Origin of the sequence: Colwellia sp. BRX8-7 (genome assembly GCF_014077275.1) — a bacterium.
In the GTDB taxonomy this organism is placed as follows: domain Bacteria; phylum Pseudomonadota; class Gammaproteobacteria; order Enterobacterales; family Alteromonadaceae; genus Colwellia_A.
The window spans coordinates 1-45,146 of the sequence record NZ_JACGVP010000022.1; the positions used below are offsets into that span (position 1 = coordinate 1).

Below are 45,146 nucleotides of genomic sequence, written 5' to 3' on the forward strand. Positions count from 1 at the left end.
ACAGCGTGAGCACAAATATCAATAGCAAAGACTTGAGATAATGTAAAAATACGCTGTTCAATCCAATGACGCCTGTGCTCGTAACTGACACCGGTTTCTTTATCAACACCACATAAAAAGGCTTTTCGAACGGTTTGACTGCAAATATGATAATACGGCGTATCAGATAAACTGATTTGTTGTGAACGAGGCTTAGGCATAACAATCACCACACTTATAAGAGGGTGAATTAAGTGTAGTTTATCGTTGAAAAAACAAACAAGTTATTATGGGTGGCTTAATGGGAAATGTTAAGATTCATTCCATTTAATGAGAAAAAAATAGGAAAAACAATTAATTCTTTCATTAGCGAGATAGTCTCTGCTTAGTTGCGCGTTCACCAAATTATTCATATCATGCAACATTCTGTATACATTATCTGACTTTTTATGATTGAATTTATTTTACTGCTTTTAGGTAGTGCTCATGGATTTTATTTATCTTTTGCGCTGCTAACCAAGAACAACAAAGAAAACAATGCCAATTTACTACTAGCTCTATTTGTTTTTGTTTTGGCTTTAAGACTGTCATTTATGGTGTTAGATGTTGCTGGTTTTCTTAACCTTAGTCCACACTTAATCGAACTAGATGCTCCTATTGCCTTTTTGTTTGGACCATTACTGTTTCTGTACGTGAACAAATTGACCTCGCCATCATTTTATAAAGTTAACATTTTACACTTTTTGCCTTTTATATTAGCAGTAGTAATATCACTGCCGTTTTATTGGCAAAGTGCTGAATTTAAACTTGCTTGGTTTACTGATACGCCTACAACTTTACTTGGACTTTGGTATTTAACTATTTTTGATATGATTTTCATTCCATTAAAATTAGTCATATTAGCCTTATATATAGTCTGTGTTTATCAGCGATTAATTCAACATCGAACTGATATAGCTGATGATTTTTCAAATGTTGAGAAAATAAGCCTAACCTGGCTGATGAGGCTATTCAGTACGATTGTTTTGTTGTTTTTGTTTTGGGTATTTAGTGAAACCATCGAGATTTATGTAGAACCTTGTTCAGAGAGTGTAATGGGCATTTCTTGTGGGGAACTGGAGTCAATTGTTATTGGTTTGAGGAGATTAGCCGAATATGGTCTGGTTATTTGTTTTTACTTGATCAGTATTTATGGATTAAAACAGCCTGTAATATTTACTGTAAACAGAATCACTAATGATAGTAAAAATATCATTGATCTTAGTGATGAGAAAAAAATAGAAAGTATTACAGAGACGAAAGAGCAGCTTATGATTAGAGATGAGAAATACCAAAACTCTTCTTTAACAGAAGAGTTATCAGCCAAAGTATTTGATGAAATCACTCGTTTTATTAATCAAGATAATTTGTATTTAGACTCTGAATTATCACTCTCGCAACTTGCACTGCAAAGTGGTTTTTCTAAACATCATTTGTCGCAAGCGATTAATCAATGCGCCAATAAAACATTTTTTGATTTCATTAATTATCTACGTGTAGAGTATGCACAATCTTTATTGCATCGCGAACATAAAATGAATGTTTTGGAAGTTTCGGTCGCAGCAGGTTTTAATTCTCGTTCGTCTTTTTATAATGCTTTTAAAAAGCATACACAATTAACTCCCAGTCAGTATAAAAAACAGCGCAGATTAAAAACATGCACTACCTAGCTTTATTGGGATAATCGTGAATATAAAATCAAATTAATCTGTCCTTTGTTATCGGGAAAGACAGAAAATGTTAACAACTATGGCAGGGTAGTGGCTACTTACAACGTTTAAAGGTATTACCCGTGTATATAAAAAAATCAATATTATCATCGGTCATGGTCTACTTCTTATTAGCTTTATTATACGGCTGTGGTGGAAGCTCGTCTGACGAAACAGGTTTGACTAATAATGTTTCGCATGAGCGTCAGTCGAATCATATAAAAGCGCTATTTTTTGGCACTGGTCCATACTCTGCGCCTGGCAATGACCCTGGCTGTCCTGGCTCGCGTGGACGTTGGGTATCATTTCCTGTGGGCAGCCTACTTGAGGTAATAATTCCTACAGAAACGACTGATGATGACTATCAATTCGTTGTTGAAGAAATGGATAAGATTAATACTGCTGTTGCGGGTTACTTCACAACTTTGGTCGTACGAAGTGAAAAAAGTGACCTTACTAACCCACAAGAAAATCAAATAACCTTTAACTTTGTTGATCGTGCTGGAATGAAAAAATACTGTGGTACGGCAGTAGGAGGTGGTTGCATAGATATGGATTTTCACAAGGGAGGAGATTATATTATTAAAAATGGAACGTCTTTCTATCCGGTTGATAGAGGTATTTTCGATGTTCATGAAGTTGGTCACGGTATTGGTCTTTGTCATGTAAATCAGCAAGTCTTTCCTGAAGGGACTATGGCTTCAGCGGGTGGTTCAACAGGCGTTATTCCGCGATTTAGCGACTCTGAACTGGCCGCTATCAACTTCGTATTTACTTCAGGCATGACTGTTGGCTCAACAGAACAGGAGTTCTGGGACGCTGGGTTACTGCCTTAGAATAAATATAAATATTAGTTAATTAAAGCTAAAAAATAAAGCCGAATAATGGGGGCTAAAGGGACTTGAACCCTCGACAATCGGAATCACAATCTGGTGTCTGTATCGGGGCTAGTTAGATTTAAATGTATCAGCTAGTTTTTGCGGATTTTGATCATAATATTACTTGGATTAAAGCGTAATTTGTTTGATTTGCAAACTCTCAGAAGAGTAACAGAGCAATAAAATTTAATATGTAATAATAAAGTTTTTCAAATCTATTTCTTTGAGTTCTGTAAATAAATGTACTATTCATTAATATTGTAAAGACAACAAAGTGCGGTTAGTTGACATAACGAATTGAAAAAATTAATGTCTTCTTAGAGCGAAAAGAGGAAGTTTGAATATTAGGAAGTTTGAATATTAGGAAGTTATGAAAGCTATATTGTACGTCACCTTTTTACTATTAAGCATGGGCGCAGCCTCCAAAGATATTAAATCACCAAGTAATTCTGAATTACTCACTTCATACAATAACCTTAAAACTAAAGCTTTCGATGGTGATATTAATAGCCAATATGACATATTCCATCTTGTCAGCAGTAATAAACCGACTCTAAATGAATATCTTACTGAAGCATTCAAATTTATGATTAAAGCTGGTGATGCAGGACACACCGAAGCACAGTTTACTATTGGCTCTATGTATCAAACTGGGGATTTACTCGAAAAAAATAGTGATGTTGCTCTGGGGTGGCTTCTAGAGGCAGCTAAGAAAGACCATAGAAATGCACAAGTTTTTGTAGGATGGATTTATTCTATTAAAGCTATAGATGCAACAGATGAAAAAGAAAAAAATGATAATGAGAAACTAGCTATATATTGGTTTGAAAAATCAATTACAGATAAGTCTTTAATAGCATTTAAATACTATGGACTATTTCTTTTCATGGTTGATACATTTTCACCTAAAGCAGAGGATTTTTTAAGTAAAGTGTCTGAAAGTGGCGATATTGAAGCAATGTACTGGCTAGGTAAGATGTATGCTCATCGGTGGAGTGATAACAGAGGGGATTATGAATTTAACCTTGCACATTCATGGCTTGAAAAAGCGAAAGTAAATGGGTATAAATCTCAACAATTTATCAATGGTTTAAATGAAAGGAAAAAGAACTACCTAAAAAGAATAGCAAAAGAAAATAGTAAATAGCTCAGACATCCTACCGTCCGCTAATATGGCACTAAGCAGTCCTAAAATGGCTGGTTTTTGTTTCTATTTAAGGTCAACAAAGTGGTATTAGTGAGCCTTAAATAATTAATTTACCGACCATTTTGATGTTCTACTGCCAAGGTCTTCTTGGTGCAATTTACTGAAATTAACATAGAAAAATTTTTGTATATTTTCTAATGAATCGATTTTACTACTAAATTAATAGCTGAATGATGAATTTGGTACGTTTATGTAATACAGGAATTTAGACGCGCTTATCTCAATTAAGTCATCAACCATTTGTTTTATATGGGTTTCTACTGCTGAGAGTATATACATAACGTGCCATTTTTGGGATCGAATAACACATAGCTTGTTACTTTTATTCATAAAAGACACTCAATACAGAGAAGCTTGCTGGTAACTTACTAAATCTATTATATAAAATGTTGTGTGTGAATTAATCAGCTCGATATGTCGACAGTTTAAATCGAAATGCATACTAATAAGGTGTTAGGTTACTAAGGAAAGTTTATTAAATGCCCTCACCGATATTTTTGGTCTATGGGGCTCATTACTTATAATCTTTACTAGGCAAAAATAAGGTGTTTAAGTAGGGCAAAAAAGTGGGCTAGAGCCTGTAACAAAATCTGTTACAGGTTCGTATAAATAGTTAAAATATAGTGCTCCGTTACTTAATACTAATATTGGTGTTAATTATTGACTTTAAAGCGACCGACTAAATTTGTTAAATCTTTGGATAAAACAAGTAAGTCATTCGATCCATCGGCCAATGTATCAGCAGTATTAACAATACCTTTTGCCGATTGATTAATGCCACTAATATCGTCATTGATTAAGTCCGATGAACTGCACTGTTGATCTGCGGCTTGAGTAATACGCGAGATATTTACCTTCATTTGTCCAACCAAAGTACTGATTTCGTTAAATGATTGGTTCGCTTGTTCAATTTTATTGATAGCCTGTTTCGATTGTTCGACATTCACGCCCATTTGTTGAGAAACAACACGTGTTTTATCCAGCAAGTTCATTAATACAGCATCAATTTCTTCGGTAGCGCCTCGCGAGCGTTGCGCTAATGTTCTCACTTCATCTGCGACCACAGCAAAGCCTCGCCCTTGCTCGCCAGCTCTTGCCGCTTCAATAGCCGCATTAAGTGCTAACAGATTGGTTTGTTCAGCAATGCTTCTGATAACATCTAATATTTTAGTAATATTCTCACTTTCCAGTTCAAGTGACTTCATCGATTGAGATGATTCACTTAACGATTGATTTAACGAACTCACTTCACTTACCGTGACAGAAATTAACGAAATACCCTTTTTGGAGTACTCTTCAGTTTTCATAATAGTCGTTGAACTTTCTTGGCAGTCGTTTGATGTTTGATGTGCTATATCTGTCATCGTTGCGATAAGGTTATTCACATTATCTATTGATTGTTCTTGTTTATGGCTTACTGCTTTTACATCAGCGATTTGTATACCCGATTGATTAGCCACCACATTTAATGTTGATGCACAGGTTTTAATATCAACAACAAGCTGATGAATCGAGTCTAAGAATTGATTAAACCATTGAGCCAATTCACTGACTTCATCTTGACCAATAATCTCTAGTCGCTTAGTTAAATTTCCATCACCTTGTGCAATATCACGCAAACCTTCAGCCACACGGTTAATGGGTTGAACAATACGATTGGCTAACCAAAATCCTATGGCAATAAATAATGTAACCATGATAAAGGCAATCACGGTAATGGTCTGACTCATATTATATGCAGGCGCTAAAATTTCATCGCTATGGATGACGCCAACAAATCGCCACTTTAGTTCTTTTGAATAATAACTGGCAACGTCAACATCTTCACCTAAATGCTCGGTAGAAAAATGATCTTGATTTGGACTTTTTTGTAATATGGAAAATAATGATGATGATGAAAGATCTTTAATATTTTTGAAGTTATTCTCGGGTGTTTTGGCATCAGCTAATACGGTTCCTGACTCATCAATAAGAATGAGATAGCCGCTTTCACCTAGTTTTGTATTACTTAATATATCCGTTAATGTTGAAAGGGTAACATCTAGACCTTGTACACCTATGATGTCGCCTTGCTTATTTTTGACCACTAATGCAGAAGTTACTACAGGTTTTCCTATGACATCTTGATATGCTTCAGTAATAATTGGAGCGTTTGGAGAGGCTAGCGCCTGTTTGTACCAAGGACGTTGTCTTGGATCATAACCTCCAAGCACTTCTAACGGATATTGAACAAAGCCACCTTCTTTGGTGCCTGTATATACGTATAGTAAATCAGGGTGTGATGAACCAAAATCTTCATATAGCTTATATAAATTTAATTCTTCGACAGAATCATTTTTTGGCTCCATCATATGATCAGAGTCAATATAAGTATGAGTATTATCAGGAAGTTGGGTTGTCAATTTATTTTGAGCTAAAAATTTTACGTTAGCTTTGATTTGTTGGAAGAACAATTGAAAGCCGTTGTCTACTTGCCTTAATTCATCCTGAGTGCGTTCCACAAAGCTTGTTGAAGATATAGAAATCGTCATTGATATACTGACAATTGCAATGGCAATAATTGGTAAAATAACCGTAGCAGCAAAGCTCAACGTTAGTTTAGAGCGAATATTCATAAAAATTCATTAAATAATCGTAAATGTAGCCATAATATAACTGAGAATCATACTGAGACCAAGCCCAAATGAGTCAGAGTGAAAGTATTGGCTAAACTACAAAACTGTGACCGATTTTACTTGCCCATTTCAGTATCTTAAAAATCCAAAAGTTTTCAAAAAAGCTTCAACCAAATTACAGTAAATTCAGGTCCAGTTGAGCCGTTGAAAGAAAGCTCTTCTCGCAGACACAAAACAAAAACACGCCTCAACAAACTTCACGGAAAAATCTCTTGCCATCTATGATTATTAGTTGTGTTTTTTTAGTGAAAGTTTATCAGTGAAGAATAGCCACTTTGCTTTGTCTATAGGTGTTTTAGTTTATATTGCCCATTATTTTAAGGCTTTATTTATTATATTTACCAATTATTTACATAAATAGCAGGAAATATTCTATATATTTATTACACTTAGGGTTAACTATAACAATAATACGAATTAATAATGTCAAACTTTCTCTTTAAAGAAGAATCTGCAGATGAGCCTTTAACGTCAAAACCAAAGAAGCACAAGGTCTGGCGGATACTTGTCATTGATGATGATGAATCTGTGCATCAAGTCACTCGACTGGTTTTAGCGGATGCTACTATTGAACACAGAAGCTTAGAAATTGTTTCGGCTTATTCTTCTATTGAAGCACGTGACATATTATTAAAAGATGATACCTTTTGCATGGCCTTTGTTGATGTTGTTATGGAAACTGATCATGCAGGCTTAGAGCTTGTTGAATGGATCCGTAATACCTTAAAAAACCAAGCAATACGTCTTATTCTAAGAACGGGTCAGGCAGGTTCAGCTCCTGAAGCTAAAGTGATTAAAGAATTTGATATTAATGACTATAAAGAAAAAACTGATTTTACTGCCGGTAAAATGACTACAACTGTCTACGCAAGTATTCGGGCTTACCGTGACATAATGACGATACAACGTAGTTTAGATGCTTTTAAACAGTTAATAAAAACCACTCATGATCTTTTGAAAATTAATCAATTCAAGCCTTTTGGCTCTGCTGCTTTAGAACACTTATTGACTTTAATGGATGTTGACAGCTCTGCGCTTTATATTGCCCGAAGCCAATTAGAATATGATGAAACTAGCTCAAATCTGATTATTGCCTGTACCGGTAAGTATGTGAGTGAGTCAGATAGTCTTGAAGCGTCAGATATTTCTAGTGATGTTAAATATTTAATCCAGAAAGCGTTCGAAAATAAAAAGCATTATTTCACCGATGAAATATTTGTTGGATATTATGAAACATCAGGCAATTCAGTCTCAGTACTTTATATTGAATTCGAAGATGACGCAGAGCATTTTAAAGCCAGTTTAGCCGAGTTGTTTGCCACTAATGTTGCCCTTATCCTTGATAGTTTATCCAAACAACATGAGCTAGAAAAAACTCAGAAAGAACTGCTCTATATCGTTGGAGAAGCGATTGAAACGCGTAGTAAAGATACTGGGGCTCACGTTCATCGAGTTGCACTTATTTGTGAACTGTTAGCGAAAAAATTACAACTAAGTGAGGCCTTTGTTAATGCTATTCGCTTAGCTGCACCACTACATGATATTGGTAAGGTGGTTATTCCCGTTAATTTACTCCATAAACCGGGCAAGCTTGATAACAACGAATGGGAAATTATGAAAACTCATGCCGACGCAGGGTTTCAATTATTGTCAAAATCTAAAACGAGTGTTTCAAAGCTAGGTGCCAGGTTAGCACGTTACCATCATGAAAATTGGGATGGCAGTGGTTACCCCGATGGCTTAAGTGGTGAAGAAATACCGCTTGAAGCACGTATTATGGCTATTGCAGACGTTTTCGATACCTTGGGCTCTGAAAGTTGTTATAAAGATAAATGGTCTGATACCGAGATAAAAGCTTTCTTAATTGAACAAAGCGGCAAAAAGTTTGAAGCAAAAATGATTGATGTGTTTATAGAAAACTATGATGAGTTTTGCCAAATTAGAGTGTTAAATCCAGGTGAATCTCCATTGTAAAACTGTATAAGCAACCGAGGTTATTACTGTCAATTAGGGGAAAGAGTAGAACATTTTTATTAATGTTCTACTCTCTTGTTAACATGAACTTAATTTTGGCTTATCTTATCGACTGTGGCTGAACAAGCTTCAAGGAATATATCCATAAAATATTCAACTTCAGGCATTTCTTTTTTTAACCCGTCTAGTTTTATTTCTAATCGCTCTTTAACGTGTAAAAACTCAGGGTTGTGATGATTGAGCTCATCGAGTGCTTTGATATAAGCAACTAAAATGTCCGCCGCTTTTACTATCGCTTTATAATGGACTTCAACGTTATCTTGAACAATAATATTCGAAAAAAGTTCCTGAAACTCTTCAGGTAAAGACGCTAAACATTCTTTTTCTGCTAGGTACTCTATCTTCTTGAATTCTCTTGCAATTTCTTTATTAGCATATTTAGTTGGGCTAACAATATCGCCATAGCGAGTTTCACTTGCCTCATGATATAAAGCGATAGTGGCGACACGGTCAGCATTGATGTTACCGCCAAATTTCTTATTTTTAATGACCGCTAGCAAGTGAGCGACAATCGCAACTTGATGGGAGTGCTCGGCAACGTTTTCTGGCTTCACACAAAACATTAGCGCCCAACGTTTGATTAACGGCATTCTGAACATCCAAGCTAAAAAAGTACTCTGCATGGTTATTTCCTTAATATAAGTAGTTATTGGCTATAGGTACTGAAAAAATTCTTAAGTTTGGTCATTGCCGGCACTAATTCGTCAACATGGGGTAGAAAAACCAAACGAAAATAATTTTTCTCCTGAATGTTAAACGCACCGCCATGAACCAAAAGAATTTTTTCTTGTCTGAGTAAATCTAAAATCATTTTCTCATCATCAAGAATGTTAAATTTTTCTTGGTCAACTTTAACAAACAAATACAAGGCCCCCATCGCAGGGTTACAAGATAAACCATCAATTTCGTTGATCATTTTATGCGCTAGATTTCGCTGCTTGATTAAACGGCCATCATCCTTTATTAATTCATTAATACTTTGATAGCCACCTAATGCTGTTTGAATAGCATGTTGACAAGGCACGTTGGCACATAAGCGCATTGAAGCAAGAATATTCAAACCTTCTAAGTAATCTTCCGCATGAAATTTAGGACCACTAATTACCATCCACCCAGCGCGAAAGCCCGCGATACGGTAATTTTTTGATAAACCGCCCATGGTAATAATTAAGACATCTTGTGCCAAACTCGCGGTAGGTATATGGGTAGCTTCGTCATACAAAATCTTGTCATAAATTTCGTCACTGAAAATAATTAAGTCGTGCTTAAGTGCTAGTTCAATAATGCCCTTTAACAGCGCTTCACTGTAAACAGCGCCCGTTGGGTTATTGGGGTTAATTAGCACAATAGCTTTTGTTTTATCGGTGATCTTGTTCGCCATATCTACTAGGTCAGGAAACCATTGGTTTTCTTCGTCACAGCGATAATGAATAGCTTTGCCACCCGATAGCGCTACGGATGCTGTCCATAAGGGGTAATCGGGTGCGGGTATCAAGACTTCATCGTCATTATTTAATAACGCTTGCATCGCCATCACAATTAATTCACTGACACCATTACCGATAAAAATATCTTCAACGCTAACATCTAATATACCTTGTTGCTGAAAATACTGCATCACGGCAACACGTGCTGAATAAATACCTTTAGATTCGCAATACCCTTGAGCTGTAGGCAGGTTGCGAATAACATCTTTTAAAATATCATCGGGGGCAGCAAAACCAAACGGGGCAGGGTTACCGATATTAAGCTTTAATATTTTATGGCCTTCATCTTCTAATTTTCGAGCTTCGGCGGCGATTTGTCCTCTAATTTCATAACAAACATTATTCAATTTTGATGATTTTTTGATGTTTTTCATTAGCGGCGTCTCATAGAATATTTTCATATTGTGGTTGATTATGTATCCCTCATTGTTACTAATAATCAACCGCTTTGAAACAGTTACTTGCAAGTTTCTTATAGCATTAATGAAATAAAAGCGTCATCTTGTTATTAATTGAGTGAAATTTAAGCATGGAGGTCAATAATGCCATTACCTTTATTATGGTTAGGGGCTGCTGCAATATCAGTATTCGCGGTAAAAGAGTTAGCCGACGACCGCAAGAAACAGCAAAGAAAACGCTTTTATTATCGTGATGTACAATGTCTCGGTCGGTTTAATGAACATGAATCTCCGGTTGTCCAGTATCCAACTGATTTGTTTACTACCACGGAAAAAGTGAAACCAGAAATTGGCGCAATTGTTTGTTGTGGGGTTGGCGGTATACTTGATCACACCGGTATTTGGGTTGGTGACAATACAATTGTTGAACTCGATGGTAATGGTTTAATTAAAGCTATTTCGGTGCAACGCTTTACTAAGGAGCGCTCAGGAAAACATATTTTTATTGCTTGTGATTCAACAGCAAAACCTTTTGCCAGTGAACTTGCCGCGCAACGTGCTCAGCAACAAATTTTTCAATACCGAGATTATCATATGATAGAAAATAACTGTCACCAATTTATTTGGCAATGTTTTAAACCCCATGATAAGAATTTAACAACGTTTAAGGCGCTTAATATTCGCTTAGCGAAATTATACGATCGGAAAATTTATTGGGATATTTGTGATTGCTGATCAGTTAACTAGATAAATTAGTAGTATTTATCACTATACTTTTATCGGTAAGGCAATCAGAATATAGCTCAATAATATTGTGTACAATGAAGGTTTACTTTTGAAACTTTGGTTAAAAAGAATTTTACTCTTGTTCGTTTCACTGTTTTGCTTTGCTATCATTGTCATTTTTATGGCCTTACAGTCAACGCCGCAGTTGCAAAGAACACATCAAATCGATGCTAATTCGGCGACAGAAAATAAACGTATTACTCAGCGTTTAATTCAGTCCTTAAAGAGTGATCAGCAACCGATTAAATTGCAAGCTACTCAGGCTGAACTTCATGGACTCAGTGCTTTTGGTCACCGTGCCATTCCACAACTAAGCTCTGATGTGGTTTTATTTAAAGACAGTGCTTTAATTAACTTTTCTATAGCCTTGCCTTTACCCAAGTTTATAAAATACCTTAATGTGGAGATGATGCTTGTTTCTTCAAAGGAAGGTCTTGATTTGGGCACTGTTTATATTGGTAATGTTGCGCTCCCGGGTAATGGATTGCTTAAATTGGCTGAATGGTTTACTAACCTATATGTAAAAGAAGAATTTGGCAGCACGCTATTAAGCATGATCAAAAGCGTTGATATTAGTGCAGAGAAAATTTCTGTAGATATTGTGCTTTCAGATGATTTAAAAAATGAGCCATTAAGCAATAAAAATAGTCTTTTTGCTTTACGTGACCAACTTGCGTTATATGGTGATGTTGAGGTGATACGGTTTTATTATCAAAGCCTTGTTGACACGATTGAGCAGTCAAAAACGCTTAAGCTTTCGTTTACTCAATATGTTGGTTTTACTTTTGGTTTAGTAAAACAACGTAATTTAGCCGCAATAACTGATTCACCGGCAAAAGAGAATCGAGCGGCTTTAATGGCCTTAGTGCTTTATTTTGGTACCGATAAGTTTGAGCTCTTAGTAGGGGATATTTCTAAGCTGTCAGCAGAGCAAATACAACAGCGAACAATACGCCGAGCAAGGGTTACGTTACGCGAAAGAGTGGATATTCAAAAGCATTTTATTTACTCCGTTGCTTTGCAGCTATTTGGCACCAGTACCGCAAGTAATGCTATTGGCGAGCTAAAAGAATTTTTAGACTCAAACAGTGGTGGTAGTGGTTTTAGTTTTGCCGACTTGATGGCCGATCGGGCTGGAACTCGCCTGGCAATGCTGGCGACAACTTCGGATGAAAGCGCCTTAAAAGTGCAAGAACACTTGGCCGATATCATTAATGAAAGCTTGATTTTACCTGAATTGACGGGTTTACCCGAAGGTATATCCCAAAAGAAATTCGAACAATATTATCGTGATATTGATTCGTTAGTTTATCGTAGCATGCTGCAAAGCATTGATGAGCGTTTACGTAAAATTCCTGTTTATCAAGATTAACTAAAGCGCTAGCCAGCAATAAAAAACGCGACCTTAAGGTCGCGTTTTTATGTTCAATATGAGGGGATATATTCACAACTGCCTGGATGCCAGAGCCGAAGATGGTTTTTATCAAATACCATCAACTCTCAAGTCATTATTACTGAATCCTTGCACCTCACCGTTAATCAATGTGATGTTTAGCCAAATAAAGACATGACATCACTGATTGCCATTAACGATTTTTCACCACTAATACGGTTTTTTACTTCAACGTTCTGTTCATCAAGATTACGTTCACCAACAATTAATAATATTGGCGTACCAATTAATTCATGGTCGGCAAACATCACACCCGGACGTTCTTTACGGTCATCGAAGATAACTTCAATTCCAGCTTGCTGTAATTGTGTGTATAAAGCTTCTGCGGTTTCTTTAACACGAGCAGACTTTGCCATATTCATTGGAACAATCGCTACTTGAAATGGTGCAATGGCTGCTGGCCATTTTATGCCATTTTCATCGTGATTTTGTTCAATAGCCGCAGCAACAATACGTGAAACGCCTATGCCATAGCAGCCCATAGTTAACGTTTGATTTTTACCATTTTCTGTTAATACGCCACAATTCATTGCTTGTGCGTATTTTTCGCCTAACTGGAAAATATGGCCCACTTCAATACCGCGCTTAATGACAATATTACCAAGACCACAAGGGCTAGGATCGCCTTCGACGATGTTACGGATATCTTGAATGTTGATTTCATCACAATCACGTTTCCAGTTAACCCCAGTATAAGATTGACCGTTTACGTTGGCACCACAGACAAAGTCGCTTAGACGAGCAGCACTGCGGTCTACAATAACGTCAACAGGTAAGCCTTTAGGGCCTAATGAGGTGATATGGCAGTTAGCAATTGCAGATATTTGTTCATCAGTTGCAAATGTTAAAGGTGAAGCGATAGCAGATAAATTTTCAACTTTAACTTCATTTAGTTGATGATCGCCACGAAGCACTAGAGCAATGAATTTTTCTGGCTCACCTTTAGCACTAGAGCCAAGCACTAATAGTGTTTTAACTGTAGTTTTTAAATCTATGTTTGAGGTTTTGATTAAACGTTCAAGCTTTAATTCTACCTTAGTCAATTCCTGAGTTGGCTCTGCTCGTTCGCCTAGCGGCGCAATAGCTTCAGCTTTCTCAACGTTTGCTGCAAAATCGCTACCGTCACTAAAGGCAATATCGTCTTCGCCAGAGTCAGCTAAAACATGAAATTCATGTGAAGCTTCACCACCAATAGAACCTGTGTCAGCAATGACTGGGCGGTAATCCAAACCTAAACGGTCGAAAATACGGCAATAGGCGTCAAACATAATTTGGTAAGTTTTCTTTAAACACTCTTCGCCTAAATGGAAAGAGTAGGCGTCTTTCATTAAAAATTCACGACCACGCATCACACCAAATCGAGGGCGTATTTCATCGCGAAATTTTGTTTGAATTTGAAATATATTCAGCGGTAATTGTTTATAACTATTTATTTCATTAGCGACTAGTTTTGTAATGACTTCTTCGTGCGTTGGACCTAAAACGAAGGCACGGTCATGACGGTCATTTATGCGCAGTAGCTCAGGGCCATAATCATTTAAACGTCCAGACTCTTCCCATAAATCAGCAGGTTGAACCATAGGCATTAATACTTCAATAGCGCCTGCTCGCTCCATTTCTTCACGAACAATATTTTCAACTTTTCTTAATACTTTGAGACCTGTGGGTAACCAAGTATATAAACCCGAAGCAACATTTCGAACAAGTCCGGCACGTAACATTAATTGGTGACTGATCACTTCGGCGCTGGCTGGCGTTTCTTTCAAGGTAGAAAGTAGGTATTGAGTAGTACGCATTGACTAAAGGTTCCGTAAAATATCAAGTATATAATTGTCGGTTATTCTAGCAGGGCGGGGCGATGGGCAAAAGGAAAATATAAACTCAGATGAATAAAGTTTAACGCATTAAAGAGTCAGTTTTAGCTATCTGCACGGGTTATTTAATTAAATAAAATAAAGTCTAACCATTAAGTGCCAGTGTACATTTTAATTACTTGAGCTCATCTTCGTATCAAGGCTAGGTAAAATGATCGCCCTTTGGTATTAATTGCGGGTGTTTATCTTAAGTAATTGTTGATATTATTTTGGCAGTTCTGTTACTTTATCGGCAGGTATATTTAATGACAACAACTCTTTTAAATGGCGTGGTGATCACTTTATGCAAGTTTTAGTTACGGCAATTTTAGCTCAGGTCGGCTCGGTTGTTTTAGGTAAGCCTAACGAAATACGTCTAGCTCTGGCGTGTCTATTAGCAAGAGGTCATCTTTTGATAGAAGATTTACCAGGCATGGGTAAAACCACGTTAGCGCAGGTGTTAGCACAAACGCTTGGACTTAGTTATCAACGAACGCAGTTTACCAGTGACTTGTTACCGGCGGATGTTATTGGTATCTCAATATTTAATCCTGACACTAAAAAGTTTGAGCTCCATCGAGGACCAATTTTTAATCAGGTGGTGTTAAGTGACGAAATCAACAGAGCAAGTCCTAAAACACAAAGCGCTTTACTTGAAGCAATGGAAGAGCATCAGGTTAGTATTGATGGGACAACCTACCCACTGCCACAACCCTTTTTTGTTATCGCCACACAAAATCCTTTAATACATGCGGGCACATACCCTTTACCTGAGTCACAACTCGATCGATTTATGATGCGTATATCTCTGGGATTTCCTGATATAGCGGCAGAAAAACAAATTTTACAGAGTGAAAGTAGCCACGCGAGCTATAAAAAGCTATTACCTTGTGTTGATACCGACAAACTTATCGCCATGCAAGCTGCTGTATCACAAGTGACGGTATCAGATAATATTATTGACTATGTTATCGCCTTAAATCATGTCAGTCGTCAACAAGGGTTTGCTGGTAGACCTTTATCACCAAGAGCTGGACAAGCACTGGTGGCTGCAGCGAAAGCATGGGCCTTTATCGATGAGAGGACCTATGTCATCCCCGAAGATATTCAAACCGTCTTTAGTTCGGTATGTCAACACAGACTTGAGTTGACCACGCTTGGCTTTGGTGAGCAACAAGAGAAAATTTCAGCGCAGGTTATTGCACAAGTTAATGTTTTAAACCCACTGAATTCATAATGTATATCAATGACGTTAACTATAAATAGCGTTAACTCAATAATAGAGACAACAGTGAAAAAACTGGCAATACCGATAAAAAATTATCTTAGTCGCTTTGCTAATAAGCAATTTAATCGTTGGCTAAAGCGTCGGATACCGCCTGCAAAAAAGCATAAATTATCAAATCATAATATTTTTATTATGCCAAGCCGGTTTGGTGTTGTTTATCTCTTTTTTGTGGTGTTGTTATTCCTTTTAGCAACCAACTATCAAAATAATGTCATCATGTTATTAAGTTACTTAATGGCGAGTGTGTTCATTACCACTATGATGCACAGTTTTTTTAACTTATCGGGTTTGGCAATATCTGCAGATAAAACTGCCCTAGGGTATGCAAATCAAAATATACACTTTCCTATTAAGATATCTTCAGCTAATAAACGTCTTGCGATTAACTTTTGCTTTGATGACCAAGCTGTTCTTCATCTCCCTCAAAGTGAACCAGGCGAACAAACTGTTTATGTTTGCTGCTCCTACCCAAACCGAGGAGTATATACTCCGGGTCGGTTGAAAGTGTCGAGTGAATATTCGTTAGGTTTATTTATCACCTGGACAAGAATCGATTTTGACCAGCAATGTATTGTTTATCCTCAAGCCATGTCTTTAAGTTATCGACAAAGTGATTTTGGCGATGCAGAGCAAGAAAATGTATTTTCACAAAGCAGTAAACCGGGTGTCGATGATTTTTTTGAACTTAAAGCCTATCTTCCGGGAGAGCCACTTTCTCGTCTTGCATGGAAACAATTCGCGCGCGGTCAAGGTCGGTTAACTAAGCATTATCACCAACAACAAGGAACAAGGTGTTGGCTAAAGCTTAACGATATGCCCAATCACGGACTGGAGAAGCAACTCGCATACCTGTGTTTTCTAGTCAGTGAATACCACCGTAGCGAGCAAGTATTTGGTTTGGATTTAGTAGCAGAAAAAATACAGCCTAGCCAAGGTGAATTTCATTTTAAAGAATGTTTAATGGCGCTAGCCATTTATCCTAAGTCGCTACGATGATAAATAATACAGTAACAGGTGAAAAATTTAGCTTATTACCTCAACATGCCTGGGTGTTGCTTGTTTGTCAGTGCCTTAATTTAGCTTTACTTGTTAGTGAATTAACCCTCTGGATGTTGTTCATTATTGCTGTTTGTCTATGCTGGCGTGGCTTAACGCTTATTAAGCCAGCAATAAAACCACAGCGACTCATTATCTTATTGCTGGCTTGCTCTGGTTCTATTGCTATAGCACTAAGTGGTCGAGAATTAGGGGTCTTATTAAGCATGTTACATTTGCTTTGCTTTGCTTATGCTTTAAAAAGTTTAGAGTTAACTAGCCGCAAAGATTTTTATCAAATTGTTCTACTGGGTATTTTTATACTGGCATCGGTGCTTATTTTTTCTCAATCCTTATTTTTGTCGCTTTTCGTCTTTTGCTTACTAGTGTTAAATTTAAGCCTGCTGTTAGCCTATTTTTCAGCGTCACTGAACATTAAAAATAATCTTTCTCAAAGTGCAATAACCGTGTTGAAGAGTATTCCGCTTGCTGTGGTTTTATTTATCGTTTTTCCTCGAGTTGCGCCTTTTTGGCAAGTACCATCAGCAAAGTCTGCCCAAACAGGTTTAGCAGAAAGTGTTACACCGGGAGATGTAGCCAATTTAGCCAGATCTTCAGCATTGGCCTTTCGAGTGAAGTTTTTTACCGATATCCCGCAATACAACCAATTGTATTGGCGAGCAATGGTTATGGATGTTTTTGATGGGCGGACATGGCAACAGAGCAAAAATAGTTGGGCAAATATTGAGGAGCAGGCAAGTTCACTTAGCCTTAGCCGTGCGACATTAAGCGGAGCACAAACCCGTTATCAAGTCATGGTTGAGCCGAGTTATCAACGTTGGCTTTTTTCTTTAGCCGTGGTTGACCCTAAAAGTTTGACTAATAATCAAGTGACCATCAGGCCATTACCCAATTACACCATTATAAATAGTAAGCCTGTTAGTCAAACAACCAGTTATCAAATCAGTAGTTATACTCAATCGTTGCTTGATGCGCCGTTAAGTGACTACCAATGGCTAACAAGTTTACAACTACCCACCGACAGTAACCCTAAACTGAAAGCGCAAGGCCAACAACTTAAGTTAAACTACCCAGATGAAATTGAACGTGCACAAGCTATTTTGGATATGATTAGAGAACAAGACTTCTATTACACGTTAACGCCGCCTTTATTAAATGGGGCTAAATTAGGGCATGAATTAGACCAGTTTTTCTATCAAACTAAAAAAGGCTTTTGTGTTCATTATGCCAGTGTCTTTACTTTTATGATGAGAGCGTCTGGTGTTCCTGCTCGCTTGGTCACTGGCTATTTAGGTGGCGAGTATAATAAACAAAGTGGTCATCTTAGCATCTACCAATATGATGCCCATGCATGGGCTGAAATTTGGGTTAATGGCCAAGGTTGGGTAAGGGTAGATCCCACGGCGGCGGTTAACCCAGAACGAGTAGAAAGTGGGCTTTCACAAATGTTACAGCAAGATGCCTTGTTCAATAACGACTTGCTAAATTTACATCGATACAAACACCTCGCTTGGATCAATAGTCTGCGCTTACAGCTTGATGCGCTAGATTATCAATGGACAAGATTGGTTTTAGGTTATTCATCAAAAAAACAATATGATTTACTTAAACAGTGGTTTGGTGATCTTCGGGCTTGGAAAATAGCGGCAGTTATTGGTGGATCATTAATGTTAATGATGGCTGTGTTGTGGTTAGTTAATTTAAAGAGGGGTAAAGATAAACCGCCGGTAAAATGGTTAGCTCAGTATCAGCAAATAATAACGCGATTAAAAGCTAAAGGCTTAATAAAAGCTGACACTATGCCCGCGAGTCAATTTTCAAGGCTAGTTATTGAACGATTCCCTATGTTATCGAAAAACTTCATTGGCTATACCCAATGCTTTGAGGCACTTATGTATCAAGCATTATCCCCCCAGGAAAAAGAGCAGTGCTTAATCGAAATGAATCGCTACCAAAGACAATTAAAAAAACAATTAAAGCAGCTTAAAAAAACGTCAACGGGCAGCCATTAATTTACTTGATAAGTTGAACTTGCCATTTTACATTGTTTTAGTAGTTGGCTGAACTCATTAATGCCGCGGTCAAAACTGTCAGCAGGTAAGAATAAATGGTAACCAAAAGCAGAAGATAATCGTTCACTTTGATGGAGAAATGCCGCAATGGGTCCTTTTACAGGCTCTCCGTTTGATAGAATAAAGGGCTCAAAATTAATTTGAGCTTGTTCCATTGTCATTAGCTGATGCAATACCCCATAAATAATTAATCCTTGTTGTTGATGGATTAACCTATTCGCTAATCTAACGGAAATGTTTTTAGCAATATTATCGATATGAACCAATCGTATACCGATATAAGGTAATGTTTCACGTTCTATACCAACAACTTCAGCAACAATATTAATATTTTGTATATCTTGCCATGCTAATTGCCAGTGACCATAACGGTGATTAAAGGTTATTTTATCAGGCGTCAAATAGAGGCTAATGGCAGGTTCAAAAAGTTTAACTGCACCTACCAAAGTAATAACCAGACAGAGAAGGATCATAAAAATGTAGGCGAATCTATATGATTGCCAATAATGTTGAGCGAATAAAAGCGTAGTAAGTAAAAGTAACACGCCAAAAATAACAAGAGAGATCCCGTTATGTTTAGCGATGGGTTTAATTATTATGCTTGGATGTTGCACAGCTTTACCAGTCATTTAACCATCATTATTTTTTATTGATAATGCAAATATGCCTAATTATTTGTGCGTTTAACAGCGTATTTTTAAATCTACTGTCTTCAATGTTCATTAATATATGTTTATGTCTGCTTGAGTGCATCATATTATCACCACAAATAACTATATTTATCTGTGGTGTCCTATTCATACTTAAAGGAGATTAGTTTTTTTGTGAGCGCTTATGGTTAAACCATACCACAGCTTTATAGACAACTAGGACAAATATAGTCCAAAAAATAGCATGATAAAATGCATGAAAAGAGCCTTCACCCAAACCGTGATCATCATGGGCGAATGCTTGCGCCGAAAAGAGGTAAATAAAACTGACAAGTAGCGTTATAAATTTCATGGTTAATCCTTTTTTTAATGTTTAATGTTTAATGTTTACTAGCTATAGATAATGAAGTCGTTATCGCAAAAATTACATCTGCAACATGCCTTCTTTTTCGATAAAGGCTATGATCTCGGCCAAACCTTGTTGTGTTTTCATATTTGAGAAAACAAAGGGTTTATCACCGCGCATTTTTTTAGTATCTCTATCCATCACCTCAAGTGATGCGCCGACTAAATCAGCAACATCTATTTTATTAATAATTAATAAATCAGACTTAGTTATACCTGGACCTCCTTTACGTGGGATTTTATCTCCGGCTGAAACATCAATAACATAAAGGGTTAAATCGGAAAGTTCAGGGCTAAACGTTGCGCTTAAGTTGTCACCGCCACTTTCAATTAATACAAAGTCTAGAGTAGGGTGAAGTTCTTGTAGTTCGTCAATGGCTGCTAGGTTCATTGAGGCATCTTCACGAATCGCCGTATGAGGACAGCCACCGGTTTCAACGCCGATAATTCTGTCTGCTGCGAGAGCGTCATTTTTAGTTAAAAATTCAGCATCTTCACGCGTATAAATGTCGTTGGTGACCACTGCCATATCATATTTATTACGTAGCGCTAAGCATAGCTGTCGTAATAATGCGGTTTTTCCTGAGCCTACCGGGCCGCCAACACCAATGCGTAAAACTTGTTTTATCATTTTTTATTTCTCTTTTTATTTTTATAAAGCATGTTATTAATCAACTTAATATATTAAGAACGAAAAAGTCGTGAATATTGTGTTTCATGCCAAGCACTTGCCATGGCTAAGTGCGGCAGACTGGCACCAATATCGTTATCTGAAATACCGTTTGATTTTTCAATAATTAATGGCGTCTGTTCAGATAATTCAAATAGGAGGTTTTGTGCCTGAGTTTGCCCAAGAGGCACTAGTTTTGTCGCTGCTGCGACTTGGTTGTCGATGAATGTCCAGCAGTAACCACTTTGTGCTGAAATTAAATCTAACTTAAAGACATAAGCGCAAAGCGCAAAAGCACTAACAAAGCTGATTTCTTTAAGCGTTATTATTGCTTGATAAGCGGCTAAATTAAGGTTGTTTAGCTGTTTTATTAATCTTATTAAGGCTTTGCCCATTGCTAAATCAGCCAATAATAATTCATGACTTTCTCGACAAGCAATTAAATGGTTATTCCAGTCGTTAAAATCGTCAAAATCATTTATTGATAAGGCGTTAAATAATCGTTTTAAAATGGCTAAATCGGTTTGTGCTATAGACTCCTCTAAATTAATCTTTATCCAACTTGCGGTCGTTTCTGATGATGTTAACCAACCCATTTCAACGCCATACTCTAATGCTTGTGAAAACGCAAAACCGCCCACGGGTAGGTTTGCGCTGCATAACTGTAATAACCGATTAAGCTTAATCGGCTCGGCGAGTGTTATTTCTGCTGGTACTAGTGACACAGGGTTCACTGCAGGTTTAGTGGGCATGGGCGTGGCCGTGGCTACTAACGCCATAAGCACCATTTTCAGGTTCAAATATTGTTGGGGTTTTATCAATCGTTAAACCATATTTCTGTGCAAGTTCTTCTAATACATGATCGGGTTTAAAACGTACCCATAACTCGCCTATTTGCAGTGAGGTGTGGCGATTACCTAAGTGATAACAAACTTTACAAAAGGTTAACCAGTCAGTTGCAATGGCGGTTGATACAGGTTCCGCTTGACCTTTTATTTCAATGAATAATCCACAGTCTGTTTTTAGTACTTCACCGACTAATAATGGCTGTCCACGCGCCATAAAAATACCTATGTCTAAACCACCATCCGTTTTACCTTTAATACGTGCTTTTTTACGGGTGTCTTGATCTAAAGTTATTGAGTCAGCTATATTCTGGTGAGTATGGTCAAAACGCTGATGTGCTTGTAGCATGTAATTTCCTAATCTTTTAGTTTTATTGAATCACTTATTTCTTATTTAAAATAGGCAGTAAAGTTGTGCAAGTGGCAAAGTTACTGCAGGCTCACAGGTTAATAGTTCGCCATTGGCACGTACTTCATATGTTTGAGCATCAACGTCTATTTTGGGCTGCCAACTATTATGAATCATGTCGTTTTTACCAATGTTTCGAGTGTTTTTACAGACACCAATCATCCGTGTCATGCCTATTTTTTCAGGTACATTAGCGTCAATAGATGCTTGTGACATAAAAGTCATTGAAGTTTTGGCTGAGGCACTGCCATAGGCTGCAAACATTGGGCGGAAATAGACAGGTTGCGGTGTTGGAATAGACGCGTTTGCATCGCCCATTGGCGCTGCTGCTATCATGCCTGACTTTAAAATTAGCGCAGGTTTTATACCAAAAAATGCCGGTTTCCATAGCACTAAATCAGCTAGTTTCCCGACCTCAATAGAGCCGACCTCATGGCTAATGCCGTGGCTAATTGCAGGGTTTATAGTATATTTAGCGATATAGCGTTTTATACGAAAGTTATCATTTCGTTCAGTATCGGGAGCTAATGGTCCTCGTTGTTGTTTCATTTTATGTGCGGTTTGCCAAGTACGAGTGATCATTTCACCGACTCGTCCCATGGCTTGTGAATCAGAAGCGATCATACTAATAGCGCCTAAATCATGCATAATATCTTCGGCGGCAATACTTTCCTTGCGAATACGTGAATCAGCAAAAGCAATATCTTCAGGGATAGACGGGTCTAAGTGATGGCAAACCATTAACATATCCAAATGTTCATCAATAGTATTAATGGTATAAGGGCGTGTTGGGTTAGTGGAAGACGGTAAAACATTAGCCTCACCACATGCTTTAATAATATCCGGTGAATGCCCACCACCAGCCCCTTCAGTGTGATAGGTATGAATAGTACGACCTTTAAATGCTCCTAAGGTGTCCTCAACAAAACCAGACTCATTTAAGGTATCGGTATGAATCGCTATTTGAACATCGTAACGCTCGGCAACCGATAAACAATTATCAATTGCCGCGGGGGTTGTTCCCCAATCTTCATGAAGCTTTAAACCACAAACACCTGCTTCAATTTGCTCTTCTAGGGCAAGTGGTAAACTTGCATTACCTTTGCCTAAGAAACCAAAATTCATTGGGAAATCATTTGTTGCTTGCAACATTTTATGTATATACCAAGGACCTGGTGTGCAAGTCGTCGCCTTAGTACCTGTTGCTGGGCCTGTACCTCCACCAATCATAGTAGTAACACCCGACATGAGTGCTTCATCTATTTGTTGTGGACAAATAAAATGTATATGGGCGTCGATACCGCCTGCGGTCAGTATTTGCCCTTCGCCGGCTATAACCTCGGTGCCTGGACCCACTTCAATATCGATATTGTCTTGAATATCAGGATTGCCTGCTTTACCTATAATAGCGATACGACCCTCTTTAATACCAACATCAGCTTTAATTATTCCCCAGTGATCAAGAATAACGGCGTTGGTAATCACTAAATCAACGGTGTCAAAGCATGACGCTTGGCTTTGTCCCATGCCATCTCTAATGACCTTTCCCCCACCAAATTTTACTTCTTCACCGTATTGTGTGAAGTCTTTTTCAACTTCTAACCATAAATCTGTGTCGGCTAAACGAACTCGGTCACCGACTGTTGGTCCAAACATATGTGCGTAGGCGTTTTTATCAATACTGGCCATGATTATAAGTTTCCTTGTATTTCACCACGAAAACCAAAGATCCTGCGTTTGCCTTGAAAGGCAACCAGGGTTACTTGGCGTTCTTGCCCAGGTTCAAAACGAACGGCGGTACCTGAGGTGATATCTAAACGATATCCTTTGGCGTGTTCTCGATTAAAATGCAAGGCAGGGTTTACTTCAAAAAAATGATAATGAGAGCCAACTTGAATGGGTCTATCGCCAGAATTAGCCACCGTAATTTTCAATCGTTCACGGCCGACGTTGAGTTCGCGTTCGCCTTGGTCTGTTTTTATTTCACCTGGGATCATCTTTGCTTCTCTTGTGTTTAATGTCTAACTAGATCTTATGTAACCTTCTATAGAGGTTTAGTTAAATAATAGGATTATGAACGGTGACAAGTTTGGTACCATCAGGAAATGTAGCTTCTACTTGTACATCAGGAATTAATTCTGCAACTCCTTCCATGACTTGATCTCGGGTTAATAACGTGCGGCCATAATCCATCATTTGAGCGACAGTGTTACCATCTCTGGCCCCTTCAATAATCTCCATTGAAATATAAGCCATAGCTTCAGGATAATTTAATTTCACACCACGCTTTAAGCGTCGTTCTGCTAACAATGCGGCAGTAAAGAGCAGTAATTTATCTTTCTCTCTTGGTAATAAGTCCATGCTGTGCACCTTTGTTTATTTATTTAATAGTAAGGGGGGTCATTAAGTGTCTGATCAGGTATGCCAAATACGCGGAATGTTCGCTGGTTTTTCTAGGTATACCGGTCTGATTTTTTGCCATAATTTAATAAAAAGTGCTTTGCATTCTTCACTATGCTCACCTAAATAACGTATCACTAATAACTGGCGTATTTGGCTGATACTCACTTTTTCTTCGGCGTTTTCTTCACCCATACAGTCGCGTAATTGCGCTACGAGTGCTTTATTGTCAGCATCGCTAAGTAGACCTGCTGGGGCATAAGCTAAAAAAGTGGCAAAAACACTGTGGCTATTTAAACCTGCGATGTGTTGATGTACTCCACTGCTAGGTTTTATCGAAATTCTATCGTGATAAATTAAAGTGTTTTCACAATAAACACGGTTTAATTGGCTATAACTGCCATATTTAAAGGGTTGATTTGAAAGGGGTAAGCCCAAACAGGTAATATCCCAACCTAAATAAGCGCTATCACTTTTAAAGTGAACATCAACAGTATTAAATCCATCAGCCCCCTCATAAACGATCGTTTCTAAGGGGAAATTTTCACACTTCGCCTGATGGTTAATAATAATGTCAAGGTGTTGAACTTGTTTGGGATCACCAATTGTTAGGTTTGTTCTAGCGCGATAAAAGCGGTTAGCACCAGGCGTAGTTATTAAACTGTGGGCTTGTCTGTTGAGTTTAATGTTAATATTTAATTCATCACCCGACACTATGCCCGCTGGTGGGTGTAACAGATAAATATGTGCACAGTCGCCTCCTTCTGGGTAGAAAGCTTTTTGCACGCTTAATGGTCCATTGCGTTGAGTACGGGTAAGTTGAGTGCCAGTCGATGTAAAACTAAACTCTAAAGATAAGCTGGCAAACCATGCATTTTTAGGTACAGGGTTAATGGGAAAATTATTGATGGCTGGCTTAGCTGTCATGGTTATATGGGCTACTTTTTATTCTAACTTTCGCTGAAAGTAGAAGAGGGTGCATGGCTAAAGCTGTTTTGCACAAACTACGCCAAATAATAAAAGTTAATTATTTCAGTGTTATAACGAGATTGATTGGCTAAAAAAATAATGTCATCTAAGAAAGACTGTTTATTTGTTAAGTTATTGTTTTTACTTTTTTTTATTACGCTGGTGTCAAAGACAATGTCAGTTTGATTTAAGGGGTTAAGTGCGTTTAGAAGATAAAGGTTTAGCTGTGAATTAAATTAAACGCTTATCATGGCGGCTAGTTCACCAATAGAATCATGGAGGGGAGTGCACCGCTATGGTGCTTGCGCTTTAAAATGGAGCGATTAATTGAGTATTAAAAATAAACAGTGTGTTAGTGATTGTTTAAGTTATTGTATTTAAATGTTAAATTTTAATTTTATATGGTCTGTAATGTGCATAGACGTTAATGAGTTAAATTTTACTATACATCAACAGATGAATTAAAAGGATAATATGGACGCTATACTTGTTATTATTGCAGTCTCGTTAGCACTCGCTAGCGTTATCAATATAGTGTTAACCAAGTTCTCAATTTCGCACATTATTGGCTACATTATTACCGGCACCATAGTAAGCAATATTTTTGATTTCAATGGCAGTGACAATATTCATTCCCTTGAGCTTATTGGTGAATTTGGTATTGTTTTTCTTATGTTTACGATTGGCTTGGAAATGTCTTTTGCGAAGCTAGGTAAAATGAAGGAATTGATATTTTTTAATGGTTTTATCCAAGTTAGCTTTAGCGCTATTGTTATTTTTATACTTGCATTTTATCTTTTTAATATTGAACCGATACCCTCATTAATTATTGCGCTTTCATTTAGTTTATCTTCAACGGCTATCGTATTACCTTACCTGAAAAAATCAAAAGATATAGTGACACCCTATGGTAAAAAATCAGTCGCTATACTGGTCTTTCAAGACTTAGCCGTTATCCCTATTTTACTCTTAATGGGTTTTCTCTCAAATAATGAATTGTCTCTAACCGATGTGCTGCTAAAAACTTTTTTGTATGCCAGTGGTATTATTATTTTTATGTTCACTATAGGAAAAAAAATAATTGCTTGGTTACTGCATTTTTCATCGAATGCGCTAATGGAAGAACTGTTTTTAATATCGGTATTTACTATCGTATTGGGGGCATCAATTATTGCTCATAACCTCGGTTTTACTTATTCTTTAGGTGCGTTCATTGCGGGGATGATTATTGCCGAAACTAAATTTCACATGAAAGTTGAATCGGATATATCTTCATATAAAGATCTTTTTTTAGGTGTTTTTTTCTTTTCTATTGGCACAAAAATAGACGTTGATTATTTTATAACTCATCTTCATTGGGTGATGAGTGTACTCGTCCTTGTTATGATAATAAAAGCGACGATTATTTATATTTTGATGAGAAAAAAATCGAATAAAAGCGAATCAATTAAATCTGCTGTTGCCTTATGCCAAGTAGGGGAGTTTTCTTTTGTGATTTTTGCTATGGCAATAAGTCAAAACCTGATAGCAAAAGATTTAGCGAGTTTTCTGATATTGGTTACCGTTTTATCTATGATATTAACCCCTTTTATGGTCAGTAATATTTATAAATTAGCCGCACTTTTTGTCGTTGAATTTTTTGAAGCTGATAAAATAACTACCGTAAAAGTGACTAATCACACCATTGTTTGTGGTTTTGCTATTTTAGGTCGCATTGTAGCGAAAGAACTGACAAATAATGGCATCAACTTTTTAATTATTTCTGATAATTTACAACATGTATTATTGGCAAGAAAGCGTGGCTATAACGCTTATTTTGGTCACCTAGATAAAACGCCCGTACTTGAATCATTAAAAGTAGAGCAAACAACTAGTATCATTATTACGGTAAACACATTAAAGAATAAACAAATAATTTGCCAAGCCGTACTCGATTACTATCCTAAGGCAAACTTAGTCGTTAAAGTGAATTCACTTGAGGAGAAAAAGGCACTGGCGGGCATTAATATTAACTTTTTTGTTCATGCACAACATGAAACAGCGGTGCTATTAGTTAAAAAAAGTATGGTTTGAATTGAAGTTTATAACCTGAGTAATAATAATTTTTTAGCTTGATTAGGGCAGTAATAATCCTATAGGCAAAAGTTTTTCGTCACTAAAACCTATTAAAAACCGGTAGAAGACATAATAATATTATTTTAGTCCGCTTTATATCTATAATAATTTCACTTTCATATAGAAATTCATCAATAAAATTTAGCCAATAGACCTTGAATAAGTTATTGATTATTTGATCTAATATTTAGTTAATGTGAATATAGGGTCTATACTTGGGCAGAGATAATATCCGACAATTAATTAATGGGTTAAGCTAGCCTCGTTGTCTTAGAGATAGTCAGGTCATTGCTGAAATCGCCGCTGGGCCTGCTAAAGGATTGTAAACAAAATAATATGACTAATATTAAAACGCTACAACAGAAAATTAAACGTCGTAACTCATTAGCGATAGCTTTAATTGCTGTGTTAATTAGCCTGTCATTTTTAAGTTTGATGTTATTATTTAATCAACAAGCCAAAGATGCTGAAACGATTAATCTTGCTGGCGGCCAAAGAATGTTGTCACAAAAAATAGCTTACCTAGCCATTCAGCATTATCACAATATAACTACGGCTGAAATTGATGAGAAGGTGACAAAAAATCTTTTCGATACGGTCAAATTGTTTACGACTAACCAGCAACTTTTAACAATGATGGTGGTTAACGAATCTAATAGCATGCCTAGTGAATTATACTCATGGTATTTTAACGCGCCGACTGAGCTTAACAAACGGGTCAATCACTTCGCTGAAAGTGCTATCGCGCTTAGTCTGACTCAAAACAAAAAGAATGCTGAGGCGATAGTTAAAGAAAAATTCAATCTAGAGTCTAATAATAATTTACTGATTTCTTTAGATCTAGTCGTTTCCAAAATAGAGCAACATTCTAATCAGCGTATAGTTAACATAGAAAGACTCGAAGCATTTTTATGGCTGGTCTCAATGGCCCTATTATTTGCGATAAGCTTCTTCATTTTTAGGCCGCTGCAACGGCTCATTAGCAATTATCACCATGAACTTTCACTTTCTAAACAAAAAAGTGTCGAGTTAATGCTGGCGATAAATAAGCACGCGATTGTTTATCGAGTCAATGTCGATGAAAAGGGTACGTTAACGGAAGTCAATCAACGTTTTCTTGATTTCTATCGTTACCGTGAAGAAGAGATCCTTGGTCACAGTGTTGTTGAAATCTGCGCTTCAAGTTATACCCAAGACGATTATAAAAATATATTTCTAACAGCTATCGCTAAAGAATATTGGCATGGCGAATCCATTAATAAAATCAAAGGTGGCCGAGAGCTATGGTTAAGTACCACCATAGTGCCACTGATCAACAATGATAATAAGGCAGAATCTTTTATTGTTATTCAGAACGATATTAGTGGTATTAAGCAAACTGAACTGACTCTTAATAAACTCCATAAAATAACCTCGGATATAGACAAATGCTTAATTGATAAAATTCAAAATATCTTAGAGCTTGGAAAAAAAATATTTAATTTACCGCTTGCGTTGATCAGTGAAATTCACCAGCAAGAATATCGAGTTGTCTATTGTCATACTCCGAACAATGAAATTAATCCTGGAGATATTTTTGATTTAGGCAATACCTATTGTTTTCATACCATACATGCAAACCAGCCTATTTCTTTTTACCATGCAGGTGAAAGTGAAATAAAAGATCATCCGTGTTATCAAGCTTTTGGTTTAGAAAGCTATATTGGTGTGCCATTGACTGTCGATGGCAAACTGTTTGGCACATTAAACTTTTCTGGCCCTGAGCCTTCGGCAAGGCCTTTTACCACGAGGGAATTAGACTTAATTCAATTGTTTTCTCATTGGATAAGTGCAGAGCTAACACGTGTTAAACATAAAAATAGATTGCTAGGGCAACAATCTTTAATGGAAGAAATGGCACAGCAAGCTCGCATTGGTGTCTGGGAAGTTGATCTAGTTAACAACAATGTTTACTGGTCAAAAATGACTAAAGTCATTCATGAAGTGCCCAATGAGTATCAACCAGAACTATCTCAGGCAATTAATTTTTATAAAGAAGGAGAAAGTAGAGAGAAAGTACAAGCGTTAATTGCCAAGTGTATGAATGATGGTAGTGCTTACGAGGAAGATATGCAGTTGGTCACTGCCAAAGGTAAAGAAATTTGGGTGTCTGCTCGTGGTCGTTCCGAGTTTACCGATGGGAAATGTGTGCGTTTGTATGGCTCATTTCAAGATATTACTGATAAAAAGGTAAGCCAACAGCGTATTAGCCATCACAACCAACGAATGAGATTAGCAACAGACTCTGCCGGTATCGGTGTGTGGGAACTTAACTTGCTTAGTAATGAATTAAAGTGGGACGATTGGATGTTTAAGCTTTATGGTGTCGACCGTCAACCAGCTTTAAGTGCGAAAGACGTTTGCGACAAAGGTGTACATCCTGAAGATATCGAGAAGGCCGGTCTTGAATTCATTAATGCAATTAAAGTACACGGTCAGTACGATACACAATTTCGAATTATATGGCCAAATGGCGAAATAAAGTATATCAAAGCAGCGGCGATTATCAGTTATGACAATAATAAAAAACCGGTATCAATGATAGGTGTGAACTATGACGTTAGCGCAATCGTTGAGAATGAAATCGCTCTTATTAAAGCGAAAGAGCAAGCAGAAGTAGCGGTAACCGCTAAAAATGAATTTTTTGCTAGTATGAGCCACGAAATACGAACACCAATGAATGGTGTTATTGGTATGCTGGATTTAGTTAAAGACTCTGTGTTAAGCCAAGAACAAAATCACCGAATCGGTATCGCCCAGCAAAGTGCTCACTCGCTTTTAGCATTAATTAACGACGTTTTAGATTTCTCCAAAATAGACGCTAATAAGTTAGAACTTGAAAATGTTAGTTTTAACTTACGTGATATGGTTGGTGACTTAGCCGAATCTTTTGCGCAACAAGCTCAGCACAAAGGCTTAGAGTTAATCGTTGACCTTGTTGATATTGAAGAGTCGCTAGTGGTTGGCGATCCTAATCGACTTCGTCAAATATTGACCAATTTATTAGCTAATGCTATTAAGTTTACCAAACAAGGCGAGGTGGTTATTCGTCTTTGCCAGCAAAATCACTCGACAACGCATTGGCGAATTATTGCTGAAATATCTGATACTGGTATCGGTATACCAAAAGATAAGCAGCAAGGATTGTTTGAAGTGTTTAGTCAAGTTGATGCCTCAACAACACGAGAATATGGCGGCACAGGGCTTGGTCTTGCTATCGTTAAAAAGCTTTGCTTATGTATGCAAGGCAGTGTCGATGTTGATAGTAACCCAGGTGAAGGTAGTACTTTTAGCTGTGATTTATTGTTAGAAAAATCAGCGGATTCTTTATTGTCTCAACCTGTAAAAGCTTTGCAAGGCAAACGTGTGCTGATTATAGAGCAAAATCAATCCTGCGCTAACGTTATTAAACGCCAATTAAACTGCTGGCATGTAGAAGCTGATATCATAACGACCTTACAACCTGCGCTCACAGCTCTTAATAAGCAAACAGAAAATGACCACTATGATTTGTTGATCATTAATCAACAACTTGCTGATTTAGATGCTTTAGCATTTGTTAAAACAGTGCGCTTGAATCCGGTGCATAAAAATCTAAAAATAATGTTTATGACGCTAATGAGCATTCAGCATAATTTAGCCGATAGCACGGCAAGTGGTATTGATGGTTTTTTTCCTAAACCGGTAATTACCACCGATTTACAACGAGCATTAAACACTTTATTAGCTGAACCTGAAAAACAGCTCATCAGTGAAGTGACCACGGCTAAATTAACACGTTTATCTAATGAGGATAGTAGCTGGACAAAAAAGGTTAAATTACTACTGGTAGAAGATAATCGAGTTAATCAAATGGTTGCTATGGCGGTATTGAAAAAAATAGGAATAACCCAATGTGTTATTGCCATTAACGGTAAAGATGCCATTGAAAAGCTTAAAGCAAGTGATGAGAGCCAGCCATTTACTTTTATTTTTATGGACTGTCAAATGCCTGAAATGGATGGTTACCAAGCGACAGCCTCAATTAGGCAAGGTAATGCAGGAGCTCGCTATTTAAGTATTCCTATCGTTGCTATGACGGCCAATGCGATGGTTGGAGATGAAGAAAAATGCTTGTCTGCAGGGATGGATGATTATTTGGTTAAGCCGATCAACAAAGAACAAGTGAAAGAGGCAATCAAAATATTTCAATTAAAATAGCTGCTAGGCATAAAAAGTCAAACCAATATTGAGTGTAATAAAATAGTAAAAATCGCGTAAAAAAACAGCCGTCTTAATAGGGCGGCTTGGTCATAATATTAATGTTTATTAGACTGCTCTGTGTTGTTATTACAGCAAAAGTGATTATTTTAAAAATATATTTTAGTGATTTTATTATGAATATCATTGATAGTTTTTTATCTTGTATTTGAATGATAGAAAACGTCTAATCCATAGGCTAGTAAGCATTCTTGCAATGATGTATACAAACCAACGACAGCTCATTTTATCGTTGGCTTGAAAGCAGAAAACCATAAATATTCTCTTCAAGTTAAGGTCATGTGGTATGTCAATGCATTTACCGTTATTAAGTGAACTCAGAGAATGTTGTGGTCGTGAAGACTGAAATATCGGCTGTCACGACCCTAAGTTATCGCGATTAAACGTGGAGATCACCCTTTACCTTGGGTGCGATTTCGATTGGATTTAGCGCTAGCATTCTTTTCAATAAACTTTTTCTCAATAAACTTGAAGATCATGGTGGCAACATCCTTTTCGGTCGCAGCTTCAATACCGGCTAAACCCGGCGAAGAATTAACTTCCATGACCACAGGGCCACGTTCGGCGCGCAGTAAGTCAACACCACAAACGTTTAGCCCCATAATGTTTGCTGCCGATACCGCCGTTGCTCTTTCTTCTGGGGTAAGTTTAACGAGTACCGCTGAACCGCCGCGGTGTAAATTTGATCTAAATTCACCCTCGGCGCCTTGACGCTTCATTGCGGCAACAACACGGTCTCCAACGACAAAACATCGAATATCAGCACCACCGGCTTCTTTGATAAACTCTTGAATTAAAATATCAGCATTTAAACCCATAAATGCTTCAACAATCGCTTCTGCTGATTTAGTTGTTTCAGCAAGTACGACTCCAATACCTTGTGTACCCTCAAGTAACTTAATCACGCAAGGTGCGCCACCGACGTTCTTAATTAAATCTTTTACATTATCAGGACGATTAGCAAAGCCGGTTCTTGGTAAGCCGATGCCTTTTCTTGACAGGAGTTGCATAGAGCGTAACTTGTCTCTAGAGCGACTAATCGCTACAGATTCATTGACACTAAAAGCACCGGTCATTTCAAATTGACGGACTACTGCGGTGCCATAGAAAGAAATTGATGCGCCAATACGCGGTATAATAGCGTCGTACTGTGGCAGCTCTTTACCTTTGTAGCGCACAACAGATCTATCACTAGTGATATCCATATAACAATGCAGTGTATCGATAACGTCAACTTGGTGACCCAGCGCTTCACCCGCTTCTTTTAAACGACGAGTCGAGTACAACTTCTTGTTTCTAGATAAGATTGCTATTTTCATGTTTGATTTCCTGTTTTTATAAAGAACAATAATCTATAGACTAGACTGTTTACTAAATAGTCACAAAAAAAAAGTTTTTTTGACAAAGGCGGTAAACAAGCTCAACTTTATTGTGCTTGTCAATATGACCATTTGAAATTTTACCTGATGAGTACAGCATATATAGTAGACCGATGATAAAGCACCGTATTCTTTTGGATTAGCCTTATAAATCAACAAATTCAATGGTTTGTGTTGAATTGGTTGTTAGCCTTTAATGATAGATATAAAGCCGATATGACATCACAAGAAATTTTAAAATCAGCGACGGTTAATGCGGCTGATTTAATGGTGATGTCAAAGCGTTTATGAACACTCGAAGTCGGAAAAGTTGCTGACATTATTACCATGCACGCTAGCCCTTTCGTTGATATTAATGAATTATTAGCTGTTGATTTTGTAATGAAGTCAGATGACGTGGTCAAGTCTAAGTAATGGCGTAACCCTTAATAAAAAGTCTGTTTAATCTTTGTTAAACAGGCTTTGTACTTATCATATTGAGTGATGCTGCTTATTGCAGGACTACCATAAAAAGCATGGCATTATTTTACGCTAAAGCGTCACTTCTTCTGCGCTGCTGACGGTTTCGGTGATTTGTTTACGTTGGTTCATTCTCAAGGCTAAATACAAATCAGAATGCACATAAATTCCATCGTGACCTGATTTAATCTCTGCTTTTACAAACCACGCCAACAACTGTCTTTTTCTGCCAGCAAGCTCAAGGCGAACCCCGCGCTTTCTAAAAATAACCTCTAAATCTGATAGCATCGCCATCACACTTAAGTCTAAATGAGTAAAACATGGCACCGCATCAATAATTACACACTCAATGTCATCTTTTTGTCTGGCATATTGTTCTAACAATCGGCGTTTAAAGAAACTAGAATTAAAGTAAGTTAAAGGCGAATTAAAACGATAAATAAAAATACCGTCCACCGCTTTTGCTTTATCACTGGCATCTAAACTTCTTACTACACCGTTGATATCAACACCGAGTATATGGTCGGTGGGGCGCATTACCGTCCTAATAAATTGGAATAAACCTAGTAATACAGCAAGGGTAATACCGGGAATAACACCAATAAATAACACCGCTAATAAAGTGGTTAAGGTTAAGTAAAATGCTTGTCGGTCTTTTAGTCTGAGTTTCCAGACCATTTTAAGATCTAGTAGGTGCACAGAAGCAATAATCAAGACAACCCCCAAGGCGGCACTGGGAATAAATTCAAGGGGTGCGGTAAAGAAAATAGCAATAATAGCAATAATGGCTGCGGCTATAATAGAGACTAATTGGGTTTTACCGCCATTGGCATCATTGACTGCGGTGCGAGAAGAGGCGCCACTGACGGCAAAACCCTGTGATACAGCCGACGCTAAATTAGCAATACCTAAAGCCATAAATTCTTTATCTGCATCAACGTCATAGCCATTCTTTGCGGCAAAGCTGCGAGCGGTGAGCATCATGCTAACAAAACTTATTATCGCTAAGTTAAGTGCTGGCATAACAAGCTCACGAATAACACCGACATTAAATTCAGGTGTTTGAAATAAGGGTAAGCCCCCCTCGACAACGCCAATGGTTTTTATACCAAACTGCTCTAATTTAAAAAGCCATACTAAGGCTGCACCCAACGCAATGGCAAACATTGAAGCAGGCCAAGTGGGCTTTAGGCGTTTCATACCAAAATAAATAGCCAGGGTAAATAAGGCGATAGTTAATGTTGGGAAATGTGTTTGTGCTAAGTAATCAGGGACACCGCCCAAACGTTCGAGCAGATACCTTTCATCAAAGGTAAAACCAAATATTTTAGAAAATTGACCAACAATAACTGTTATCGCAACACCATTTAACAGCCCCATTAAAATAGGTTTAGACAAGAAGTCAGCCAATACACCAAGCTTAAAACGACTGGCCAGAATGCACCAAAAACCGGTCATCGCTGTCATGGTAATAACTAACTGCCAATGCTTTGTACTGTCGCCGGCGGCTAAAGGGGTGATCAGTGCCGCAATAACTGCACAAGTTGCCGCATCAGGCCCAACGATTAATTGCTTAGAGGTCCCAAATAATGCATATACCATCATAGGTAATACACAGGAGTACAAGCCTACTACGGCATTAACTCCGGTGAGTTGTGCATAAGCTATAGCAACCGGTAATGCAACGGCTGCAACCGATAATGCCGCTTTAACATCATCAGCAAACCAACTTCTTTCATAGTTAAATAAGGTGTTTAAACCTGGCATAAAATCATACAAACGTGACAACACAATAGCTCCCTTATTTATTTAGTGCTCAGCGATGCTATGCGTTTTGCTAATGGCGGATGACTCGAAAAGAGTGCGCTCATTTTACTTGAGCTAATGGCAAAAGCTGACATTTCGGTCGGTAGCTGGAGCAAGTTTTGTAGTTGCTCTAGTTTACTGAGTGCGGCAATCATATTTTGTCGGCCCGCAAGGCTTGCACCACCTTCATCTGCTCTAAATTCTCGATAGCGAGAAAACCACATCATTATCATAGTCGCTAATAAGCCCAATACGAGTTGAGAAACTAATGAGACAATCCAAAAGGCAGGTCCGTGACCACTTTTTACGTTAAATACATTGCGGTCAACCACATGACCGATAATGCGTGATAAGAACACCACGAAGGTATTTAAAACCCCTTGCAGAAGTGTCATTGTTACCATATCGCCATTGGCGACGTGGCTTATTTTATGAGCAAGAACCGCTTCTACCTCATTTTGACTCATGTGATTTAATAAGCCGGTACTTACCGCGACTAAAGCATTATTTCTACTCCAACCCGTTGCAAAAGCGTTCGGTGAAGGATGATTAAAAATACCGACTTCAGGCATGCCAATATTGGCTTTAAGGGCTTGTTCTTGTACTGTTTTGAGTAGCCAGCGCTCGGTTTGATTACTCGGCGTCACGATAACCTCGACGCCCATACTTCTTTTCGCCATAAACTTAGAAATAAACAAGGAAATAAACGAACCACTAAAGCCAATAACCGTGGCATAAATGAGTAATGATTGAAAATTAAGGTCGACGCCATTTTCTGCCAACAAGCCTTCAATACCAAATAAGCTAAAGGTAATACTCAAAATCATCATAATGGCAATGTTAGTGGCCAAAAACAGTAAGATTCTCATTGTTTATCTCTTCATTTTGCAATAATAATGCCTTTATAGACAAGGCTGTTAGTCAAATAGTCACAAAGTAATTTAATCAAATAGTGGGCAAGTAATCAAAGTATATTTATTGATAATAGGCGAAGTGTTAAAAATTTATTCGGGTGTTTTATTTAGACTGAAAATAAGTGATGTGCTGACTGGTTTTAGGTTTACCCTGTCTGCATTATCAATGATATTTTTGTGTTTACGGTTAATGTGACTTTATTTTACTTTCAGGAGTCTAGATAGAGGTGGGAAATTATGACCACATCATTAAGAATACAAAACATTTAAAGGAAAGATATGAAAGCTTTAATTTTATCCGTATCGTCGATAAAGCTCGGTACATTAGTGTCGAGTAGTTCACATTGTCCATGGTTTAATAGCAGTGTTGCTCTTCAATCAAGAGGTTTTAGTGGCAAAAACATCTGGTTTGATAGACTTCAGACCCAAGCTAACTTCGTAAAGTACTGGCACAGAGGCCGGTTAGTTCTTCATCTTCAGTGCAAGCAATGATATTTTATGAACAGGTACTCATCATTTTTTTTAGTCTGTAATTTAGTGGCAGGCTAAATGCTGTTTCAGCGGATTCTTTAGTTTCAACCCAATCAACGGCGTAATTATCCATCAATAGACATTGAACTAAACCATCACCGATGATCTTGTCATCTTCGACGATTAATATGCGCATTTATTACTCCGCTAACTACAAAACTATCTATGATAAAATGTTAACCTTAAGGTCATATTAAGGCCTTTGCTTTATTGATTATTGACTATTGTTAAGGTTATTCAACGTTACTCAACACTCGGTGATATTTTTTCTACTGAGACGAGATAACTAAATTCTGGATCGACCAACATTTCACCTTTCATCGCTTCACGTCCCAATAGCATCAAGTGGTTCATGCTTGACCGGTCGGTTAATGACAGTCTTACTGTCCATGTTAATTCGCCCATTACCGCCAACGTATTGATGATATAGCGACGTTCTTTTTCTCCGTTAGACGATTTTATACGTTTTCTATCGACTATCTTTGCCGAACATTTAATCGTTTTAGTGACATCGTGAGAATCAGGATGAAATTCAAAGTCCAACATGCCAGTGACTTTATTTTCAGAAATATGGTCAACATGGAGCGATGAAGTTTGCGCGCCAGTATCAATGCGGGTTGCAACCTCAAATAGCTCTAATTCGGGTAAATCAATAGTTTCTCTAGCACCGACAAGTATTTTTTCTTTCATATTATCCATTTCATTATGTTGTTGTAGCAGACAAAATTATATTTTACGGCACAAGTGCTAAAACAATAGCATATCATTGTTATTAAGAAATACTACGCCAAAAAGATGTTGCCGTTGTCAGCAATAATGACAGCTCTTATTGTTATAAGCGCCATAACTGTTCGATAAGCATAGCTTTTTTATTACTAAAGTAAAGTAGGGTGGCTTGATTTTCCACCCATTTAAGGAGTGTTTTTCTGGGGGTATATCATCAAATTTGTTTGAAATTAGAAGGAAATAGGTCTTCTCTTCGCCGGCAAAGATGATGGTTCAATTGCTTGCTCTGCAGAAACAAAGGTTTCTTTAGTGTTTGATTTACTCTTTTTAAGCGAGCTTTTAGTTCCAGCTCCACTGGGCTGTGCAGTCGTTGATGACTTTTGTTTTGGAGTATGAGCAACTTCAAAAATTTCGCCATCAAATTCAACGGTATCGCCATGACGAATTTTCTTTCGTTTTTGAAACTCAACTTCATTGTTAACTAGAACATAACCTTCGCTGATCACTATTTTGGCTTCGCCACCACCACCGACCATATTGGCAATTTTTAGTAATTTACAAAGCTCGATTGGTTCAACCGAAATATTAATAATAGGGTGTGCAGACATGTAACGTTAGCCTAGTGATATTAAATTTAATGGCAACAATTATAACATAAAGAAGTGTGACAAGGATAAGGTATAGATTATTTAGTCGTAAATTTTATTATCGCACTTCGTCAATTAAAACAAGTCTTTTTAAAGCTCACTTAATATATAGCCTTGATAATTTAAATGCTTGGGTTAATGGTTAAGCTGACTTTCGCCTGATAAAGTTTCTGTCTCTAGCTGTTTTAGCGGCAGTTAATCGATCGCTTTGACAAAGTGATCAAACTTTAAGGCCGTTATTAGCCACAGCAAGGTTTACTTGGCTGAGGAATAAGTTGATGCTTTTAAATGTTTTATACAATGCTAAAGTTTATAATTATGCCATAATCAAATTTACGGCGAACAGGGTAAATAACTTTTATTACTTGTTAAGAAAACATGAAAAGTTGCAGAACAACACTATGCATCCTTCTATTATTAGTGGTGTATCGCATTATTTTTTTCTTTACCCGGACACAGAGGCTAATTTGAATAAACTTGAAAAAAGTCAATTAAGTCAATTAGTAAAACGCTTGTACAGGTGCATGTTTGTCAAAGATGCTCAAGATGATAGCGTTCATACCATGGCTCTTTCATTATGAGTATTTCACTTGTTGTTGCCGATGACCATGTGCTTATGCGCCAAGCATTAGTAAATTATTTAAAGGCAGGTAACGAGTTTACTATCTTGGCTGAATGTAAAGATGGAATAGAATTAATCAGTCAAACCTTAAAAACCGATCCTGATGTTGTGGTGATGGATATTTCTATGCCAAATATGAGCGGACTGGTGGCAATTGACAAACTATTGTCGCAAAGGCCAACGACAAAAATATTAGTTTTATCCATGCACGACGAACTTGAGTATATTTTAGCGATGCAAAAAGCGGGTGCTAAAGGTTATATCCTCAAAGAGTCGTCCTCAGATCTTCTTATTCATGCAATTAAAGATGTTTATAACGGTAAAACCTTCTTTCCAAACTTATCTGCCAATAATTGTCAGCCGGCGTCCAACCCATTAGAAGTATTAACTCGGCGAGAAAGAGAAGTGTTTTTCTCAGTAATTGCCGGAAATACCAGTAAGAAAATAGCAGGATTACTCAATATGAGTGTAAAAACGGTGGAAAATCATCGCACCAAAATATATAAAAAGCTGCAGGTTGGCAGTGTGGCAGAACTACTAAGAATGGCTAATAAAGCAGGTCTTCTTGAATAGTGTTTATTTTATCTCATCTCATTTGAACTTTGCTAGAGACAAAAAAACGCCCTACAAGGAGGGCGTTTAATGAATGTAGATGTTATACGTACTCTGCTCTACATTTAGCTGTTATTACTCTGCATTCGAACTTGTCCCTGAGACAAAGTAATTTTTATCTATTTGATTAGCGATAATCGCATAGCTAGCACGAGTTACACCGTCTTCTGGATTAAATGTAGCAACCATTGTCGGTTGTAAATCAAATTGACCTTGCTCAAGGCTATAGCGAACACCTAACAGACCTTCGTTCAAAGCAATTTGCACATAACCGCGCATATCGTCAGCAATATCACTTTGGTCAGCAATCACGATTGATTCACCCTTGTAATTAACGGTGATTTCATGCGCTTCGCCCAAGTCTATTGCCTCTTGAGTTTTACCAATAACTTGTATTAGGCTATAAGCTAAGTCAGCACGAGTCACAGCAGATTTTCCGTGGAAGTCGCCATTATTATCAACCATCATCACGGGACCAAATTGTTGTTTAGCATCTTTCAACGCGGCACCTGACATAGCAACTGATTCAGCAAAAATACGGTATCTAGGGTCAACACCACTTAGGCTTATTTCTGTTTCCCCATCTAAATGGCGATACTGACGTACCGATGTCCCCATGACTAAAGCTTTAGCCAATTCCTGACGATTTAACATCGCATCAGGTGCAAAAGATGTCGCTGAACGACCATCCATAAGGCGTTCAAGTACAGCAGTTTCTATTGCTGCTTGCTGACTATGGCCTGCTACGTCATCCATACCTTCTATGCTTGTTAAAATATCTTGCCACACCCAATAACTGATATGATTATCACTAGCTTCATCAGTTTGTGCCTGTTCGTCGTAAGCTGCAGCGGCAGGTGGCACTGATAAACCAAAGGCGTCAGTTTCCATAAACAGTTTCCATGGACCCGCTTGTGCTGGAGCCGTTACAAACGAGTTACTGTCCCAAACTGGGTCGGTAGAGTCGCCTTCAAAACGTTGCCCATCAGGTGCTACAAGTACAGCTTTAACACTTGTTAAGGCCGTTAAGCCAACATGTACGGTTTTTGCATTGGCATTGACTTTAAATTCAATTACTTGCGACTCTAGTGTTTCAAACGCTAAAGCACCTTCAGCAATTTTCATGGCTTGCATATTGATACTGGCCGTGAAACGAGAGTCAGCGCTGTTGTTAACAGATTTTTTATGATCTGCATTTTTCCCTTTAGCTGCAGCTACTGCAGCATGGGCATTAATATAACCTGCACCGACTTCCCAAGACTCATAACCTGGCATATTCGTCGCAGATTCTTTCATTAATTGCTTGATTTCATCGATACTTAGCGAAGGGTTAGCTTCCATCATCAGCGCTGCAACACCAGCAGTGTGCGGTGTTGCCATTGATGTACCCGAGATACGGGTATAAAAAGGAATATGTGTTGGGTCAAGCACCAAATCAGCATCTCCGCCATTGGCAGCCATATTGGTTGATGAACGCGTTGATACCATGTTGCGCCCTGGTGCGACAATTGTGACTTCGTTAGTGTAAGTCCATGCCTTACCATCTGGCATGGTGAAATCACCGCTTTCATATTCTAAACCACGAGATGAAAAGTCGACTAAATTACCATTGGTATCGCCAGCACCTACTGACATTCCCCAAGGGATCTGAGCATGAGGGTTATTGCTATTTTCGCCAGAGCCCGAGTTACCCGCAGCAAATACCGATAAAATACCAAATTGATAAGCTTTATATGACGCTAAGGCAACAGGGCCTTTAGCATCAAATTTACCGCTTGAACCCCAAGAGTTACTCATAATACGTAGAGGATGTTCATAGTCATAAACGTTGTTAATAGCATAGTCATAGCCGCCAACCGCATCTAAAATAAATAAACCTAACCCTGAGCCGTAACCCACTAAATCAGCATCGGGTGCAACGCCTTTATATTTTCCATCAGACATAGCGCCCGAACCCGCTATAGTGCCAGCACAGTGAGTACCGTGGCCGACATTCAAGTCGGTATTAGGTTGGTTTTTAATAACAAAACCGTCTGTAATACCGGTTTCAGCGAGATCGAGTGAATGTGTTGCCGCTTGCACGTTATCAACCACTACGTCGCCAAAGAATAAATCTTGGTGTGTTGCATCAATACCCGAGTCATTAACCATAATGGTTACGCCTTTACCGGTATATTCTATGCCGCCATTGCGGTTTGCAAATTCGGTACCTTGAACTTTGTCAACACCGGTAATTTCACGAGAGTTAGCATTAAAATATTCAAGCTTACGGTTTAACCATACTGAACGTACATCATCTCGTCCGGCAATCGCTTTGATTTGTGCGACATTAGCAACAACACCCATAATAGGTACGGCAGAAAACTGCACACCCTTACTGATACCTAAGGCTTTTAACGCCCGTATTTGGCTTACTGATATTGGCTTCATTTGTTCAAAGGTTACCACGGCCATAACTGTTTCTTCGCCCGTCATCGTCGGAAGCACTAGTGCCAGTTGCTCGCCAATAGCAGCGTCAGCTAAAGCGTGCGTAGGTAATGTCATTGCCAAAGAGGCTGCAGCCAAGGCACTTAAGGTAAATTTTTTCATTATATTTCAAACTCCAATATGTTTCATACTTGTAGGTTAAATATCTTAAATATTTCTAATTGTTTTTAATTATTAAAATATTTTTATCACCTTTAGTCTCCCAACAAACCATTAAGATGAAAATAGGGGCTTACCCCTATTATTGAATAAATAACTGCTTAATTAGCAAACCTATAAGGTGAATCATTTTAGAAACAAAGTATCAGCGAGTTGATCGTATTAGTGATTTTAATTTACCTAATAGTTCACTAGATAGGGGAAACCCCCTATTTACTCAGCCCCCCTTAACTCGATAGAGTGCTTGAGTGAATTATATACACCCCTTAACAATAACTAGAACGAGTGAAATAATGAAAAAATTTACCTTAAGTGCAATAGCAGCAGCAACCATGGCATTAACTATGCCGTCTCAAGTTTTCGCTAACGCTGCCATTGGCGAGCAGTTAGCTGAGTTTTTACCGACTATGGTTGGTTCTCAAACGGTTATGGCCGTAGTAACTTATAACCAATTAGAGCCGGTATCAACAACTCAACTAGAGCATCTTTCTGGACTAGGTATTAGTCAGGCTGTTCAGTTTGCTTCGGTTCCTGTTATTGGCGTAGTCGCTAACTTAGACCAAATTAAAGCCATTGCTCAACGTAGCGATGTGCGCTCGGTATGGTTAAATCGTGAGCTTGAATACTTTAATTCTGATGCTCGTCAAATCACAGGGGTTGATGCGGTTCAAGGTGCTGAATTTGAATTACAAAATGGCATTGAATATACCGGTAAAGGCGTAACTGTAATGGTTAATGACTCGGGTATTGATGCTACCCATCAGGATTTATTCTTTGGCGATAAAGTGATTGATAACGTGCAAGGTCTAACGCATGCAAGTTTATTAAGCATAACGGGTGTAACCGAAGGTCTAATACTTAAAAACCAACCTAACACAGATACTAATTCAGGCCATGGTACCCATTGTGCTGGCACTATTGCTGGATATGGTACTATGTCAGATGGCCTTTACCCAGGCGCAGCGCCAGATGCTAAATTAGTAGGCTATGGCTCAGGTGGCGTTATTCTTATTCTTGATACTATAGGCGCTTATGACTATGCCATTACTAAAGGTGATAGTTACGAAAATCCATTGCGCGTTATGAGCAACTCTTGGGGTTCAAGTGGAAAGTTCGACCCGACTGGCCCAGTTTCTCTAGCTTCATATAAAGCCCATAAAATGGGAATATTATCTGTATTTGCCGCAGGTAACTCAGGCTCAGGTGAAGATACGCACAACCCTTATGCACAAATTCCTTGGGGCATGTCTATTGGCGCAGGAGAAAAAGATGGCACACTAGCTGGTTTCTCTTCACGTGGTTATAAGTATGAATCTGGCGAGTTTGTGATGCCAGGTGGTGAAAAATGGACCTACAATAATGAAATTACTATCGTAGCTCCTGGTGTAGACGTTATTTCTACTCGTGCTGTTACTAATGCCGGCGCAAATGGTGGTGAAGCTGATGTAGACGCGATGGACCCTACTCATTTACCTTTCTATACCATGATATCAGGTACGTCGATGGCAACGCCTCATGTTGCTGGTATTGTTGCACTAATGTTAGAAGCTAATCCTGACTTAGATAACATGGCCATCAAAAAATTGTTACAAGAATCTGCGACTAATATGCCAGGTTACGAGCGCTTTGAAGTCGGTGCTGGATTTGTAAACGCCCGTGCAGCAGTAGCCGCAGCCAAAAACTATGATATGAACCACAGTGTCACGGTTAATAACCTACGCGGTAAAGTTTTCAATGCTAATACGCTAGTTGAAATTAGCGAAAAAAGCCCTGAAGGTTCTATCTGGTCAACACCCAATGGCGTCACAGAGCCACTAGGACTGCAAAACTCATTTGAATTTCAGGTTCACAGTGAAGCATTGTGGGTTAAGGGCTCTGCGAGCTCATTGGCTAATACGGCTAAATTAGTTTTAATTGACCCTAATGAAACTGAATACTTTGGTAACTTAACTTTACCTGTGCTTGGAACTGATATGCGTGTTACGGCACCTGCAATGGCAGGTACGTGGACGGTTCGAGTTGACGGACTAACCTCTTTGTCTGGCGTAAATCCAGATCCACTTGATCTAACTAATGGTCCAATGGCTCCTGAGAATTTCGACGTTAAAATAAATTTTGAAGACTTAATTGGCTTTGAAGGGGTAAACGATATAGCCGCTCATCGTTATGAAAATGCGATAAAATATGCAGTAAGCAAAAGACTAATGGATGGCTTGAATAACGGTGATTTCAACCCTGATGCAAAGTTAAAACGTAAAGACTTAGCTAAGTACCTAGTCATGGGCGGCGCTGTTCGTCAATACCGTGAATTAGACAACGAGCCAAAGCCAGAGCTTAATGAAGAACCTAGTGGTTACCAAGCGTTTATTGAATCGGTATCGGTTGTCGGTGGCGCATTGAAAGATAGCCTACGTACACAGCAGCCAGTTATGCTTAGTCAAAATGGTGAGTTTGCACATAACGGACGTGTATCTAAAGTAGACCTAGCTTACAGCTTAGTTCAAATTCTAGGACTAGAATCAATGGCTAAAGCGTTTGATCCTGAGAAAGATAACATTACGGTTGACTATAAGGGCCAGACTATTGTGCTAGCAGATCAAGACAGCATTGCCGACGATATGAAAGGTTATGTGCAACTTGCCATACAGCTTTCATTATTGAATGTTCACTTTGATGTTACTCAAGGTACTTACGACTTAACGCCACAGTTGAATGCTAGCTTTGGTGGAAATTATAAAGTCACTCGTGCAGAATATGCTTTAACTGCTGGTCGTCTTTTTGGTCAATACTTTCAGTAAGCTCTTTGGTCAATACTTTGAGTAATTACTTTCGGTAACTAGTACCACATATTAATCAGGAGGCCATTTGGCCTCCTTTTTTTTACCGGTTAACCACACCCCCTTGCCGCTCAGACTGTTAATCATGGTTTCTCCTTTTTCAGTATCGATTAGATAAGCTAATGCTATGTTAGGCAACATCATTGACAACTTTTCCAAGTGATCTCTTATTTGTTCTCTGCAGAGGTGAGCTGGTTCTATTTTTCTCGCTAGGTATTGACTTGCCGTTGATAGTCGAATTAATAGTTGGCAATTAGCAATTAGCAATTAGCAATTAGCAATTAGCAATTA

The 45,146-nt window shown here is 38.0% G+C and carries 33 protein-coding genes and 1 pseudogene; 13 read left to right on the forward strand and 21 right to left on the reverse strand.

The features are described 5' to 3' along the window. Positions 1–200 (reverse strand): annotated as a pseudogene (locus H4J57_RS17415) (transposase); the annotation flags it as partial. Positions 201–428: 228 nt separating this feature from the next. On the opposite strand from H4J57_RS17415, the gene H4J57_RS17420 reads away from it, so the two are divergent. From H4J57_RS17420 to H4J57_RS17430, 3 genes are all read left to right on the forward strand, one after another. Beyond that, positions 429–1,688, forward strand: a complete 1,260-nt coding sequence (locus H4J57_RS17420; RefSeq protein ID WP_182243743.1) for an AraC family transcriptional regulator — start codon at positions 429–431, stop codon at positions 1,686–1,688. A 122-nt stretch (positions 1,689–1,810) separates the two neighbouring features. Further along, complete coding sequence (locus H4J57_RS17425; protein WP_182243744.1) at positions 1,811–2,563, forward strand: hypothetical protein; 753 nt, start codon at positions 1,811–1,813, stop codon at positions 2,561–2,563. 412 nt (positions 2,564–2,975) lie between these two features. Further along, positions 2,976–3,752, forward strand: coding sequence for a tetratricopeptide repeat protein (locus tag H4J57_RS17430; protein ID WP_182243745.1), 777 nt, complete (start codon positions 2,976–2,978; stop codon positions 3,750–3,752). Between the two features lie 713 nt (positions 3,753–4,465). Here H4J57_RS17430 and H4J57_RS17435 read toward each other — a convergent pair. Beyond that, positions 4,466–6,427 (reverse strand): methyl-accepting chemotaxis protein, encoded by a 1,962-nt coding sequence (locus tag H4J57_RS17435; RefSeq protein ID WP_182222871.1) that lies wholly within the window; start codon positions 6,425–6,427, stop codon positions 4,466–4,468. A gap of 483 nt (positions 6,428–6,910) precedes the next feature. On the opposite strand from H4J57_RS17435, the gene H4J57_RS17440 reads away from it, so the two are divergent. Beyond that, a complete protein-coding gene (locus tag H4J57_RS17440; protein ID WP_182243746.1) occupies positions 6,911–8,461 on the forward strand; it encodes a response regulator in 1,551 nt (516 codons plus the stop codon). A gap of 89 nt (positions 8,462–8,550) precedes the next feature. Here the strand turns inward: H4J57_RS17440 and yfbR are convergent, their stop codons facing one another. Together yfbR and H4J57_RS17450 are read right to left on the reverse strand one after the other, a co-directional pair. After that, the gene (gene yfbR / locus H4J57_RS17445) at positions 8,551–9,144 is read right to left on the reverse strand and encodes a 5'-deoxynucleotidase (protein WP_182243747.1); all 594 of its coding nucleotides are present in this window, start codon (positions 9,142–9,144) and stop codon (positions 8,551–8,553) included. Positions 9,145–9,167: 23 nt separating this feature from the next. Continuing rightward, positions 9,168–10,382, reverse strand: coding sequence for a pyridoxal phosphate-dependent aminotransferase (locus H4J57_RS17450; RefSeq protein ID WP_182243748.1), 1,215 nt, complete (start codon positions 10,380–10,382; stop codon positions 9,168–9,170). Positions 10,383–10,550: 168 nt separating this feature from the next. Here H4J57_RS17450 and H4J57_RS17455 point away from each other — a divergent pair, with 168 nt between their 5' ends. Then, on the forward strand, positions 10,551–11,141 hold the full coding sequence (locus H4J57_RS17455; RefSeq protein WP_182243749.1) for a hypothetical protein: 591 nt from the start codon (positions 10,551–10,553) through the stop codon (positions 11,139–11,141). A 100-nt stretch (positions 11,142–11,241) separates the two neighbouring features. Continuing rightward, positions 11,242–12,564, forward strand: coding sequence for a hypothetical protein (locus H4J57_RS17460; protein WP_182243750.1), 1,323 nt, complete (start codon positions 11,242–11,244; stop codon positions 12,562–12,564). 179 nt (positions 12,565–12,743) lie between these two features. Here the strand turns inward: H4J57_RS17460 and H4J57_RS17465 are convergent, their stop codons facing one another. Further along, a complete protein-coding gene (locus H4J57_RS17465; RefSeq protein ID WP_182243751.1) occupies positions 12,744–14,441 on the reverse strand; it encodes a proline--tRNA ligase in 1,698 nt (565 codons plus the stop codon). 361 nt (positions 14,442–14,802) lie between these two features. Between H4J57_RS17465 and H4J57_RS17470 the strand changes: the two genes are divergently transcribed. The 3 genes from H4J57_RS17470 to H4J57_RS17480 are packed head-to-tail and all read left to right on the forward strand — an operon-like array spanning position 14,803 to position 18,854. Beyond that, positions 14,803–15,735, forward strand: coding sequence for a MoxR family ATPase (locus H4J57_RS17470; protein WP_182243752.1), 933 nt, complete (start codon positions 14,803–14,805; stop codon positions 15,733–15,735). Between the two features lie 9 nt (positions 15,736–15,744). Then, the gene (locus tag H4J57_RS17475) at positions 15,745–16,782 is read left to right on the forward strand and encodes a DUF58 domain-containing protein (protein WP_182243753.1); all 1,038 of its coding nucleotides are present in this window, start codon (positions 15,745–15,747) and stop codon (positions 16,780–16,782) included. Beyond that, entirely contained in the window at positions 16,779–18,854 is a 2,076-nt protein-coding gene (locus H4J57_RS17480; RefSeq protein ID WP_182243754.1) for a DUF3488 and transglutaminase-like domain-containing protein, read from the forward strand. The genes H4J57_RS17475 and H4J57_RS17480 overlap by 4 nt, the downstream gene beginning before the upstream one ends. On the opposite strand, the gene H4J57_RS17485 is transcribed toward H4J57_RS17480, so the two are convergent. The 9 genes from H4J57_RS17485 to H4J57_RS17525 all read right to left on the reverse strand — a co-directional run bounded on the left by H4J57_RS17485 (position 18,851) and on the right by H4J57_RS17525 (position 25,220). After that, positions 18,851–19,543 carry a DUF2982 domain-containing protein gene (locus H4J57_RS17485; protein ID WP_182217030.1) on the reverse strand — a complete coding sequence of 231 codons (693 nt, stop codon included), beginning with the start codon at positions 19,541–19,543 and terminating at the stop codon, positions 18,851–18,853. The genes H4J57_RS17480 and H4J57_RS17485 overlap by 4 nt on opposite strands. A 184-nt stretch (positions 19,544–19,727) precedes the next feature. Then, positions 19,728–19,916 (reverse strand): hypothetical protein, encoded by a 189-nt coding sequence (locus H4J57_RS17490; protein ID WP_182243755.1) that lies wholly within the window; start codon positions 19,914–19,916, stop codon positions 19,728–19,730. A 72-nt stretch (positions 19,917–19,988) separates the two neighbouring features. Continuing rightward, positions 19,989–20,600 (reverse strand): urease accessory protein UreG, encoded by a 612-nt coding sequence (gene ureG, locus H4J57_RS17495; RefSeq protein ID WP_182172872.1) that lies wholly within the window; start codon positions 20,598–20,600, stop codon positions 19,989–19,991. A 53-nt stretch (positions 20,601–20,653) separates the two neighbouring features. Beyond that, positions 20,654–21,391, reverse strand: a complete 738-nt coding sequence (locus H4J57_RS17500; protein WP_182243756.1) for an urease accessory protein UreF — start codon at positions 21,389–21,391, stop codon at positions 20,654–20,656. Beyond that, positions 21,381–21,833, reverse strand: coding sequence for an urease accessory protein UreE (locus H4J57_RS17505; protein WP_182243757.1), 453 nt, complete (start codon positions 21,831–21,833; stop codon positions 21,381–21,383). The genes H4J57_RS17500 and H4J57_RS17505 overlap by 11 nt, the downstream gene beginning before the upstream one ends. 45 nt (positions 21,834–21,878) lie before the next feature. Next, complete coding sequence (gene ureC / locus H4J57_RS17510) at positions 21,879–23,582, reverse strand: urease subunit alpha (protein WP_182217022.1); 1,704 nt, start codon at positions 23,580–23,582, stop codon at positions 21,879–21,881. Positions 23,583–23,584: 2 nt separating this feature from the next. After that, on the reverse strand, positions 23,585–23,890 hold the full coding sequence (locus tag H4J57_RS17515) for an urease subunit beta (RefSeq protein WP_182217020.1): 306 nt from the start codon (positions 23,888–23,890) through the stop codon (positions 23,585–23,587). Positions 23,891–23,951: 61 nt separating this feature from the next. Then, the gene (locus tag H4J57_RS17520) at positions 23,952–24,254 is read right to left on the reverse strand and encodes an urease subunit gamma (RefSeq protein WP_182217019.1); all 303 of its coding nucleotides are present in this window, start codon (positions 24,252–24,254) and stop codon (positions 23,952–23,954) included. A 54-nt stretch (positions 24,255–24,308) separates the two neighbouring features. Next, entirely contained in the window at positions 24,309–25,220 is a 912-nt protein-coding gene (locus H4J57_RS17525; RefSeq protein ID WP_182243758.1) for an urease accessory protein UreD, read from the reverse strand. Positions 25,221–25,736: 516 nt separating this feature from the next. Between H4J57_RS17525 and H4J57_RS17530 the strand changes: the two genes are divergently transcribed. Both H4J57_RS17530 and H4J57_RS17535 read left to right on the forward strand, forming a co-directional pair. Further along, complete coding sequence (locus tag H4J57_RS17530; protein ID WP_182222882.1) at positions 25,737–27,335, forward strand: cation:proton antiporter; 1,599 nt, start codon at positions 25,737–25,739, stop codon at positions 27,333–27,335. A 378-nt stretch (positions 27,336–27,713) separates the two neighbouring features. Next, the gene (locus H4J57_RS17535) at positions 27,714–31,616 is read left to right on the forward strand and encodes a response regulator (RefSeq protein WP_182243759.1); all 3,903 of its coding nucleotides are present in this window, start codon (positions 27,714–27,716) and stop codon (positions 31,614–31,616) included. Between the two features lie 452 nt (positions 31,617–32,068). Here H4J57_RS17535 and rimK read toward each other — a convergent pair whose 3' ends face one another. The 6 genes from rimK to H4J57_RS17565 all read right to left on the reverse strand — a co-directional run bounded on the left by rimK (position 32,069) and on the right by H4J57_RS17565 (position 38,099). Further along, positions 32,069–32,995, reverse strand: coding sequence for a 30S ribosomal protein S6--L-glutamate ligase (gene rimK / locus H4J57_RS17540; protein ID WP_070373965.1), 927 nt, complete (start codon positions 32,993–32,995; stop codon positions 32,069–32,071). Positions 32,996–33,586: 591 nt separating this feature from the next. Beyond that, positions 33,587–35,305 carry a SulP family inorganic anion transporter gene (locus H4J57_RS17545; RefSeq protein WP_182230083.1) on the reverse strand — a complete coding sequence of 573 codons (1,719 nt, stop codon included), beginning with the start codon at positions 35,303–35,305 and terminating at the stop codon, positions 33,587–33,589. Between the two features lie 14 nt (positions 35,306–35,319). Then, complete coding sequence (htpX, locus tag H4J57_RS17550) at positions 35,320–36,189, reverse strand: protease HtpX (protein ID WP_182243760.1); 870 nt, start codon at positions 36,187–36,189, stop codon at positions 35,320–35,322. A gap of 541 nt (positions 36,190–36,730) precedes the next feature. Further along, on the reverse strand, positions 36,731–36,901 hold the full coding sequence (locus H4J57_RS17555; protein WP_182243761.1) for a hypothetical protein: 171 nt from the start codon (positions 36,899–36,901) through the stop codon (positions 36,731–36,733). 107 nt (positions 36,902–37,008) lie between these two features. After that, a complete protein-coding gene (locus H4J57_RS17560) occupies positions 37,009–37,455 on the reverse strand; it encodes a RimK/LysX family protein (protein ID WP_182243762.1) in 447 nt (148 codons plus the stop codon). A gap of 266 nt (positions 37,456–37,721) precedes the next feature. After that, a complete protein-coding gene (locus H4J57_RS17565) occupies positions 37,722–38,099 on the reverse strand; it encodes an RNA-binding S4 domain-containing protein (RefSeq protein ID WP_070373952.1) in 378 nt (125 codons plus the stop codon). A 616-nt stretch (positions 38,100–38,715) separates the two neighbouring features. On the opposite strand from H4J57_RS17565, the gene H4J57_RS17570 reads away from it, so the two are divergent. Next, positions 38,716–39,333: a response regulator transcription factor gene (locus tag H4J57_RS17570; RefSeq protein ID WP_182243763.1), complete on the forward strand. Its 618-nt coding sequence runs from the start codon at positions 38,716–38,718 to the stop codon at positions 39,331–39,333. A 114-nt stretch (positions 39,334–39,447) separates the two neighbouring features. Here H4J57_RS17570 and H4J57_RS17575 read toward each other — a convergent pair whose 3' ends face one another. Continuing rightward, a complete protein-coding gene (locus tag H4J57_RS17575) occupies positions 39,448–41,961 on the reverse strand; it encodes a S8 family serine peptidase (RefSeq protein ID WP_182243764.1) in 2,514 nt (837 codons plus the stop codon). Between the two features lie 350 nt (positions 41,962–42,311). Here H4J57_RS17575 and H4J57_RS17580 point away from each other — a divergent pair, with 350 nt between their 5' ends. Then, the gene (locus tag H4J57_RS17580) at positions 42,312–44,816 is read left to right on the forward strand and encodes a S8 family serine peptidase (protein WP_182243765.1); all 2,505 of its coding nucleotides are present in this window, start codon (positions 42,312–42,314) and stop codon (positions 44,814–44,816) included. The last annotated feature ends 330 nt before the right edge of the window (positions 44,817–45,146 follow it).

Excerpts from the sequence above, each read along its gene's own strand:
- H4J57_RS17505 (WP_182243757.1), bottom strand. The coding sequence starts at position 21,833 with ATGCTACAAGCACATCAGCGTTTTGACCATACTCACCAGAATATAGCT.
- H4J57_RS17530 (WP_182222882.1), top strand. The coding sequence starts at position 25,737 with ATGGACGCTATACTTGTTATTATTGCAGTCTCGTTAGCACTCGCTAGC.
- H4J57_RS17500 (WP_182243756.1), bottom strand. The coding sequence starts at position 21,391 with ATGCCCACTAAACCTGCAGTGAACCCTGTGTCACTAGTACCAGCAGAA.
- H4J57_RS17485 (WP_182217030.1), bottom strand. The coding sequence starts at position 19,543 with ATGACTGGTAAAGCTGTGCAACATCCAAGCATAATAATTAAACCCATC.
- H4J57_RS17515 (WP_182217020.1), bottom strand. The coding sequence starts at position 23,890 with ATGATCCCAGGTGAAATAAAAACAGACCAAGGCGAACGCGAACTCAAC.
- yfbR (WP_182243747.1), bottom strand. The coding sequence starts at position 9,144 with ATGCAGAGTACTTTTTTAGCTTGGATGTTCAGAATGCCGTTAATCAAA.
- ureC (WP_182217022.1), bottom strand. The coding sequence starts at position 23,582 with ATGGCCAGTATTGATAAAAACGCCTACGCACATATGTTTGGACCAACA.
- H4J57_RS17565 (WP_070373952.1), bottom strand. The coding sequence starts at position 38,099 with ATGTCTGCACACCCTATTATTAATATTTCGGTTGAACCAATCGAGCTT.
- H4J57_RS17465 (WP_182243751.1), bottom strand. The coding sequence starts at position 14,441 with ATGCGTACTACTCAATACCTACTTTCTACCTTGAAAGAAACGCCAGCC.
- H4J57_RS17525 (WP_182243758.1), bottom strand. The coding sequence starts at position 25,220 with ATGACAGCTAAGCCAGCCATCAATAATTTTCCCATTAACCCTGTACCT.
- H4J57_RS17435 (WP_182222871.1), bottom strand. The coding sequence starts at position 6,427 with ATGAATATTCGCTCTAAACTAACGTTGAGCTTTGCTGCTACGGTTATT.
- H4J57_RS17575 (WP_182243764.1), bottom strand. The coding sequence starts at position 41,961 with ATGAAAAAATTTACCTTAAGTGCCTTGGCTGCAGCCTCTTTGGCAATG.
- ureG (WP_182172872.1), bottom strand. The coding sequence starts at position 20,600 with ATGATAAAACAAGTTTTACGCATTGGTGTTGGCGGCCCGGTAGGCTCA.
- H4J57_RS17440 (WP_182243746.1), top strand. The coding sequence starts at position 6,911 with ATGTCAAACTTTCTCTTTAAAGAAGAATCTGCAGATGAGCCTTTAACG.
- H4J57_RS17555 (WP_182243761.1), bottom strand. The coding sequence starts at position 36,901 with ATGCGCATATTAATCGTCGAAGATGACAAGATCATCGGTGATGGTTTA.
- H4J57_RS17470 (WP_182243752.1), top strand. The coding sequence starts at position 14,803 with ATGCAAGTTTTAGTTACGGCAATTTTAGCTCAGGTCGGCTCGGTTGTT.
- htpX (WP_182243760.1), bottom strand. The coding sequence starts at position 36,189 with ATGAGAATCTTACTGTTTTTGGCCACTAACATTGCCATTATGATGATT.
- H4J57_RS17475 (WP_182243753.1), top strand. The coding sequence starts at position 15,745 with ATGACGTTAACTATAAATAGCGTTAACTCAATAATAGAGACAACAGTG.
- H4J57_RS17455 (WP_182243749.1), top strand. The coding sequence starts at position 10,551 with ATGCCATTACCTTTATTATGGTTAGGGGCTGCTGCAATATCAGTATTC.
- H4J57_RS17535 (WP_182243759.1), top strand. The coding sequence starts at position 27,714 with ATGACTAATATTAAAACGCTACAACAGAAAATTAAACGTCGTAACTCA.
- H4J57_RS17490 (WP_182243755.1), bottom strand. The coding sequence starts at position 19,916 with ATGAAATTTATAACGCTACTTGTCAGTTTTATTTACCTCTTTTCGGCG.
- H4J57_RS17480 (WP_182243754.1), top strand. The coding sequence starts at position 16,779 with ATGATAAATAATACAGTAACAGGTGAAAAATTTAGCTTATTACCTCAA.
- H4J57_RS17560 (WP_182243762.1), bottom strand. The coding sequence starts at position 37,455 with ATGAAAGAAAAAATACTTGTCGGTGCTAGAGAAACTATTGATTTACCC.
- rimK (WP_070373965.1), bottom strand. The coding sequence starts at position 32,995 with ATGAAAATAGCAATCTTATCTAGAAACAAGAAGTTGTACTCGACTCGT.
- H4J57_RS17520 (WP_182217019.1), bottom strand. The coding sequence starts at position 24,254 with ATGGACTTATTACCAAGAGAGAAAGATAAATTACTGCTCTTTACTGCC.
- H4J57_RS17430 (WP_182243745.1), top strand. The coding sequence starts at position 2,976 with ATGAAAGCTATATTGTACGTCACCTTTTTACTATTAAGCATGGGCGCA.
- H4J57_RS17450 (WP_182243748.1), bottom strand. The coding sequence starts at position 10,382 with ATGAAAAACATCAAAAAATCATCAAAATTGAATAATGTTTGTTATGAA.
- H4J57_RS17420 (WP_182243743.1), top strand. The coding sequence starts at position 429 with ATGATTGAATTTATTTTACTGCTTTTAGGTAGTGCTCATGGATTTTAT.
- H4J57_RS17580 (WP_182243765.1), top strand. The coding sequence starts at position 42,312 with ATGAAAAAATTTACCTTAAGTGCAATAGCAGCAGCAACCATGGCATTA.
- H4J57_RS17570 (WP_182243763.1), top strand. The coding sequence starts at position 38,716 with ATGAGTATTTCACTTGTTGTTGCCGATGACCATGTGCTTATGCGCCAA.